We start from the raw sequence: 57,671 nt of genomic DNA on the forward strand, positions 1-57,671 counted from the left end.
CTTCTACGGCTACGATTCCATGTTTCGTCTGACTAGTCGGAAAGACCAACTAGGCAAAATCGAGACGGTCGCGTATGACAATAACGGCAATCTGACAAACCACGTAGATCGTCGTGGCCTCACGGATTTGTTTAAGTACAACTCGTTGAGCTTTCCTACGGGAGTTGTTTACGGGACGCAAAGCAACGTGCGCTATCTGTACGACAAGGTCAATCGGGTGACGAATGTGGTGGATTCGGTTGCTGGCAGCACCAGATTCTTCTTCGATAAACTGGATCGAGTCACGAACGTGGTCGACGTTAACGGGACGATAAGCTACGGATACAACGACATTGGCCTACGGACCAACATGACCGTAGCCGGGGAGAACACGGTCTTCTATAAGTACGACAATGGGAATCGCCTGACGAATGTGACCCAGGGCACATTCACTAGTTCTCTCTTCTATGATGATCTCGGGCGACGCACGAAACTGGTTCTGCCGAACGGCATGAACGTGCTGTATTCCTACGACACCCTTTCGCGCCTCACGAATATCACGTATCAAGGGGCCGCTACCAACAGGGTCGATTACGCATACGATCAAAACGGCAATCGGAGGGCGCGTGCCTCCGCGCTGAGCGTGTACATTCTCCCTGCAGCCGTCACCAACTCCAGCTACGACTTTGCCAATCGGCAACTGACTTTTAGTTCCTACGCTCTGCAATATGATGCCGACGGCAATCTGACCAATCTGATCAATGGCGCGACGACCAACAATTTGATGTGGAACGCGCGCGGTCAATTGACCAATATTACCGGGGGTGTGACGGCAAACTTTGTCTACGATGGTTTGGGTCGTCGCATCACGCGGACGGTTGGCGGGCTGACCGAGAAGTATGTGTACGATGGTTCGGATGTAATCCAGCAATTGGACGGAAGCGGGACTGTGGCTGCCGACTACTTCCGTAGTCCGGGTTTGGATGAACCATGGCAAAGGATTGACGTCACGCCGGGTACTGGTCACGGCACAACCACCACTAACCGTATCTATCTCGCCGAGGGCATCGGGAGCGTTCTGGCACTGACCGACACCAATCAGGCGCTTCAGACGCAGTACGCGTACGAACCGTTCGGGGCGACCACCACGACGGGATCCAGTAACAAGAACAGCTACCAGTTCACCGCCCGCGAGGACGACGGCACCGGCTTTTATTGCTATCGAACGCGGTACTACAGCCCGGCGCTGGGCCGGTTAATCAGCGAGGATCCGGCGGGCGGGGATGACAATCTGTACGCGTACTGCGGGAACAATCCGATCAATGCCATCGACCCGTTGGGGCTGACGTGGATAGACTTGACTCCGGACGAATGGGACGTCGCCCGATTCGTAGGTGGTGGGATCGTCGGTGCGTCGGAAAGGTATTTGAATATTCTCACCCTCGGTCTGTACGGTTGGGCCGCCCGCCACAGCGGAGGGTGCTACAATACCGGGGGCTTCAATGCACCCTTTTCTGCAGGCTATCAGTTGGGAAGTCTGTGGGTAAATACGGCGGTCATTACGTATGCCCTTGTCGAAAGCGGCGTGGGCGCGGTGGACGGGGCAGGAGCAATCCCGAACGGAGGCATGTGCTTCGCGGCCGGCACAAAGGTTGCAACGCCGCAAGGTGAGAAAAACATCGAGGATATCGAGATTGGTGAGACAGTTTATGCTTACGACCTTGAGACAAGGGAAACCGTCGAGCGCAAGGTCACCGACACGCCGCGTAACTTCACCTACTATTGGGTTGAGGTGCGGGTTGGCAACGAAACGATTGAGGCGACACGGCATCACCTATTTTGGGTTGAAAATGAAGAGCGGTGGGTCGAAGCAGTAAACTTGCAAGGCGGTATGTCTGTCCGGTTCCTTGATGGGAAAATCGAGACGATTTCGGCGGTCTTTCTCTACGAACTTCAGCAGTCCGAAACCACATACAATCTTGTTGTGGAGGGCGTCCATGATTTCTTCGTTGGGAAAAATAGTGTACTAGTTCACAATGGTTACCCCGAGTCACCGATGTATCCTCCGCCAACTCCCGTGGGAGGGAATTTCCAGTTTAATTTTGATACATCGCTTAATTATGCAAATTCTCGGAGAGCAGGTGTTAATAGGGCGATTAGCGGAGGCTACGTCGATCCAGACGACGGACCCTTCCACCACATTAACAGTGTTGATGAGTATCCCAATTTGGCTGCCGAGCCGTCAAACATCGAAGGGCAAGGTTCGCTACTAAATCATCTTGACACACACGATGGCAACTGGCGAAATCCCACGTCGGGACCTTTGAACTCAGAACCAGGATGCTAAGATTGTGCCGGGCAGTTTTTCATTGGAAGAATGGTTGTCAGAACGGAGTCGGCAAATCATCCGCGGCCGCCGGGAGATCGTTTTTGAACATCCTGGCAGAGGCAAGAGCTTGTTGCTGTTGCGTTCGTCCGGCACCAGCGTTCGTTGGGCTGAGAATGCGTCCGTCCTAAAGTCCATCTATAGTGAATGTGACGGTGGGTTCATAGGTGGTGGATACCTGCTTATCGGCACGCCTGCGAAGCAAAGCGTTGCAACATCTGCCGGAGTCACTATACCCACAATCGATCAAATACGCTCTGTTTCGGAACAGCAAGGTCTTGTTTTTTGCCCAAATGAAATCCCTTTCATGACTATCGGGTATATGTTTGTCTATACAATTTCTGAGGGTGAAAAACTGCTCTGTCACGATAGAGACTTTCACACTGTCAGAGACAGTGAGAGTATACGTGAAGTTTTGGAGAATTGGTGGTCGATAAAACTGGCTGATGAAAACAACAGCTAAAATAGGTTAACGACTAAGCGGGTAAGGCGACGATTGTCGCAAATAAGATTTCTGGTTGCAACTTGACGCCACTTACAACCTCCAATAAGGATGGGCGGTTTCATCATCCGACTTCGCCTCCGATTGCCACGCGAACGGCAACCATGGTGGCATGATATGCTGAACTCAGTAGGAAGCGTGATCCGAGCACCTCAAGGCCCGGCTTTCCACACCCGTCTGCCCCATCAACCTCGGGAATTCCGTTGCCGCCACCGAGCGATTCTCAGCGAATAAGTTGGAGGCGCGAGTGCTGAAATTTCGCAGAATGCCTGATCTGGCTTGAAGCGAACCTGTGACAATGATACAAGGTCTAATGAGAAATCACGCTGATTGGAGGCGTCCAATGAAACGTCTGGGGTTCTTCTTGGCAACCATGTTCACTGCATTCCATCTCTCATCTCCTTGCGACGGTCAGCAGACGAACAAGCTGATGGACGGAAGGATGGTCATTGGGGAGGTGCGGGATGGCGCGCTGACTGGGCAAGCGACAGTCATCTGGCCGAGTGGAAATGTATTTGTGGGTGAATACAAAGATGGCCTGGAAAATGGCTTGGGAACGTTCACGTTCGCGGGCACAAATGGAGGAACGTATGTGGGAATGTACAAGAATGGCAGGTTTGACGGGCAAGGGACATTAACACGGAGGAACAGATCAAAGTACTCCGGTGAATATCAGCATGGAAAGCGAAATGGGCAAGGGACGTATACGTCGCAGACTGGACTGATATATATCGGGGGGTTCAAGAATGACCTGCCGGATGGACGGGGAACTCTCACGGGTACGAACGGGACAAATCAACATGGCGAATGGCGTGCCGGTCTGCCGTACCGGGTGGACGGCACGTGGGTAGACGACGATGGCACTAGAGGAGTGGGGACGTGGAGAACTGACGGCACTCAGAGTGGTGGTACAATTACTTGGAAAGACGGACGGGAATACAAAGGTGACTGGGTGGTCGCGAAGGGCGATAGCGAATCGCCGGACGGCATTGGCACGTACACATGGCCTGACGGCCGTAATTACGTGGGCCATTTCCGTGACGGGAAGATGGACGGGACTGGTAAAATGACCCATCCGGACGGCAAACCAGAGGATGGTCTCTGGAAGCAAGGTGAATTCCAAGGAACGTCGAAGTAGATTTCGCAGCCAGCAGACTTTCATCCACCGCCGAGCGTGTTTAAGGCTGGAGGCGTGTATTTTATTAGCCTACACCTCAGTAAAATGGGGCTGCGAGGTACGCGGATTTGCCGTTGTGCAATACCCAACAGGGCTCCTCTCCCCCAAGGGGAGAGGCGAGAGTCTTTGCGAGGAGGGAACGCAGGCTAAAGCCGTGCTCCTACAAGGGCGAAGGTGAGGTTGACGGAATAGCAAGGTGGGCATACTCATCTATGAGTATGAACGGTAAAGAACTAGCCGAGCAGGTCGCGAAGCTTTCTCCCAAAGAGCGCGAAGCGTTCATTGCTGAATTGCTTACTCACGAGGATATCGCGGAGGAGTTGGGGGACATTCTTCTCGTGAGTGAGCGTCGCGATGAGCCGTCCATCCCGTTTGCCGAGGTGGTCGACAGGCTGAAGCGCGATAAGCGTGTATGATCGCGAAAAAGGTGGTTGTGTTGCACATCGGCCATCGGCGCGAAGTGTATCGGTAACGGCAACCCACCCCTTCCCCTCCGAGGAGGGGAACTTTTGGAGTCGGGGTAGGAATACCCCTCCCACAGGGCAATAGCGTTATAAACGGGGGGCTGCATTATACTGGCTGGGGGTTGGGCGCGGTGATAATCTTTCCGCAACTAGGGAAGGAGCGCGAGATGCAGACTCTGATTTACGTGGCGGCGGTGGTGGTTCTTCTACCGGTGGTGTTCGTGATCCTGGCGTGGTTGTTCGGGGTGCGGTACATCCCGCACAACAAGGTCGGCGTCATCGAGAAGCTGTGGTCGTCGTCAGGTTCGTTGACGGAAGGGCGGATTGTGGCCCGGCAGGGAGAGGCGGGATTCCAGACGAAACTACTCCGTGGCGGTCTGCATTTCGGGCTTTTCCCGTGGCAGTACCGCATCCATCGTGAACCGTTGGTGACGGTCGCCGAGGGCAAGATCGCTTACGTGTACGCGCGGGACGGCGCGCCGTTGCCGCCGATGCAGACGCTCGGGTCGGTGGTGGAAAGCAATTCATTCCAGGATGCGCCGGCATTTCTGAACAATGGCGGCCAGCGCGGCCGTCAGCGGGCGATCCTGCGTGAGGGTGTGTACGCGTTGAACCAGGCGTTGTTTGTGGTCATCGCCGAGGACCGCGTGTACAGCGGTCCCATGGGGGACAAGGAAGAGAAAACCTACCAGGACTGGCAGGCGCAATTGCATAGCCTGCGCGGATTCGACCCGGTGGTGATCGGGTCGGCGGCGACGAGTGCAACACCGGAGCGGGACACGCTGAGCCTGCTCGGCCCGACCGATACGCTGGGCATTGTGACCGTGCATGACGGCGCACCGATTGCGCACGGCGAGATCATCGCGCCGGAAATCGAGGCAATGGAGAGCGGGCTGGACCATCATTATTTCCAGGACCCCGAAGCGTTCCTGACGATGGGCGGCAAGCGCGGCAAGCAATTGCAGGTGCTGACGGACGGGACGTTCTTCATCAATCGATGGTTCGCGACGGTGGAGATCAAGGCCAAGACGTTGATCCCGATTGGATTTGTCGGCGTGGTCGTGTCGTACTACGGCAACAAAGGTTCGGATGTGACCGGCATCGCGTTTCGGTACGGTGAACAGGTCGAGTCGGGCTCGCGCGGTGTGTGGCGCGGCGCGTTGCCGCCCGGCAAATACGCGCTGAATCCGTACGCGTTGAAGGTCGAACCGGTGCCGACGGTGAACTTCGTCTTGCGCTGGATTACCGGGCAGGTGGAGGCGCACCAGTACGACAAGGACCTGACGAGCATCGAGTTGATCACGGCGGACGGGTATGAGCCGGTGTTGCCGCTGTCGCTGGTGTTGCATATCGATTACGAGAAAGCGCCGAGTGTGGTGCAGCGGTTCGGGGACGTGAAGCGGCTCATCAGCCAGACGCTGGACCCGATTTTGACGGCGTACTTCCGCGACGTGGCGCAGTCGTCGAGCATGCTTGATTTGTTGACGCATCGCGAAGAAATCCAGAAGCGCGCGACCGAGGAACTCGGGAGGCGGTTCAAGGATTACGACATCAACTGCGTCGCGGTGCTCATTGGGCGACCGGAGTCGCAGGTCGCGGCGGGACAGGTCGATCCGATCGAGCGGCTGTTCGACCAGTTGCGGCAACGGCGGTTGGCCGAGGAACAGAAAGCGACATTCAGCAAGCAGGAGGAGGCGGCGGCGAGGTTGATGGCGCTCAATGAGGCGCAGGCTGCGGCCGCGAAGCAGACGGAACTGACACAGACGCACATTGATGTCGAGGTGGCCGCGAACAAGGGGGAGGCGCAACTTGCCGAGGCGACGCGGTTGGCCAAGCGCGACATCGCGCGGGCGGAAGGCGAATCGCGGTCGAAAGAGTTGCTCGGACGCGGCGAAGCGGCGCGGATTGCGCAGATCGGATTGTCGGAGGCGGCGGTGTTCCTGCAGAAGATTCGCGCGTACGGCGATTCGCGGTTATTTGCCTTGAACCTCGTGGCGGAGCAGTTCTCCAAGAGCGCGCAACCAATCGTGCCCGACCGCGTGCTACTCATGGGTGGCGGCAAGGATGGCGAAGGCGCCGGCGATTTGGGCTCGGTTAATCTGCTCAGCCAGGTCCTTGCGTTGCTCCTGGGTGAAAAGGCGGGGATCGGCATGGCGGAGAATGCGGCGGGCCTGGAGTCCCTGGAGAAGTTCACCGAGGAAATCACCAAGCGCGTCAATGAACCGCAGGCGGAAGCCGACAACGGCAAACGCAACTGAGGCGGAGGTCGGAATCAGGATTCGCATGGGGCGCACGAAAGTGCGCCCTGCGCTTTTTTGTGGATGGTGGACAAGTCCGCATGACCGGTCGGGGTAGGAATACCCCTCCCACGTTGGGAAATAGAACCTACCCTTTGTTCCCCTCCCAGTAGGAGAACATTGCTGGCTTATCGGTAATTGATAATTTTACTGGACAGGGGTGTTCCGAGGGGGTATGATTGGGATCGGTTCTTTGACAGGCCAGATTCGCAGTAGCCAAGGCTTTGGCGGACGACGGAAACCTTGAAAACACACAAATTACGAAACGAACCCCCCAGTTAAGGTGTTGTGACGCAGGGTAGTAGCAATATGTCACTTATTCGGCCGAACAGATGGCAGGCGAGACCGCCGCCGAACATTCGAGTTAGGATTTTTTGCCGTCTTGGAGGCGGCGGATTTGGTCGCGGAGTTGGGCGGCTTGTTCGTAGTGTTCGGCGGAGACGGCATCGTGGAGTTGGTGTTCGAGTTTTTCGAGTTCGGTTTGCGGCACGGCCTTTTCGACCTGGTCGGCGAGGTCGCGGAGGGCGTCGAGGGAGCGCTGGCGCTCGAACTTGAAGGTATCTTCGTCGATTTCCGGCAAGGCCTCGATTTTGTCGGCGGCGTTTTTAACGATGAGCAGGGCTTTTTCGTGGCAGTTGTCAGCCAGCTCGATCATGGCGGCGGAGATGGCGTTGATGCGAAGGACGTAGGGACGCCATTGTTCGAGGTAGTTTTTGTCCTCGTAGCGGTTGGCGTGGCGGTGGACGAAATCGAAGAGGGCGAGATTGCGGTCGGTGTCGCGGAGGGTGCGGCGCCAGTCGTTGATCTGAAAGAGGTGGAGGTAGCGGTAGTAGTAGAGGACGCCTTCGTTGAAGAGCTCGACGCAATCATCGGGGGAAAGTTCGAATGCAGAGTCGCCGGCATTCTTGGAGCGACCGAGATGGTAGTCGAGGGCGGATTCGGCGCCGTGCGGGCGCAGGCCGTCGGGGCGGCCGTCGATTTCGTATTGTTCGATGCCGAGGGGAAGGCGGACCTGCATGACCTCGCGGCCGTCGGCGAGAGTGACGACGCGGACGCAGTCATCGGGGTCGTACGCCCACGCATCGAGAAGGGCCTTGAGGTCTGGGTCGATTGCCATCGCTTGCCTAGAGTAACATTGCCAGCGAATGCGGGACTTGGCAACTGCGGAAGGCGAAAAAGCGCTAGCGTTTTTTCGCAGTGGGCGAACCGCGGACGACCAGGACTGGTAACCCGGCGCGGTCGACGATTTCGCGGGTGATATTGCCCATGATATAGACGCGCAGGCGGTCGCGGGCCGGGGAGGAACCGGAGACGACGAGGTCGTAGTCGGCGCGTCGCAGCTCCTGGAGGAGTTCATCGAGGACGAGCCCATGGTGCAGGCGGACCTCGCAGTGGACGCCCATTTTCTCGAGCAGTTCTTTTTGGTGGCGCAGGCTACGGCCGAGTTTGGAATTGGATTGCAACATCTGGCTGACGTTCTCTTCGGATTTGACGAGGTTGGCGTAAACGGCGGGCGGTTCCGCGAGGACGTGCAGGAGATCAACCGGGGCATTCACGCGGCGGGCGAGTTCACCGGCGAATTGGACGGTTGCGTCCGACTGCGCGGCGCCGCTGGTGCAGAGGAGAATGCGGCGCAACGCGGAGCGCTCGCCGAGGACGACGAGGACGGGCGGTTCGATTGACTCGATGATTTTGTAGGCGCGGGCCGACATGCACAAAGGGCCGAGGAGCCCTTTGCGGGCAGCGCCGATCACCACGAGGTCGTATTTGGTTTCCTGAGTGGCCTTGATGATCTCGGGTACGGGGCGGCCGGTCCTGGTGATCAACTCGGCGGTGAACTGGTGCTCCTTCAGGATTTCCTGGGCTCGACGAAGCGCCTGCGAAACCGTTTCTGTCTGGCTGTTTTTTTCGACGATTCCGAGGATGGATGTTTCCGCCTGGTATGCGGCGGCGATCAACGCGCCAAATCGCACGGCGTTCTCCGCCTGGCTTGATCCGTCGGTGCAGAAGAGGATTTTCATGGGATGCGTGTCGCCTTATTTGAAATGATGACCTGTCATCAGGCTATAAATGATCAGCCCGGCTCCGAGAAGCGGCAGGGGTATGAAGGCCAACCGGATGCGGACGCCGTGAAAGTATTGGGTCAAGGTCGCGCCGATTTGCGCGCCGATGGCGGCGCCTGTGTGCATGACCAGGGCGATCAGGATGTCGACGTTACCTTTGAGCGCATGCGTGAAGGTCCCGTAACTGGCGGAGATTATGATTTCAAACAGATCGGTTCCGACGGCGATATGCGTGGGCACGCCGAGGATGTAGACCATGGCGGGCATGCGAATGTAGCCCGCGCCGCCGCCGAGGAATCCGCTGAACATGCCACCGACATAGGATACGACCAGAATCGTCCACAAGGAGATTTGCTTGATGCCGGAATTGGGCAGGGAAATCATCGGCGGGAGATGAAAGCGCTGGAAGTTTTTGGCGATGTAGGCGAGGGCCGAGTGGTCGCGCCGGGGTTTGCCGCCAGAAGATTTGCCGGTGGTTTCCTTTCCCATCTTCAGGGTTTGCCAGCACTCCCAGGCGATGAACGTTGAAATACCAACCAGCACGACGACGAACGCGATGGCGACCACCAGGTCCACATTGTTGTGTCGCTTCAACTGCTGGATGAGTTGCGCCCCTGTCTCGACGCCGACGATGGTGGCGGCGGCCATGATCAAGCCGAGCTTGATATCCACGTTGCCCAGCACGCGATGTTTCTTGGCCGCGACGATGGATTTTCCGACGATGTGCGCGAGGTCCGTGCCCACGACGAAATTCATCGGCACACCGAAAAAGAACAGCGCCGGTCCCGCCAGGAAACTTCCCCCAACGCCAAAAAAGCCGCCACAGATCCCGACGATGAATCCGACGGCGATGAGGTAAACGGGATGGATGTGGGTGCCTGAGATCAGGAAATCCATGACTTACCTCTCGCGGCTTCGAATCATCCGTAGCAGCCCGGTGGTTAACATTTCCAAAGCGACGCCCTGCACGATGATCAACACGAGCGCCACGAATGCATAGAGGGTTTTGTTCTGGTCGAAGATGTGTTTGATCCAGCCGCCGAGGAAGTGGAGGATGAGGAAGAAATAGGCGAAGACGAAGACGCTGTACACGCCCAATTCCATGAGGAACGATCCCAGCGATGCACTTTTTTGGGGGCGACCAGCCATGCAATTCCAGCGACCTTAGCCTAAAACATACAAGGTTTCCAATAATGAGTTCGGATCGACCACAAATAATGTGCAAGTCCGTCTTACGTCGTCGCGGCGGCTGGTGGAGTGCCTAGCCGTGCCACGATCGTTCAGGTAGAGGGTCTTCCCGATCGTCATCCAATATGTAGGTGTCGGAGGGTATCCCCGCGTCGCAGGGGTTGGTCACGCAGCTTTCATTTTCGCCAGCGCCTTCTCCACGTCCTTCAGGGGAAGGCAATTGATGACGTCGGTTTTCGTAAGCCAGCCTTTGCGGGCGATGCCGACGCCGACGCCGAGAAACTGGAGGTCAGGGATGTTGTGGGCGTCGGGGTTGATGGCGCATTTGACACCGAGTTCCTTCGCGTGTTTCCAAAGGCGCCAGTCCATGTCGAGGCGGTAGGGATGAGAATTGATTTCGATGATCTTATTGTGCTTCGCGGCGGCGGCGATGACCTGTGGCATGTTAACGGCGTAGCCTTCGCGTTCCAGCAACAGGCGGCCCGTCGGATGACCGAGTATCGTTACCCGCGGATGAGCGAGCGCTTTGCAGATGCGCTTGGTCATCTTCTCGGCGTCCATGGTGAAGCCCTGGTGGACGCTGGCGACGACGTAGTCAAAGAGCGCGAGCGTCTGGTCATCGAAATCGAGCGAGCCGTCGGCCAGGATGTCGCACTCGGTGCCAAAGAAAATGCGGAAATCTTCTTTGGCGAATTTGACGTTCAGTTTTTTGATCTCGGCTGCCTGGAGGCGGACGCGTTTTTCGTCGAGGCCATGGGCCTGGTGTTCGGATTTGCTATGGTCGGCGATGCCGAGATACTCCAAGCCCAAATCCAGCGCTGCCTGAGCCATGGCCTCCACGGTCTCGATGCCATCGCTCCAGGTTGAGTGGCAGTGGAAGGTGCCACGGAGATTCGACAGTTCGATCAACTTCGGCAGCTTCCCTGTTTCTGCGGCTTCGATCTCCCCCATGTCCTCGCGCAATTCGGGCTGGACGTAATCGAGCTTGAGCGCCTTGTAGAGGTCCTCCTCGGTCTTGCACTTGATGGAACTGCCCAGTTCCTTTGCGCTTTTCTCTTTCTCCCCGGCAGGCGAGAAACCGTATTCATTGAGCGAAAGATTCTTCAACTTCAACGCCCGGGCGCGGAGCGCGATGTTGTGTTCCTTGCTGCCGGTGAAATAGTTGAGCGCGAAGGCGTACTGGTCATCAGTGACAACGCGGAGGTCGGCCTGGATGCCACCCCTCAAAACCACGCTGGCTTTCGTCTCGCCCTTCACGCTGACGCTGAGGATGCCGGGCATTTCGGCGAAGTCCTCGATGATCGCCGGGGCATTCTTCGGCTTGGCGCTGACAAGGAAGTCGATGTCGCCAATGGTTTCGCGGCAACGGAGCAGGCTGCCAGCGATGCTGCAGCGAATAACGCCCTCGTGCGATCGCAGCGCTTCGATGATCGGCTTCGCAGCGGCGTAGGCCTTGTCATAAAGATGCCGACCACTGAACTGGCGCACGAGCGCGATGCCTTCGAGTATCTTCTGCTGCGATTTCTCACCGAATCCATCAAGCGCAGCAATCTTGCCCGCTTTGCAGGCAGCCTCCAGTTTTTCGACAGAATCGACCTTGAGTTTATCGTATAAGATCTTCGCCCGCTTCGGCCCGAAGCCGGGAATCTTCAGCATCTCCAGTAAGCCTTGAGGCATGGAAGACTTCAACTCGTCATAGAACCCCAGCTTGTTCGTGGTGTACAACTCGGTGATCTTGGCTGCGAGGTCCTTACCGATGCCCTTGATGTCCGTAAGGCGCTCTTCCTTGATGAGTGTGCCGAGGTCTTCTGGCAGGCCGTCAACCATGCGCGCGGCGTTGTAGTAGGCGCGCACACGGAACGGGTTGTTGCCCTTCAGCTCCAGCAGCGCGCCGATCTCCTCGAAAACTTCCGCGATTTGCTTTTTGTCCATGCCAGATCTTTCGGTTCGCCCCGTGCGAAATCATGAACTCGGATGTGCCGGTGGTTTCACCTGCAACGTCGAGTTCACTTCGCGCACCCCGTCGGTTTCCAGTGCGATCAGCATCGCTCTTCCGATTTGCTGGTGGGAAGCGACGTTACCCGCCAGCGTGACGCGGCCGTCGGTGGTGTTGACGGAGATACCAAACAGGGAGAGGTCGCGTTCCATTGTATACTTGGCTTTAATCTTTGCCGTTATCGCGGCGTCCGAGGAAGCGTTGGCCATGGCCGCGCCGAAATCGCGGGCCTGACGCCGCAGGACCTTGCCGGTGCTTTTGAGTTCGTCCTGGACGTCGTCACCCCGCAGATGCCAGGCCGTCAGTTTGGCATCGACAACGTCCCACGCGTGGACCACGCGAGGATCGTTCCGCGCGACGACGAAATACCAGCCCGTTCCCGCCGTCAGGAATGCGCCGACCAAAAGCCCGATGAAGAAGTCTTTCATATCGTCTTTCGGCACACATCTTATCGTTGAAACCGTTCCTAGGCAATCCAACGAAAATGGTGGCGCACTGGTGCGTGGTCTCTAGGGTGATGGCCCGACGGTGACGAAACGAGAAACAAACTGTCACCCACCACCGCGCCGCAACTCAATAATCCGGATATTCGCAGTTGAGGAGTTGCGGACGGAAACGTTTGTAGGCCGAAACCGATTCACGGATGACCGTGTGCGCGTCGATGCGTCCGCGAAAATCCTCGACGACCACTTGTCCCGCTTTTTCCAGTTCCTTGTAGATTTCGAAGAAATGGCGGATCTCGCGCAGCGTGTGCGGCGGCAACTGCGAGATGTCGGCATAGCTGGAGTAAATCGGGTCATTGGTGTGCACGGCAATGATCTTGATGTCCTCTGCCCCCGAGTCGTTCATGGGCAACATGCCGATCGGGCGGGCCTTCATCACGCAGCCGGGAATGACCGGTTCCTGCGACAGCACAAGAACATCCAACGGGTCGTGATCGCGGCAGTAGGTCTGGGGAATGAAGCCGTAATTGCTCGGGTAGTGGACCGCGCTGTGCAGCGTGCGGCTGATGTGGAGGATGCCGTTGCGCTTGTCGAGTTCGTACTTGATCTTGCTGCGCATCGGGCATTCGATGAACGCGTTGAGGTCTTCCGGTAATCTGTCGCCTGGGGACAAGATGTGAAAGGGGTTGTACCATGACGGCTGCAGCGCCGTGCCGTGGATTGGCGCGGATTTCTTCGATGTGGCGCCTTTGGATTTTGTAGTTTTGCGAACCATGTCCGCGAGACTTTAGCGGACGCGACCGGCACGCGCAACGTCAAAGCGAGACGTTTCAACGGGCGGCGATCTCTCGCAATTGTTTCTGGCGCATCAACCAGCGAAGTTGGCCCGTGCCGACACGCAGTTGCTCCAACTCGATGCAGGCGACGCTGGCCTTGCCCAGTGGGAAGGCTTGCGCGCTTTCCGCGCCGATCAGCGCCGCCAAATGCTCGGACAGTGCCGGCATATGACCGACCAACAGGAGTTCGCCGTCAGAGGCCAGGGGTTTCAAGGATTTGAGCAACGCAGGAGTTGTCGTGTTGTTCGCGAGTTCCTGCAGAAACTCCACGTCACCCGGGAACTGTAGCGCCTTTGCAGTAATCTCCGCCGTCTGGCGGGCGCGCAACATGGGGCTGCTCAGGATGCGGGAAAGTCTGACACCCAGTCCCGCAAGAGCGGCGCCGACGACCTGCGCTTCGTCCCGTCCTTCGCGTGTCAGTTCACGTTCCGCGTCACTCGACGCGACGTCGACGGCGGTGGCATGACGCAACAAGTAGAGCTTCATTAGCTCAGGAGTTCGCGCGGGTCGGTGATGTGCCCGGTGAGGGCACTGGCGGCAACGGTGTATGGCGATGCGAGGAACACCTGCGACTCAAGATGGCCCATTCGGCCGGGGAAATTTCGGTTGGTCGCGCTGATGCACTTCATCGGTTTGTTCAACCGGCCAAAGGTATCCGTCGGCCCGCCGAGGCAGGCGGCGCAACTGGCGTTCTCGGTCATTTGCACACCCGCTTCTTCAAGGACCTGCCACACCGTGCTGGCGTTCATCTTCATTGCCTGCAACTCGCGCACAACATCGGGCGTCGCGGGCACGCCGAACGTGTCGATTTTGACCTTGTGGCCCTTGATGATCTCGGCGAACGCGAGGAAGTCGCTGGTCTTGCCGCCAGTGCATGACCCGATATAGGCCCGGTCGAGTGTGACGCTGCTCAGTTCCCTGGCGAGTTTGCGGATGCCGGGATTCGGATGGCACGCCACGGTCGGCTCGAGTTTTGAGAGGTCGAATTTCTTGTCGTAAACGAATTTCTGCTTATCGTCAGAATCGCAAAACAACGCTTCGTACTTTGCCTTCGTGCCGTTGGCCTTGGTACGTTCGTCTACATATGTAAATGTTGTTTGGTCGGGCTCGAAAATGCCGTTCTTGCCGCCCGCTTCGATGGCCATATTGGCGATGGTCATGCGGTCGTCCATATTAAGGGCTTTTGCGCCGGGGCCCTGGAATTGCATGGCCCGATAGGTTGCGCCATCGAAACCAATGTCACCGATACATTCGAGGATTACGTCCTTGGCCATAACACCCTTTTGCAATTTGCCTTCGAGCCAGAAGCGCATCGTTTCCGGCACTTTGAGAAGCAACTTGCCCGTGCCGAAAACAAAACCCGCGTCGGTATTGCCGATACCGGTGGCGAATTCGCCGAAAGCGCCCGCCATACAGGTGTGCGAATCGGTGCCGAGCAAAATCTCGCCTGGCCGCGTATGACCCTTGGCGGGCAAAGCCGTGTGGCAAACGCCCGCAAAGTTGCTGCCGTACTGGCGTTTGAGTTGGCCTTTACTGGCGTCGAACGCCCAGTGGCCGTCGGGGTCATCGATCACGTCATAGAAATATTTCAGGCCCTGCTCGCGCACGAAGTCGCGCAAGATGTCCACGTTGCGGTTCGATTTCGAATCCGCGGTGAAAATGTAGTGGTCGGGGATGATCACGATCTTCTCTTTGTCCCATACCTTCGCATCGGCGCCGAACTCGCGCTTGAATACGCCGATGGTTCCCGGCCCGCACACATCATGGGTCATGAGAACGTCCACGTTCACCCAGACGTTGTCGCCGGGCTGTACTGATTTCTTGCCCGATGCGCGGGCCATGATCTTTTCTGTAAGCGTCATATTAAGGGAACTCCAAGACCTCACAGGATACACGAGCAATTGTGCCCGCGCAACATCCGCGGTACACTACGAGCATACTAGAAAAGAGAATGTCGCCCCCTGCTCACAGTCGAACCAGTAATCGCGTACGCATGGTGGTACTGGCCATTGTGTTCCCTCTATTGACGGCAACGTTATGTTGGCCGGGCTGGTACGACAATTATCATGTGGTCATTCCCGGGGAACTCTACCGTTCGGCCCAGATGTCCGCCCCGCGATTGCGTGGGCATATCGCCGAGGACGGGCTTCGCACGGTAATCAACTTACGTCCTGAGACGAACGAATTGTGGCATACGCAGGAGCAGCAGGCCTGCAAGATGGCCGGGATTGAGTTTGTTGACTTCCCACTGGCAGGCGATCGGTCGCCATCACCCCAGCAAACCTCGGCTCTCGTGACAATTCTGCAACAGGCACGCCCCCCGATTCTCATTCACTGTGAACATGGTGCGGATCGGACGGGTTTTGCTGTGGCCCTTTATTTATCTGAAATCGCCCGCCTGCCGGAACCGCAGGCGCGCGCAGCTTTAAGCATACGCTATGGACATTTGGCGTTTACCCGCGTGGGATGTTTCGACGACGCCTTTGCGCAGTTCCGTCGGGATCGGCACTCGCCAGTTTTGCCATAGCACGTTACAATTCTTCCATGGCTGAGATTTGGGATTTCCTGCATTCGCCGGCCGCCGCGGCAGCCTTCAATATGGGGCTGGATGAAGCGCTGCTGCGCACGGCGGCGAAACGTGGGCGTCCGTTGGTGCGGGTTTATTCGTGGGAGAAGCCGGCGATTACGTTTGGCTACTTTCAGAAGTTTCCCGCGAATCTTGCGAATGGGCATGAAGTGGTGAGACGGCCCACGGGCGGCGGCGTGGTGTATCACGTGAAGGACACGACTTACACAGTCGTCGTGTCGCCCGGGCATTCATTGCACGCCATGAAAACCATGGACGCCTATTGCGCGTTGCATAAAGCCATCGCCGCCGCGTTCGAAACACAACCGCGTCTCCACAAGGCGGAACTTTATTCACCGCAGGGTCAGTATGAGTGTTTCCAGAAGCCAGTGCGAGGCGATGTGGTAACTGACGGTCGCAAACTGGCCGGCGGCGCCCAGCGGCGCACGAAGTCCGGCATGCTGCACCAGGGATCCATTGATGCGAAACTTTCCGCCGAGCACCTTAAGCGGGGATTCCGAGAAGCGCTGGGCGTCGATTTCGAGGACTACGAGGTCACAGACGCCGAGCGGGCGATTGCGGAGAAACTGGTCGTCGAGAAGTATGCGACCGATGCCTGGAACCGGTACCTACGTTAATTTCGGCTGCTCGTTTGGTGGAAGGACGGGCTGCTCGATCTGGCCGAGTTTGGCGTCGAATTTAGCGAGGGCTTTTTCGCCCTCGGAATAACTACCCTGCGCGTTGGTGAGGTGTTTGCCGAGGACGCGGAAACTTTCCTGGACGCGCTCAAAGTCGCCGCGCAGGCGGGCGAGGGTGTTGAGGATTTCCTGGGCGCGCTCTTCGACCTGCATTCCGCGCAGGCCGAGCAGGATCGTCTGCAGGTACGCGTAGAAGCTATTTGGGGAAACGGGCACGACGCGCTTCTCCAGGGCGTAGCTGAACAGCGGTCGTTCTTCACCCGAGGCGCTCGACTCTTCCTTGATGATGGTCTCGTAGTAGACATTTTCCGCGGGAACATACATCAGCGCGAAGTTGTAAGTGCCTTCGTCGGGCATGATGTATTTCGTTGAGATGGCATCGACGTGCTTTTTCACATCGCGCAGGAATTGTTTGCGGGCCGCGACGCGTTCGGAGTCGCTTTGCGAGTCCATGATGCGGCGGAAGTTTTCGAGCGGGAACTTCGAATCGACCGGCACGAACTTATTGCCGATCTGGATGACGGCGTCCACCGCCTCGCCGCTGCGGAAGCGATGCTGTAATTTGAAATGCTCGGGCGGCAGGATCTGCGCGAGCAGGTCGCCGAGGAACAATTCACCCATCCCACCGCGCAGCTTCGGCGCGCGGAGAATATTCACCAGTTCGGCCGCGGCCTTGCCGACCTCGTGGATCTGCCCCACTTTTTCGCGGAGATCGCCGACAACCTTCGCGGCGTTGTCCAAGCGACTGTTCATTTGCGCACTGGATTGCTGCAGATTCTCCGAGACGGTCTGCCCAAATTTATCGAGACGCTCCTGGAAAGCGCTGACCTGCTGCTGGAGAAGCAGCAGCGACTGGTCGGGCTGCTGCGGCTTGTTGCGCTCGCGCAGCACCACGGCGATGAGCGCCGCGACCGCGACGAGCGTGAGCAGGCCAATGACAATGACTACGGATTCCACGGAGTGAAGTTAACATTTGGCCACGCGGACAGCAATTATTTGGTTTCGGGTCGCCTTCACGTTAACACCTTTTTAACGCGCCGGTGCGGGCTTTTAATTAACAGTCTTGCGTAAACGCTGCGATGCTTGGGGCATGAACGCGCACGAGATTATTCAAATTATACTTTTCTTCGGGATTGGTATTGCCCTGACGCCGCCGCTGGGTCGATTCATGGCAAAGGTGTTCAAGGGAGAGGGGACGTTCCTGCACCCTGTTCTCCAGCCGGTTGAGAACCTGGTCTATCGGTTAACGGGGGTTGATCCGGGGCAGGAGATGTCGTGGCCCAGGTATTTGTGGGCGGTAGTGATCATGACCTGCGTGGGGTTCGTTTCGCTAATGGCGATTCTGATGACGCAGGCGTGGTTGCCGCTGAATCCGATGAAGATCGCCAACTGCTCCTGGCATTTGGCTTTCAATACGGCGTGGAGTTTCGTCTGCAATGCGGACTGGCAGTCGTACATGGGCGAGTCCACGATGAGCTATTTCTCGCAGACGATTGGGCTCTCCGTACACCAATTTCTGAGTGGCGCAGCCGGGCTTGCGGTCCTGGTCGCGGTGGGCCGTGCTTTGAAGCGGCATACGACCCGGACCATCGGCAATTTCTGGGTGGACCTGACCCGGGCGCTGCTCTACATCGTGATTCCGTTGTCCGTGGTCTGGTCGATTCCGTTGATCTGGCAGGGTTGCCCGCAAACATGGAAAGCTTATCCGGATGCCAAGCTGACGGAGCCGTACACCACGCAGGTGCCAAAGACCGATGACAAAGGGAACACGGTCAAGGATGACAAGGGCAATCCGGTGATGGTGGATCAAAAGGTGGAGACGCAGAGCCTTCCGATCGGCCCGGTCGCATCCTTTGAATCCTGCAAACAGCTTTTCACCAATGGCGGCGGTTATTACGGCGTGAACAGCGCTCATCCGTATGAGAATCCGACACCGCTGGCGAACTTTCTCGAAATGCTCGCGATCATCGTCGTGCCGATGGCGCAGGTTTACATGTTTGGACTATTGATCGGCAACCTGAAGCACGCCTGGTGTTTGTTTGCCGTGATGCTGGGCTTGTATTTGCTTTCCTTCGGCGTCGCGTGGTGGGCGGAGACGCGGCCGAATCCCGTGGTCAGCAACATCCAGCCGTTGATGGAAGGCAAGGAGCAGCGGTTCGGCGTGATGAACAGCGTGCTCTGGGGCATCTCCTGCACGGCAATCGACAACGGCTCGGTCAATTCGATGCACGACAGTTGGATGCCGCTGGCCGGGATGATGCCGATGTGGAACATCCTAATCGGGGAAATCATCTTCGGGGGCATCGGTTGCGGCATGTACTGCATGCTGTTCCACGTGTTGATCACTGTATTCATCGCCGGGCTGATGATTGGGCGCACACCGGAATATCTGGGCAAGAAACTGGACGCCTGGGTGGCGACGTGGGCGGTCATTGGCGTGTTGTTGCCGAATGCCGCCTGCTTGATTCCCACGGCAATCTCCTGCGTCATCCCGGCGGGGTTGTCCAGTTTGGCCAATAACGGCCCGCATGGGTTGAGTGAAATCCTTTACGCATTCGGTGAAGCCGCCAACAATAACGGCAGCGCCTTTGCCGGATTGAACGCCAACGTGCCGTGGTACAACGTCATGCTTGCCGTCGGGATCATTATCGGCCGGTTCGCGCCGATTGTCGCCGCGCTGGCGATTGTCGGCCGTCTGGCCTCCCACAAAACGGTCGAGGCTTCTTCCGGCACGCTGCCCACGCACGGTTGGACATTTGGCCTCACGTTGACGGGGGTCATCGTCATCGTGGCCGCGTTGACATTTTTCCCGGTGCTGTGCCTCGGGCCGATTATCGAACACGGCCTGATGCTGGCCAGCCGCGTTTTCTAAAGGACCAACCATGAGCACAAAAGTTGAAATCAAATACTCCGAGTTGGTGCGGCAAGCGGTCATCGACTCCTTCAAGAAGCTAAGTCCGCGCGATGAGATCAAGAACCTCGTGATGTTCGTCGTGTGGGTCGGTTCGATCATGACCACGGGGTTCCTGTTCCTGAAGGGACAGTGCAACCTGTTTAACGTCCAGATTTGCCTCTGGCTGTGGTTCACCTGCCTGTTCGCCAACTTCGCCGAGGCAATGGCGGAAGGCCGGGGCAAGGCGCACGCCGACGCGCTTCGCAAGCTGCGCACCAAGACAATGGCCCGCAAGCTCGTCAAGGGCAAGGAAACGTCCGTACCCAGCGCCGAGTTGAAGATCGGCGACCTGTTTGTCTGCGAGGCGGGCGACATGATCGCGGCTGACGGCGAGATTGTGGACGGCATCGCGACAGTGGACGAGTCCGCCATCACCGGGGAGTCGGCGCCGGTTATTCGTGAAAGCGGCGGGGACCGCAGTGCCGTCACCGGCGGCACGAAGGTGATTAGCGACCGGATCGTCGTCCGCGTCACTGCCGAAGAGGGCAGTTCGTTCCTTGATCGGATGATCTCCATGATTGAAGGCGCGCGGCGCCAGAAGACACCGAACGAAATCGCGCTGAACATTGTACTGATCAGCCTCACTGCGTTGTTCATTCTTGTGGTTGTTACCTTGCCGCCATTCGCCCGGTACAACGAAGCGGCAGCCGGTCAAACCGGCGTGGTCTTGACGTCCATCCCCGTGCTCCTGTCGCTGATCGTTTGTCTGATCCCGACGACCATCGGCGGGTTATTGAGTGCCATCGGTATCGCGGGCATCGACCGATTAATGCGGCGCAACGTGCTGGCCACCAGCGGCCGCGCGGTCGAAGCGGCCGGCGACGTGGATGTGTTGTTGCTCGACAAGACGGGGACAATCACACTGGGCAACCGCATGGCGACGGAATTCATTGCCGCGCCGGGAGTCAACGTGGAGGAAGTCGCCAACGCCGCGCAACTCGCTTCCCTTGCCGATGAGACACCCGAAGGGCGGTCGATCGTCGTTTTGGCCAAGGAGAAATACAATTTGCGCGGTCGCGAAGTGGCGGAACCGCAGGCGAAATTTGTGGCGTTCACGGCACAGACCCGCATGAGTGGGTTGGATTTGATCGATCCCGATGGCAAGGGCGTGCGTGTGATTCGCAAAGGCGCAGCAGAAGCCATCCGGGCCCACGTCGAACAAAAAGGCGGGCTGTATCCCAAAGTCGTGGAGCAGGCGGTGTTTGATATTTCGACCCAGGGTGGCACGCCGCTGGTGGTGTCGGACGGCGCGCGTGTGCTTGGGGTCATCCGGTTGAAAGACGTGGTCAAGGGTGGGATCAAGGAGCGTTTTGCGCAACTGCGCAAGATGGGGGTGCGCACGGTGATGATTACGGGTGACAACCCGCAGACGGCCGCGGCCATCGCCGCCGAGGCCGGGGTGGACGATTTCATCGCCCAGGCCAAGCCCGAGGACAAACTGGCGCGCATTCGCAAGGAGCAGGAAGGCGGTAAACTCATTGCAATGATCGGCGACGGCACGAACGACGCACCGGCCCTGGCGCAGGCCGATGTTGGCGTGGCGATGAATACCGGGACACAGGCCGCCCGCGAAGCCGGTAACATGGTGGACCTCGACAGCAACCCGACCAAGCTCATCGAGGTCGTCGAGATCGGGAAGCAACTGCTGATGACGCGTGGCGCGCTGACGACGTTCAGCATCGCCAACGACGTGTCGAAATACTTCGCCATTCTGCCGGCGATGTTTGGGTTGTTGTACGCCACCCAGGTGGGAGGACACGGCCCGCTCGACAAGTTGAACATCATGTACCTGCATTCCCCGCAAAGCGCAATTCTCAGCGCGGTGATCTTCAATGCGTTGATTATCGTGGCGCTGATTCCACTGGCGTTGCGCGGCGTGAAATACCAGCCGCTGGGCGCGGCGGTAATCCTGCGCAGGAACATGCTGATCTACGGTGTGGGCGGGATCATTATTCCGTTCATCTTTATCAAACTGATCGATGTGCTGCTGGTCGCGGCGCACCTGGCGTCATAACCGAAGAAAGGGACAATCATGAAACTTTTTATTCAGTCGATACTGCTCACAATCGTCTTCACGGTGTTGACCGGCGTGCTGTATCCACTTGTTATTACCGGCATCGCGCAGCTTACCTTTCACAATCAGGCCAACGGTAGCCTGATTGAGCATAATGGGCAGGTTGTCGGCTCCGAATTGATCGCGCAGCAGTTCACAGGTGACAAGTACTTTTGGCCGCGGCCTTCCGCAGGCAGTTATGCCACGGTGCCTTCGGGCGCCAGCAACCTCGGTCCGACCAGCCAGGCGCTGCAGTCCAATGTGACCGCCAACGCCACGGCGTTCCGCACCGGCAATAAGCTCGCGGCGGACGCGCCCGTCCCGGCGGACATGGTCTTTACTTCTGCCAGCGGGCTGGATCCGCATATCAGTCCCGAAGCAGCGCGACTACAGGTCACGCGCGTTGCCGCCACGCGCGGCATCGGCGCGGACCGGGTCAAGACGCTGGTGGAGAAATTCGTCGAACCGCCGCAGTGGGGGATTTTCGGCGAAGCCCGCGTGAACGTGCTGCGGCTGAACCTGGCCCTGGATGAAATGGACACCAAGAAGGCGGAAGGGAACGGGGCTGTGAAAGGATAGGTGATCGGACATGGAAATCCCTCCGTTTCGAAAGCCCGAATGGTGCGCGATCAATTCGACTTCCTCCGTCCTGCAACTGCGGCGGATCCTGGTGCCGATTGATTTTCGGGACACGACCGTCTCGGCCCTGTGCCACGCGGCGGCGTTTGCCCGGCAGTACAAAGCGACGATTACCCTCCTGCACATCGTCGAACCGGTTGGCCCGGAGTTGAGACGCAACATCTCGCGTGACCGATTGATCGAAGAACTGAGCGAGGTTGGTGAAAGCCAAATCCGCAAACTGGTGGACGTAATTTGGGGAGAAGAGATTGTGACCGACGTTGTGGTGGCCGGCGGAAAGCCGTATCAACAAATCGTCAATGAAGCCAGGGAGACGAATGCCGACATGATTATCATGGCCAACCACGGCGCCGTTGGATCGTGGGGATTCTTCCGGCGCGGTACGACGGCGAAGGTGATTCGCCATGCGCCCTGTCCGGTGCTGGTGGTGCCGGCGTTGGAACATGGCTTCGTAATGGCTCGTGTTGAAAAGTGTCCGGAGCGGTAAGGCCGCGGCAGATCCCACACATGCGTCTCGGCTACCATGAAAAACCGGCCGGTTCCGCACCGCACAGTCGGGCGCATTTCACTGTTGGGCTCCAACCCGGGGAACTGTTGGATGACCGGTTTTTGCTGACGGAGGTCATCAGTAAGGGCGGGATGGCGACGATTTTCAAGGCCCAGGACCTGCGTGATGGTAATCAGGCTGTGGCGATAAAGGTGCCGCACCTCGGCATCGAGAGTAGCCCGGCATCCTTCGCGCGTTTTCAACGGGAAGAAGAAATCGGGAATCGACTGGACCATCCATTCATCCTGAAGTTTGTCCCCCTCAACGGTGGTAAATCCCGGCCCTACATCGTGACCGAATACTTGCGCGGCTGCACTCTGGCGCACCTTCTGGGCAGGATTCGACCGTTGCCGGAAAGGGACGCGCTCAAATTCGCCAGCCTGATCTGCGAAGCGCTACAGTATCTTCACGAGCATGGTGTGGTTCATCGCGACCTGAAACCGAGCAACCTCATGATTTGCCCAGACGGCAGACTGCGGGTCATGGACTTTGGGATTTCCCAAGCGGAGGAATCGCGACGGCTGACGTTTGTTGGTTTTACACCAGCAATGGGTACGCCCGATTACATTGCGCCGGAACTGATCAAGGGCCGACGTGGCGACCGGCGCTCGGACATCTACAGCCTCGGTGCGGTGTTGTACGAGATGCTGACCGGAACTCCGCCATTCGACGGTGATGACCCGTTCGTCATCATGAACACACGCCTGACGGGCGATCCGCCGGTGCCGCGGAAACTGAATCCGGAACTATCGACGCAAGCCGAGGAGATCGTCCTACGGGCCCTGCAGCGCGATCCCGCATTGAGGTATCCGACGGCCGCGGCGATGAAAACGGACCTGGACGCGCCCGGGGAGATGCACGTCACCGGATTGTGCGATCGCTTGCAGGAATCAACGCGGTGGCGAAGAGTGTTGCGGCTGGCGCGCCATTTCGTGTTCGTCGCCGTCATTCCGCTGGCAATCCAGATTCTCTTGTTCCTGTGGCTCTGGCATCACTATGCGAACAAAAGATGATACCCTCTTTCCCAATATGAATATTATTGTATGGCTGGCATTCTTGGCGGCGGCGCTCCTGGAGGTTGGTGGCGATGCGACGGTCCGCCGCGGGTTGCGGGGTAGTAATGCGGCGCTGGTCATCGCCGGATTTGTTGCGCTGGGTTGTTACGGACTGGTCGTCAACTCGGTGAAATGGGATTTCTCGAAATTGATTGGCGTTTACGTCGCGTTCTTTGCAGTGGTTAGCGTATTGGTAGGTCGTTTCGTATTCAAGGAAGTGATTGCCTCATCAACGTGGTGGGGGCTGGCTTTGATCGTGGCCGGCGGGGCGGTCATCCAATTCGGTCATCGGTAACGACGCATACTTTTGCATGGTGAAACTCCGGCTAAAAGTTAGAATGCCTGCATGACCGAGCCATCGCGGCCAAACCCCGACGCGTTGCTTGCGGAAATCCAGCGCGAGGAGCAGGCGGCAAAACGCGGGCAACTGAAGATTTTCTTCGGCATGTCTCCCGGCGTCGGCAAGACGTTTGCGATGTTGGAGGCAGCACGCGTCCAAAAGGCGGAGGGCGTGGACGTCATGATTGGGGTCGTCGAGACGCACGGGCGTGGGGAAACGGAAGCGCTTCTGGCGGGGTTGCCGATCATTCCTCGCAAAAAGATCGAATATCGCGGTGTGATCTTGCAGGAGATGGATATTGACGCCATTCTTGCACGGCGTCCGGCGCTCGTGCTCGTGGACGAGCTGGCCCACACCAACGCGCCGGGCAGCCGCCATCCGAAGCGCTACCAGGACGTGCTCGAATTGCTCGACGCCGGCATCGATGTCTACGCCACGCTCAATGTCCAGCACCTCGAGAGCCGGCTGGACGTGGTGCAGCAGATTTCGGGCATAGTGGTTCGCGAGGCCGTACCCGATTCGGTGCTCGACCAGGCGGACGAGATCGAACTGATCGACGTCACGCCCGACCAACTACGCAAGCGGCTGGCCGAGGGCAAGGTGTACCTGGGCGAACGGGCGGCGACGGCGTCGGAGAATTTCTTCCGCGAAGAGACGCTGACGGCGTTGCGCGAGATGGCACTGCGGACCACAGCGGAGCACGTGGACCAGGAATTGCGGGATGTGATGCGGACGAAGCGCATTGGCTCGCCGTGGAAATCCGGGCAGCGACTGGGGGTGGGCGTCGGGCCGAGTCCATTTTCCGGGCAATTGATCCGTTGGACGCGACGGATTGCGGCGGCGATGGATGCCCCATGGGTGGCGGTTTACGTGGAGACGTCGGCGGCGCTGAATGAAGACGAGAAGCGACGGCTGACCAAGAACCTTTCGCTGGCCCGGCAGTTGGGCGCTGAAATCGTAATGACAACCGGTGACGATGTGGCGGGGGCGTTGCTGGAAACGGCGCGCCAGCAGGGCGTGACGCAGATCGTGGTCGGCAAGCCTTTTGGTAACCCGCTATTTGAATGGATCCGGGGCGGCTCGCTGGCAAGCCGGTTGATCCGCCGGGGCGGCGACATCGACGTGCACGTGGTGAGCGGAACCACGCGCACTGACAGGAGTCTCCGTGCGCGCCGTCCCTGGACACAGTATGTGGGGACGAATATCCTGCGCGATTGCGCAGTGGGCGTGGGCGCGGTGGTGGCGGCGACGATGGTCGGGTGGTTATTGCAGGGCCTGACGGGGTACATGGCGGTCTCGCTGGTGTATCTCCTGTGTGTGGTTCTGTTGGCAATGGTTTTGAATCGGTGGGCCGTACTGTTGGTGGCCACGCTGAGCGCGGTGGCCTGGAATTATCTTTTTATTCCGCCGATCTACACGTTCCAGATCACCTCGGCGCACGATTTGATGATGTTCTCGATGTTCTTCGTCGTGGCGCTGGCGATGGGACACATCACGAATCAACTGCGCGCGCGCGAGACCGCCGAACGGCGGCGGGAGCGGCGGGCTTCGGCGTTAAATCGATTGCTGGAGAGCGTGACCGCGAGCGCTTCGTTGGAGGACGGGCTGGCGCGGGCGGTGAAAGAGGTGGACGCGCTGTTTGGGTCGCGGACGGTAGTGTTGTTGACGACGGCGGAAGGACGACTCGAAGAAGCACCGCACCCGGCGAGCACGTTTTCCATCGACGCCAAGGAGCGCGCCGTGGCGGCGTGGGCATTGGAACACGGGCAGGCGGCGGGACGGTTCACCGACACGCTGCCGGACGCGCAGGGGTTGTACCTGCCGCTGCAGACGTCGAAGAGCAAGCTCGGCGTCCTGGGCGTTCATTTTGAAGAGCGCAAGACGTGGACGCTCGACGAGAACGATTTGCTGGAGACGTTCGCCGGCCAGATCGCGGTGATGATCGAGAGCTACCGCTCGATCGAGACCGTCCAACAGGCGCGCGTGGCGGAAGAATCGGAGAGACTGCATCGGACGCTGCTGGATTCGGTTTCGCACGAGTTGAAGACGCCGTTGGCGGTGATCGGCGCGGCGACCGAGGGACTGGACACGCAATTGAAGGATGCCGGGCTGCCGCTGACGGAGACGTTTTTGGATGAGATCAAGGCGGCGAACCGGCGGTTGAACCGCATCGTGACCAACCTGCTCGACATGACGCGCATTGATTCGGGGCGGCTGCCGCTGAACCTGGAGTGGGGTGAAGTGCGCGAATTGCTGGAGTCGGCTGTGAGCCAGGTCGAGAACGAGGTCTCGCGCGAGCGCGTTCATATCACAGCGCCGGAAGAGTTGCCGCTGGTGCGGCTGGATTTTGGGTTGATGGAGCAGGCGTTGTGCAACCTGCTCGTTAATGCCGTGGAACACAGTCCCGCAGCATCGCCAGTTGAAATGTCCGCGCAACTTGACGGCGGCACATTGCTGTTGCGCATTCGTGACCACGGCGCGGGACTGACCCCCGGCGAAGAGAAGAAGGTGTTCGAGAAATTCTTTCGGGGCACGGATTCGCGACCTGGCGGCACGGGACTGGGTTTGTCCATCGTGCAGGGCATCACCCGCGCGCATCACGGTGAGATCGACGCCGCGAACAATCCTACGGGCGGCGCGACCTTTACAATCCGCGTGCCCGTGGAAACGACCGCGAGGCCGGCATGAGCGCGGAGCGTACGGTACTGGTGATCGATGATGAAGCCCCGATTCGGCGACTGTTACGGCTGACGCTGGAGCCGCAGGGTTATCGCGTGTACGAGGCGGACAACGGGCAACTGGGTTTGCAGGAAGCGGCGGCGCGGCGGCCGGATGTGATTGTCCTCGACCTGGGGCTGCCCGACATGGAAGGCCTGGCGGTGTTGAAGCGGTTGCGGGAATGGAGCCAAACGCCCGTGCTGGTGTTGTCGGTGCGCGATCGCGAGGCGGACAAGGTGGCGGCGCTGGATAACGGCGCGGACGATTACCTGACAAAGCCGTTCGGCACGGAGGAACTGCTGGCACGAATGCGGGCCGTGCAGCGTCGCGCGCCCGAGGCGCACGAGGAGCCGGTATTCATAAGCGGCGACCTGACGGTGGACCTTGCGGCGCGGATGGTGACGGTGAAGAAAAAGGAAGTGCATTTGACGGCGACCGAGTACGCGCTGTTGCACGAACTGGTGCGCCACGCGGGGAAGGTGGTCATGCACGCGCAACTCCTGCGGGCAGTCTGGGGACCGAACTCCGAGAGCCAGTCGCAATACTTGCGCGTGTACATCACACATCTGCGCAAGAAGCTGGAGACCACGACGAGCGGGAAGTTGATCCAGACCGAGCCGGGAATTGGGTACCGGCTCCTGGCGAGTGAGTGACGCCATCCTGGCGCGTTGTCTCTTTGCAGCAGAGGCAGGAGAGGGTAACTCTCCTGCCTCTGTCGATTGCAACAAAAAAGCGCTTCCGCGCTTGTACCGGGTCGGGCCTTAGTAGGCGCCCCAGTCGATACCGACGCCGTCCAAGGCGGACTTCGTAGTGGCACTGACGGACATCTGCGTGCCACCGACCACGGTCACGTTGAAGGCATTACCAAGGAGGTCTTGCGTCTTCCAGGTTGTCTTCAAGTACGTCGAAGCCGAGGTCGTATTGATGGCATTGCCATCCGTCTGGCCTGTCTCAAGTGCCCACTGGTCAATAGCGGCGTCCATCTGACGCGCATCATTGAGAATACGGCGGCCTTGTGATTGTTTGCGGGCTTTGACGAAGCCCGGGATCGCGAGCGCGGCGAGCAACCCAATGATAGCAACCACGATCATGATTTCAACCAGGGTAAACGCCGAGCGGTCTTTGCGGATCTTGTTAATCGTAATCATCTGATTCACCTCCCTCTCATGGAAATTGGTTGTGTCCATGAGAAGGATTTCCAGCATAAGCAATGCCGTTGTTCATCGTGAGCGTGAGAACCCTCCCAGACCAATCACACGTGAGAGTCCGCAATTTTTCCCGCGCGGAGAACTGAGAATCGTTGCAGTATTGCAAGCGGTTCCAAGTCGGGAGAGGGGCATGGGCAAGCCCAGATAGTCTGGGCACCGAGTAGCACAGGCAAAGCGGGAAGCGCGACAATCGATTGCGGTATGCATGGTCAAATTTCATTGATTTTCCTTGCCTTCCGGGTACACTCTACGGAAGTTCCCGGTTGCCATTTAGCGGCGTGGGTTGCAGCAGCTTCGCTTCTTTACGAGAAGGATTAAGCGTGGCGGATGATTGTTTGCGAATCAACATCGCGGCATTCGCGGTTATCCATGATCTGGCGACTGCATCGAGACGGGATTTTTTGCGGGCTCGTCCTGCTGTTGTTGTTGCCGGCGATTGCTGTCCGGGCCGCGACGGTGACGAAGATTTCCGCCGGAGTTTTCCACAGCGTTTTTCTCAAGTCGGACGGCAGCCTGTGGGGCATGGGGGGCGACCCACATGGGCAGTTGGGCGACGGTTTCAGCGTTGGCGGCACGAATGCTCCCGGACTGATTGTCTCCAGCAACGTCGCGACGATTTCCGCGGGAGACTATCACACGCTTTTTGGAAGGCCGGATGGCAGCGTGTGGGGCATGGGCGCGGATTTTCTGAACCAGTTAGGTGTCGGCACGACCAATGACGTCCTCATTCCCGAACTGATCGTATCCAACGAGGTAACGTTGATTGCCGCTGGAGCCGTGCACAGCCTTTTCCTAAAGTTTCATCCACCGAACGGCCCCGGCAGTTTCTGGGCGATGGGTTACAACGCGAGCGGCCAGTTGGGGGACGGCACCACCAACAATCAAGCCGTGCCGGAACAGGTCCTGTCCAACCCGGCGGGCAATGTTTTTTCGGTGATTGCGGACGGAGAGCAGCACAGTCTTTTTATCAGGCCGGATGGCAGCCTTTGGGCCACGGGCTGGAACAAGTACGGCCAGTTGGGGGATGGCACCACCACGAACCACCTGCCGCCAGAGTTGATTGTGGCCAGCAATGTCACGGCGATTGCCGCGGGCGGGGACCACAGCCTTTTTGTGAAAACGGACGGTAGCCTTTGGGCGATGGGGAACGATACCGCCGGTGAGCTGGGTGACGGCACGAACGGCACCATCCACACGACCCCCGAGTTGATTGTCTCCAATAATGTTACGGCTGCCGCGGCTGGCGGCGCCCACAGCCTGTTTCTCAAGTCCGATGGCAGCCTCTGGGGGATGGGCCGGAATGTGTTTGGCCAGTTGGGCGACGGCACAACCAACAACCGCTCGATACCCGTGCGAATCGTTTCCAATAGCGTCACGGCGGTTACGGCCGGATTTTATCACAGCCTCTTTATTAAATCTGATGGGAGCTTGTGGGCAATGGGTTTCAACCAGAGCGGGCAATTGGGCGATGGTACATACATTGAACGCCACATTCCCGTGCAGATTGTCCCGCCGCCGCCACAGATTCTCTCGGTGAACCTGGCGGGCGGCAACTTTGCGCTGAGTTTCCTGACGGTTTCCAGCCAGAGCTATACGGTCCAGGCCAACCTGGATCTGACGACGACGAACTGGTTTGCGTGCACGAATTTTTCCGGCAACGGCCTGATCATGCCGGTGGCTGTGCCCATCAGTAACGGTGTACCGCAGGAGTTCTTCCGGGTGAAAGAGCCGTAGGGCTTGCCACGAAAACCGCGTGCGAAAGTCCGTGGGAACATTTCTGTAGTTGGAAACTCTAATTCTGAACGAAACGAACGAAACATGTATGGATATGACAAATGTATAACAAACAAAACCTGGCCAAGCTGAAGAAGATGGACGGCCTCGCGCCGGAAGTGATGAAGGCGTTTTGGGCTTTTGACAAGGCGGCCGTCGCCGAAGGAGCGATTCCGGTAAAGTACAAAGAGTTGATCGCGGTCGCTGTTGCACTTACGACTCAATGCCCGTATTGCATCGATATCCACAGCGGTAACGCGCGCAAGGCAGGTGCTGCTGAGGCAGAGATTGTCGAGGCCGCGATGGTCGCCGCCTCACTGCGAGCCGGAGCGGCGGTCACACACGCAACGCACGCGCTGGCCCATTAAGCTGGCGCAGCGGGACCAAACGAAATGGGATCAGTTCGATGGTTCTTAGTGTGGTCGTGCGCGATGATGAGAAGCAAATCGATCCCTTCACCGGTTTACAGCCAAAGTTTACTTTCCTTGGAGCTTGATAACGGCTGCGGAAGCGGCTGGCACCGTCACGGTGATCGAGCCGTCTTTGGCAGCGGCTAGCAATTGCGACCATTTTCCATCCCAACTGCCGTCTTCCTTGATTGGCGCATTGCCGACCGTGATTCCAGTAATCGTTGTGATATCGCCTTGAGGAGCTGACAGGAAAATCACTTCCGCCGGTACCGAGGGCATACCCGCATCGATGGTCAGTTTTGCCGCGCGTCCCGTTGCGCCGTATTCCTTGTTGAGGACCGTGATGCAAAGCGTCTTGTCGGGAGCCAGCGTAGCGTAAGCCGCCAGATTGAGGTTGTCGGCGTTGGAAGAAACGCTGATGGGGACCAATCGGCCCTGGCTGCCCAGATTGAACAGCTTCATTCCATACCCGGTTGGCAGAACCGTAAGTCCGTTCGGTGATGATGTGAATGCCGTATAGACATTCGGTCGTTCCGGTCCGGGCAACCCCCGCATGACTTTCTCGCCGGTGTGAAAATTAATTCCCAGCGCATCGTGGGAAGCCCACCAATACAAGTAGTCAACGATCCATAGCGATGCGGTAAAGGTGTCACTCACGCCGACGGCGCCGCCGCGGCTGTAACTGTTGGCTTCTTCGAGACGATACCCAATGCCTTTGGCTTTGACGGCGGGCGCAAATACGTCGTGAAACTTCTGATATACCTGGTACATGTCTGGCGATAACAGGCGCTGACGCCCATCGGCTGCCAACACTGCATTGGTCACTACCTCACCATTTTTTCGTGGATAATCATGCTGGGTCACGTACGCCAGATGGTCCCAGCCGCCCATGTCGTTGGCAAAGGACTTGGACCATTCAACCCCTTGCGGTGTGGTGCTGGGCCCGCAGAATTTTGCGTCTGGCGCATACTCCGGCGACAGGATGATGGCGGTGAACTTTTTCCACTCTTCCAGATACGCCGGATATTTCCACGGCTTGTCGGGCTCGTTGCCGACCGTCAGGCAGGAGACATACGGTTTATAATTGTCCATGACGTATTTTGCGATTGCGGCCGCAGCGGGCGGCGAGTTGCTCTCCATTCGCACGGTGTAGATGACTTTGATGTCGGCGGCTTTGGCAAAAGCGAACAGGCTGTCAATATCCGCCCGGTCCGGGATGGGAACGGTCGACCTTTCGGCCGTGTTGCCGCCGACGCGCAGATGTTTTATCCCCAATGTGTGAAAGGCGTTGACCAGCGGTTTGTTGTCCGGACGGAAATAATGCCCGCCCGTGGTGGCGTTGGTGAGCACGAGCTTGAGTTCGTAACTTAGCCCGCAGAAATCGGGAGGCACGACTCTCCCGGGCTTGCTGATGTCGGCCTGCAGCGTCACCGGTGATTGCGCTAACAGATTTGAGGTTGAAAGACAAAATGCGACAAGGAAAAGGGACGCCACAGTTTTGCGTAAAGGAGACGGGGGTCGGATCATGAGGATAATCGTTTCATTAGGCTGCTTGGTTTTGTGTGAAGATATTTACTCGAATGATAGTGCGGGGACAATCTATTTATAATTATGAGCCAGGATTTATAGCAAGAAGCTGGAGATGACGACGAACGGGAAGTTGATACGGATGGAGTCGGGGATTCGGTAAATGAAAGTGGCGCACTCATCAGTTGAATGCGCCGCGCTCAGTTCACCACTCATTGGTCTCCAGAATAGCGGGGTTGATGGTTTTTGGGTTCGACCACTGAGACTTTTGTCCCCTAACCGCTTGCAGAAGCCGCCGGGGGACAGATTTGTGCAGTTTACGGTAGGTCAACACCCCATAGTACCCACACGGTTGCCCGGACTACCTTTGAATATCCAAAATGGAACACACGGGTTGGGATCCAAACGGATTCTACCCGAACACGCCAGTCTCATGCAGAAGTGGAGACGGGAAGAGGCATGAGTATAACAAACAAACCAAGAGGTATAAGTTGAATGTAAGAAAATGGATTGCAGCCGGTATAGTAGCGAGCGCGGTCACCGCACAAACTCGTGTCATGGCCGATGATGGGGTTCAACCGACTCGAACAACCACCGACACCCAGGTAACTACTGAGACGACAACGGTGACGACCAAGAAATGGGATAACACCTCTTGTGAACCCTTTCCGTCGAATCAACTCAGCTTGCAGGCCTTCGGCACGTACGCCACGCGGGATCGCGAAGGCTCCACCAAGGAGGAACTTGGTGGTGGACTGGGATTGACGTACTTCTTCACGCGATACGTGGGCCTTGGCGCGGATACGTATATCGCAGAATGGAAATTGCCCTATCGGGTCAATGGCAGCGTGATTCTGCGGTTACCTTTGCCGGAGCAGCTATCCAAGCTGGCGGTGTACGGCTTCGGCGGCGGCGGGCGGCAGTTTAAGGACATCCCGCAGTATACGTGGCATGGCGGTGGCGGACTGGAATACAAGTTCTGCCGCCAGTTGGGACTATTCGCTGATGCGCGCGAAGTATTCCCCGATAAGACCGCGAATTACACCCTGGTGCGGGCCGGCGTGAACGTCGGGTTCTAAAGCGCAACACCAATGGGCAGAGCGCGCCCTCTTTGATCGCCGTGTGATCCTGCCAGGGATCACACGGCGATTTTTACGGCTGAACCAGACGTGTTCCTGAAGCATAATAGGGTGAATGCCCCATTGTATGGGGGTGTCGTAGCGCTTACCTTGGGGTATGGTAAATAAAGATCAGTTGGAGCAGACGAGTGAGGGTAAACAAGTTCTGGCCTTGATGGCCGAGCATTTTACCGATGAACAATTTCAACCGGCGTTGACGCTGATCGAGCAACTGTATACGGAAGACCTAACGGTATGGGACGCCGGGTTGAACACTGATAGCAAGCTGCCATTCAATCGGACATCTCCCGCCGAACGCCTACTGGTTTTTTTCAACAGTTCGGACGCTCTGGTAAAGGTAAAGGATGAGCTTCAGCAGCGGGAAGCGGAGCATGCGCGCCAGGTCGAGGAGGCCGCAGCGCAACAAGCCCCCGTGCAACAAGTCCCAATACGCAAAGCCAGGGCCAAGGGCAAGACCACGGCGAAGCGGGATGGGGTGGCGCGAAAATCCCCGGGTAAAAAAGCGCGGGCCGTGAAGACGACGAGGAAGAGGTCTCCTGCGCGGCGCCGAACCAGCCTGAACAGTAAGCGAGCCAAGAAAAAGAAATTGCCCGCAAAAGCGACGAGGTTGCGCGGTAAGAAAAGTCACAAGACTTCAAAGAGCAAAAGAAGGTAAGCCGGCCACCGGTTGACTTGCCCGTAAATGAAAGTTAGTCTCGCGGTCTGATCTCACGAGAAGGACTTTCCACCATGCTGATCCTCATCACGGGTGCTTCGGGTTCGGGTACCTCAACGCTCGGCGCGGCGCTGGCCAAGGAGCTGGGGATTGCTCACCTTGACGCTGATGACTATTATTGGCTGCCTACTACGCCGCCGTTCACAGCCAAGCGAGACCGCGCGGACGGCTGTCATCGGTTCTCCGCGATGTGCGGGCGAAGCAAAGCGCGGTCCTGGCCGGTTCCATCATGGAGTGGGGCCTTGAGTTGGAGAACGCCTTCGACCTGATCGTCTTCCTGTACCTCGACGCAGCCATTCGAGTCGAGCGCTTGCGGACCCGAGAGATTGCGTATCTGGGGAGGGCCGATGAAGAGTTTCTCGAATGGGCGGCGCAGTATGACGCCGGCATTTTAGGGGGAAGAAGCCTGGCGAAACATCAAGCATGGCTTTCGGCAAGGACTTGTCCGGTGCTTGAGTTGCGCGGTGATCTTGCCGTTCGCGAACGCGTTGATGCTGTGTTGAAGCATGTGACCAACCCTTCAATCGGGCGCGCTGCCCAAAACACGGGAAGTTAAAACGGAAGGAGACGGGGATGGGGTGTCGATGAACCGCGCTCACCACCACGACCAGAACTCAACACGGAGATACCGGGAGAGGCGGCGTGTCACCAGGTCGAGTAATCGGCGGTCGCCACAGCAGATTTTGGCCGTGCCGGTCATTTCCGGCTTGAGCAGGAGCGCGGCATTGTCGAGTTGGGTCGTGACGAGGATGGTCTTCTCGCTGCCCACGCCCTCTTTCTCGAGCTTGTTCACCGTGGGGGCGACGGACGTGACCGTGCCTTCGAACAAGCGCTGGGGATAGGCGCGCGCTTTGAGGAGGACTTTCTGGCCCACGGCGACGTCCGCAATCTCCTTTTCGGACACGGCGATTTCGGCAGTGACGGTTTTCAGTTCGTGGACCTTGGCGATGAGGTCGCCCTTGAGGACATGCTGGCCAAGTTTCTCCTTTAGTTTGTGCGTCGTGACGACACCGTCGATAGGGCTCACGAGATCGATGCGTTGAATTTGCTCGTTGTCGTAGCGCCGTTGCGATTCGAGGCGGGCAATCTCGGCTTCAGTAGCTTCAATTTCCTCGGGACGACTGCCGGCCAGCAGGACTTTGAGTTTGCCCTGGGATTCTTCCAGTTCCTTTTGGCGGACGCTGACTTCTTCTTCGGACTCGGCCAGTTCCTTGCGGGAGAGCAGGCTCTGGTCGAACAACTGTTTGTTGAGGTTGTAGAGATCGCGGGCATACTTCACCCGTTCGCGACCTTTCTCCACCGTCGTCCGCGCCAGGTCGAGTTCCTCGGCGCGCGAGCCGGCCTTGAGCATTTTCAGGTTCGCCTGTTTCTGGTCGATCGCGGCATTGATCTGGCGCAGGTCGGAACTGTACTCGCGCGAAGAGAGCCGCGCGATGAGGTCGCCTTTTCGGACGACATCGCCCTCGTCGACGAGGATTTCGGAAATGATGCCTTCGACCTCGGGGCGGATATCGGCGTTGTGGGCGGGCAGGACGTTGAACTCACCGGCAACCTTCAACTCCATGTGCACGAAAAACAGCAGCGCGCCCAACGGTACGAGCACCGCCAGGAATTTGGCTAGCCGACGGAACGCCCCGAGGGTGGCCGGTCCCGATTTCATTGCGCCCGTTAGTTTAGCATAACCAGTGCCCAGTGGTCGTTGAAACACCAGCCCCAGCAACGCGCTGAACATGATGAATCCCGACCCTTGATACTGCCGTGTTAGCGACCCTTCCACCCAGAGCGCGACCCAGGCGAGCAGCCAGTACGAATATGTCGCGGCCAGCAAGCCGTAAACGATGTAGATGCGCCGTTCGCGAGGAGTGACATCAGTCAATTGTCGCTTCAGATAAGCCATCGCCTTCGCCCGGAGATTGGGGATTTCGAGATAGTCGCTCAACAGATAGTAGCCGTCGAGTTTGATGAGCGGATTCAGGTTGAACAACGTCCGAATGACAGACGTGCCCAGGATGATTAGCGCGATGCGATGCAGGCCGGCCGAGAAATCAGTGATGCGCCAGGCGAATGCGGCCAACGCCCACACAAGCAAGTCGCAATACGCGCCGGCAAAACCCACCCACAGTCGCCGGGATTTTTTCGGAAATAACCACGCGTCGCTGACGTTACAATAGAAGGCCGGCTGGAAATACAGCAAGAGAAAGCCGAGTTCGTGGACGCTGCCGCCAAAATGTTTGCACGTTAGCCCATGGGCGAATTCATGGAAGGTGATGGCCACGCTGACCACCACCCACATCACCAGCAGCGTTTGAAAACTCCACAGCCCGCGAAAATCCTGCAGGATCTCCGTCCAGTTACTGGCGGTGATCCCAACGCCGGCCAGAATCAACAGGGCGGACAAGACGACGAAGGCAGGCGTGAAACAGAAGCGCAACAGCCGGTCCAATCGCGTCAACAGCCGGTCGGGATCGATGGAAGCGAGCCGGAGATAAAGCAGGCTCCCGCGGGCGCGTTTCGGTGGCGCGTGAGAGACCGCCGTTTCTTCCTCTTTCGCGAGCAAGCCGAGGCGGTCGAGTTTCGCCACGAACTGCTCCAAAGTGGCCGGCGCGACGGCGACGCCGAAGGTGCGCTCCACTTCCGGTCGCAGCGCATCGAGCGAAGTCGCGCCGTCGAGCCGTTGCAACACAAACGCCTCAACCTGCCGGAAGCGAAAGAACTTCGCGGTTGCGGGATCCTTTATAATGAGCGCCGTGGCATCCCCATTGCCTTGCGCGCTCAAGACCAGATCGCGGCGGAGCTTCGGTTGCGTTGTAGTGTTGGATTGGGTCGTGTCCATTTAGAGCAGCGAGGCCACCGGGGGTGAGCCGGTGGCCTCGCTGGTGCTTCCGAGACGGTTACGGATGATGCTGCGGTCCGCCCTGGTTGCCGGGGTGGCCTTCATAGCCGAGTAGTCCCGGTGGTTGCGACGGAGCGATGCGCTCCTCCAATTCCTCGACTTCGAGTTTGATCTCTTCGCGTTCGTTCATGATGTCACCTCCCTCCTCCTGGTTGACCATTCACGGTTCGTACATTTCGTCATGCCGCCTGCTCTATTAGTTACTCGGATTGGTAGCGGGAACGTCGTTCGGGTTGCTCTTGCCGGGAGCGTGCGCCGGGTTGCCCGAGGGGAATTGCCCGGGCGGGAAGTTCGCACTTGATGGGGCAATCCGCAGTTCCAGCTCCTCGATCTCCAGCCGGATTTCTTCGCGCTCTTTCATCACATATCACCTGCATCCCTGAAATAATATGGAATACAACGCCGAGCCGGATTGAGAGTATCCCCCTGTGAACATTCACACAATCGGGCACGAGATGTTTCGGCAATAGGAAGAATCCCTAGAAACGGGATCAGGAGTGGCTCATTGCATATTCCGGAAATTGAGCCAGGAGAGCCGCAAGGGTGACCCCTTATAAGGATCGTCGCCAGGCCCAGAGAAGCCTCAATGAGAATCTTGCTCGCCAAACAAGCGCCCACGTTTCATTCCCTTTCGTCTAACCCACCCGTGCCCGAACCCGACGGCCTTCGGCAAAGCGCGCGTCGTGGCGTAACAGACTGCCTTTCCGAAGACAGGCGGAGATTACCAAATGGCCTGTAGGATTGCAAGCCTTATTTTTCAAGGGCGAGAGGGTTGATGCGTCGGTCGTTGATTATTGACGGCGGCCTGGATGGGAGGGCGGATTGCGGACGCAGGTGGGGAGGAAGATCCCTTCCGAAACATTATGCATGGCTTGCGCCAAGGACTTGTCCGGTGGAAACAGAACCTGCGCTTCGCAGAAGCGCAGCTACAACCCTAGTCCTGATTGCCAGGCGCATATCGTAAATTGATAATTTTACTGGACGTGGTATTCGGGGGCGGGTATAGTGGGGAGAATACAAATGAACGTTAAACGCTCAACATCCAACACTCAACGTTCAAGGGGACGGGGATCCTCCTTCGCCAAGGCTACGGCGGACAAGGAGGGGCCGCAAAAACATGCATTTCTGCGAAACGAACCGGATTCATTTGAGTGGTAAAACAGGAGATAGCGCATTGAGGGGCAACTTGATGCGAAGCGGAAGTGACGGAATTCCAATCCGGTTCGTTTGGAATGGGAATGCGCATGCGCTGAGTCGATCGGACGCGACGGAGCGCGTCCCTCCGAGCGACGAATTGGAAGGTGGCCGGGCGGATAACAGCCTTGCGAGGGGTGCTCATCTCGGTTATAAGGCGGGGGAATGAGTACGCGCAGTATCGCGCTGGCCAATCAAAAGGGAGGCGTTGGCAAAACCACCACGGCTGTCAGCCTGGCGGCGTGTCTGGCTGAGCGGGGGAAGCATACGCTGTTGCTGGACCTCGACCCGCAGGCGAATGCGACGAGCGCGTTGGGGTTGGAGAAACTTTCGGGTGGGAGCGTTTACAAGGCGCTGCTTGGCAGCGCGTTGTTGGCGGATTCGATCCAGCCGTCGGGGCTGGAGCATCTCGATGTGATCCCGAGCGAGGTGGACCTGGCGGTGGCGGAAGTGGACGTGGCGCGCGCGGAGAACTATTTACAGCGGTTGCAGTTTGCGTTGACGCCGATTCAGAACGCGGAGCGGTATGAGTTTATCATTGTGGATTGTCCGCCGTCGCTCGGCATTCTCACGATGAACGGACTGGCGGCGGTGGATAGCGTTTTGGTTCCGATGCAGGCGGAATATTTTGCGTTGGAGGGTTTGGCGGTGATCACGCGGGTGTTGCAACAGATCCGCGACAGCGGCGCGAATCCGTCCCTGGAACTGGAGGGGATCGTCCTGACGATGTACGATGGGCGGACGAACCTGGCGCAGCAGGTGGCGGCAGAAGTGCGCAAACATTTTCCCGGCAAGGTTTACAAGACAATTATCCCGCGGACGGTGCGGTTGGCGGAAGCGCCGAGTTTTGGGAAACCCATTACCACGTACGACACCGCTTCGTATGCGGCGAAATGTTACCGTTCTTTGACAGATGAACTGCTGGCGCCACCGTCTGCAGTTTCTGAACAAGCTCCCACCGAAGGCGCGCCAAACATGGAAGCGCCATCATCGACACCCTTGCCGGCAGCTTGATCGAAAAGGGGTCGAGAATTCAATCGGCTGACTTGCCGGCTTCGTCCACCATGCGAAATTCCAGCCGATGGATTTCGTTTTCCGAGGCTCCGTAAGCGATGGCCATCCGCGACTTGTCGGCGGTTCGCTTGATATAGATGCCCGGCATCAATGAGATGGGGCGCCAGGCATCGGCCCACGTGGAATTGCCCTTGTTGTTTTCCAACAGGGCGCTGATCGCGGCTGGCGAAAAGAACATGAAATGTCCGACTTTATCGCCATGCGTGTTCTTCCGCGAGGTGAGAGGGCAGTTGATTGCCTCGCGCACGGACAAGCCGGAAAAGTCGACACCATCGTATTTCTCGCCCGCGTTGCCGAGATAGGCCGTGACGTCCAGGCCGCCCTTCGTGAACGTGCAGCGCTCGCGGGTTTCCACGAGATCGAGGTTGTAGTTATCGTTCGTCGAGGCAATCAGGCTGACATTCGTGGTGAAGGATTCCGTGAGTTCCACGTAGTATCCTTTTTGAGTGGGGATGTCCCCCGTGCTGATCTCCACCGCGTGGGGCGATCCATATCGCTGGACGAGGGTCGGCTCCGAATCGCCGAGCCAGGCGTTGGCAGTGGTGATGGCGGCCAGTGATGCCGCGATGGTCAGGGCAATGGAGGGCGATTTCATTTTATTCCGTTACGACATTACTCTCCCTCAAACCAAAACCCCAGTCAAACCATATGCAGCGTGAGTTGACGCCTACAACCTGAAAGCCTACGATGCCGCCATGCGGAAGATCCTGATACTGATTGGCATTGTGACCGGCGCAATGTTGGCCGGCAACTGCCGGGCGGCGGTGACGTTGCCCGAGACAAGGGGCGGGGTCGGCGTTCAGGTGACCACGAATGGCGACTACGAGATTCGCGTGCACGAACCGTCGTGGGTCTTTGCTGGAAACGTGGGTTACCCGATCCAGGAGATCAAGACGTTGTCGGGCCAGGACGCGATTGGCGCATATCACGAAGTGACGTTCCGCTGGAACGCGCAGTTTTCGGCCGGCATCCGGCGCTACGACGATAAACCTGCGGTGCTCTTTTCGGTGAACGCACCTGCCGGCGCGAATGTGACGAATGTGGCGTTCCCGTCGTTTACCCGTTTACCCGCCAACCTGCATGGGTTCAGTTATCGCGAGGAGAACTTTGCGCCGCCGAGTTTCAAGCTGGAACAAAACGGCACCCCGTGGTTGCTATTCGATGACGCGGTCAACACGGCGGTTATTTCGCCCGCTACGAACTTTCTTGTTGCGCGCCTGTCCGGCGATGGACGGAAGGGAATCGCCAGCGGATTGAACCCCGAGGTCGGCACGTTGGACAAGCCGCTGACGCATCGGAGCCTCTTGGTCTTCGGGCGAGGCGTGGGGGCGACTTTCCAGGCGTGGGGAGAGATGTTGACCGACTTGTATGGCAAGAAGCGCCCGACGTATGACGCCGATCCGACGCTGAAAAGCTTCGGTTACTGGACCGATAATGGAGCGGATTACTATTACCGATACGACAAGGACCTCGGCTATCGCGGGACGCTGTTGAAGATGCTGGAAAGTTACCGGCGCCAGTTCATCACGTTGGGCTATTTCCAACTTGATAGTTGGTGGTACCAAAAATCCACCCGGGAACCCGATGGCAAGCAGGGCAAGGAGAAGAAGGTTGCGGAGTTGCCTGCCGGCCGGTGGAACCGCTACGGGGGGACGATGGATTACACGGCCGACCCCGATCTGTTCCCTCTGGGACTGGCCGCGTTCCACAAAGAAATCAATTTGCCGCTGGTGGTGCATGGCCGCTGGGTGGACCGCGAAAGTCCCTATCAAAAGCAATACAAGTTCTCCGGCGTGGCCCCGATTGATCCCGCGTACTGGGAAGACCGCATGACCTACCTCGCGACGAATGGCGTTTGCTGTTACGAGCAGGATTGGTTGGACCGGATTTATTTCAATAGCGACCTGGGCCGCGCCGTCGGACTCGGCGACGCGTTCGCCGACGGCATGGCTGCGGCGAGCGCCGATCACGGCCTGACGATGCAATATTGCATGGCGTTACCGCGCCATTTCCTGCAGGGGGCGAAGTATTCCAACCTCACGACCATCCGCACCAGTGGCGACCGGTTTGAACCGGGAAAGTGGCGTCCCTTCCTGTACACGTCCCAACTCGCCGCCGCCCTCGGGATGTGGCCGTGGTGTGATGTCTTCAAGAGCGGTGAGAAAGGCAACATGATCGTGGCCGTGCTTTCCGCGGGCGTGGTTGGCACCGGCGACGCGATGGGCAAAGAAGCGCCGGAAAACATCCGGCTCGCGGCCCGCGCGGATGGTGTCCTCGTCAAGCCCGACCGGCCGGTGGTTCCCACGGATGACACCTACTTGCGGGAGGCCCGTGGTGTTGGTGGCCTGCTCAGCGCCTGGACCTGCACAGACCACGGCGATCACCGGACATTGTACGGCTTCGCCTTCGTGCCGGATAAAAAGAAGATGTCGGATGCAGGCACTGGCTGGACCATCACACCGGCGGCGTTCGGGATCCGGTCGCCGGCTTACGTTTATGACGTGATTCGGAAACGAGGTGTGACACTGGCGACAGGCAAGGCCTACGATGCCGATCTCGAAGGCAGTCAATATGCGTTCGTGATCATCGCGCCGATCGGCCCATCGGGCATCGCTTTTCTTGGCGACCCAGACAAGATTGCTTCGACCGGCAAACAGCGCATCGCCGACATTCGCGAATCCGCCGAAAGCTTGAAGGTAACGGTCCTCACGGCGGCCGGTGAGTCCGCGGTGACACTTCATGGTTTCGCCGAGGCTGCACCTGTCTGCCAACTGGCTGACGGGAAAGAATTGCCGGTTCAATACGACGCCACGACGAAGAATTTCACCGTCGCCGTCAACGTGCCCGCCGCTGGAGGAGAGCACGTCGTGATGTTCCGTCGCGCAGGCGCCCAGATGGAGAAAGAATGAAACCGCCCATTTGAGAAGTGGTACGCCCGGCGGGATTTGAACCCACAACCTTTGGCTCCGGAGGCCAACGCTCTATCCAGTTGAGCTACGGGCGCATGACGTTGGAAAGTTCAAGGCCATGCCCATTCCAAGACCTTCAGGGCCGCATACTAAACCGCCAACACTTGCCGGGCAAGAGCGCTTTTTCGATCAACACGGTAGAATTCCCCGCCCTGCTGAATAATCCTCTATGTTTGGCGGCAGAGTTGTGCTAACAGCGAAGAAGTTCCGTCCGTAGGCGAGTCAATGTGTGAATAAATCTTCTCTATCTGTCGACACCTGGAAGGAAGCATTGGCGTCGCGCTGGTGCGACGCGTTGATCATCTTCGGGTTGGTCCTGTTTGCGAGTTTTTCGTTCTACGCGACCCCCGAGTTTGCCGCCAACCTGCCGGAAGATGGTGGAGACTCGGCGATTCCCGCGGTGAACCTGCTCGAACGGGGAAAGCTGGTACTGACAGCGTATGGCCACGACTTTCCGCCGGCGCATCCGTTCGGGCTACCGCTCTTGTTGATACCTGCGTACGTGGTGGCTGGACATTTCCTCGGAAACGGGATCTACGCGATTCTTTTTTGCGCGCTCGGTTCCATTGTGGTCGCATATATCCTGGGCATGAAGTTGGGAGGACGATTGTGCGGCAGTTTCGCCGCGTTGTTCCTGATCACGCATTACGGCTTCTGGCAGTATTCGCAGAAGATCATGAGCGAAGTGCCGTCGGTGTTTCTTCTTGCGAGCGTGCTGGCCCTGGTGTTTTCCGTTCGCCCGGAACAACCATCAGGTTTTCGGCATGTCGCCGCTGGAGCCCTCCTTGGGTTTGCCGTCACGGTCCGTTACGACAACGTGCTGTGGGTTGCGCCGACCGCGGCGTTGTTGCTATTGGGCGCAGGTTCGTGGCCGGAGCGGCGGCGGCGTGTGGGGCTCTGTCTGTCTGGATTCGCGCCCTGGCTCCTTCTCCTGGCTGTTTATCACCAGGTTACATTCGGGAACTCGTGGCGGACGGGTTACAGCTACTGGGGAAATGCCGGTGATTCCACACAACCGATGTTCTCCACGCAATACGTCACGACCGCGGGGTTTCTGCGGTTGAAAAAAATCGATCGGCAATTCGCCGGGGTGGTCGAAGGGAATGGGATGTTCTACATCCGATCAGTGTTCGCAGAGTCGGACACGACGCGCGTCCTGGGCAATCCACTCTATTGGCAGTTGCCCGGCCGCCGAATCTACCAGTTATTGGTGTGGCTGCGGACATTGCTGGGCGCGGTCGGCATTGCAGCGTGTGTGGCAGCCTGGCGGACAAACCCTGAGCGGCGCCAATTCTTGCTTTGGGCGGTACCATCCGCGCTCGCCAGCATCGGCTTTTATATGCTCTACTTCTATCAAGGCGAACGGTTCCTCATGCGGCTCGTCCCGTTGTTCTGTCTTGCGAACGGCCTGGGCGTAACCGTGGTGGTGACAAGGTTGTCCGTACAGTCTATGCGGGTAAGCGCGACGATCCTCGTTGGCGTGATGATTGCGGGACTTGCGTTTTACAACTGGCAAATGGGTTTTCCAGCGGGCAACGATTTACATCTCTACGAAGTCTTCACTCAAGCCACTCACCGCATGGAACCGGATGCGGTCATGGTCACCAATATCGATCCATTCCGCGTTGATGCCTACCTGATTCATGGCACGAAACGTCTTGCCGTGCCGCTCTTCCGCGACCGAGGGGGACTGGCAGTCTATGTTAACGGGAACGCAACGCGAACTTCCTTCGAACCGTTCGTCGCCACGGAGGAACCCGAACGACTGCGCGAATTGCTGCGTTCCGGGAGGCCAGTTTACTGGCTCATCGACAACCCCTGGACCGGGCGGCCTCCCATCGGTCTGGACACGCTGCAACGACTGTTTCGACTACAAGTCCTGGCCACGGCAAATCCGAATGGGTCTGGTGACCAGCCGTATTTTGGGCGCCTCGAGGATCTGCCACAAGGGCGGTGAAGGCATGCCAATCTGAAAACTGTCCACCGCACGACGTCTTTTAGATCAACTCAACCGGTCGCTCGGTATTAATGACCATGCAGACGGAAAAACCCACGGTTGAGGCCCGGGCTATTGGTCAGGACGTAGTTGTTGCCGACAACTGTCACCCCCGACGTGACCGCGGTCCAATCGCCGGCAGCAAGGCTGGTCGCAACTTCCAGGACGGCATTGGTGGCGGATGATGGCCAGGAAATCACGGCCTGGTTGTTCAGTTGCTTGATTTGTAACGCATCCGGAGTATAGAACGAAACCGGGTCGGAGCTAATGCCATTCGCCACAACGACCAGCGAGTAGATTCCAGCAGCCAAACCGGTCGGCAACCTGAATTCCGTGGTCTCCGGCGTAGTTCCGGTCATGACACCGGTACTGCTCCAATTGTAGGTCCGCGCGTAGCGGACATTGCCGGCGGCATCAGTGAGGCGGATAATCGGATAGTTGCTGTTCATCTGCCAGTCGTCGCCATAGGCCGCGCCTTCCGAGATGCCGTTGAGCAGTGTGCCGGTCAGGTGATACGAGCCGTCAGCGTTCGGCGTGATCCTGCTGATGGCCGGCTTCCCGGCGGCCAGTGGAGAGCCGTCGGGCCGGTAAACATATAGCCGGGAGCTGAATTCGGAGTAGAGTACGGTCCCATCCGGCAGGTCGAGCATGGCGGTCCAATAGGAAGGGTGATTGACGCTGGTGCCGCCCGCCGGAGCATTTGCCTGGGTGAAAGCGTTGCTGACAGGATCATACTCGTAGAAGCTTGTCGGCGTGGGGAAATTGTTGGTCGTGGGAGACGGAGACACAGCGCAAAGAATCTTACCATTGACCATCATGGCTGCTGCTGCATCGGGCGTTCCTTGCCCGTTGGGAATGTTGGGGCCGGCCGTCCAAATGCCAGGACTGGTCGTACCTGTCGGGGCGTACAGAGCGGTGTGCCCGGTGCTGCCCAGAAAAAAGGCCTTACCGTTTGGCAACAGGAAAGCGGCTCCCAGCTCACTCAGAAGGCTGTCATAGAGAGATACCGGGACAACCCCATCATTGACCCACGTGTTCGAGGAAGGAATGTAGCGTTCCGAGTTGACGCCAAACGGGTCAATAGTGAGGATGCTGTCGTCAGGCAGCTTCACCCAACTGGCTTCGTCCTGATCGTCAACCCCGATGAAATTCGGTCCGTCCGTCCACGTATTGCTGCCGTAGTTGAAGATGACGGTGCCGCCGGAGTAAACCGGCGCCACGAGTACGTTACCATTGGGCAGTGTCTTCGATACCGAGTCATAGAAATCCTTTCCAGAACTCGGAAGCGAGGTCCACACGTTGGCCAGGGGATCATACACCTCGGCCGTGCTCGAATTCGCTGAATGCAGACCCGCGGAGCCATATTCGCCACCGGCGACGAAGACCCTGCCGTCTTTGAGGACTTGCGAGGCGAAGTAAAGGCGCGCGTCGTGCATTGCGGCCAGCGTCGTCCACGTGCCATTGACGTAGCTGCCGTGAATGTCCGGCGTGAGCCGATACCAACTGCTGCTCACGCCGGCCTGTTGCGCCATGACCGTGCCGTCGGAGAGCAGGAGCATGAGATCTACCGAACCGGGCGCGTTATGGGCCAGCGCTGTCCAGGTTCCCGCAGCCATGGCCTGCGGCGGAATGAATGGCGCACAAACGGCCAGCAGGACTCCCAGCCAGCGGCAACGACTGGACAAAGCCGCGCGGGTCGCGCGATGGGGGAGCGCCGCAAGCATAAGGACGTGATCTAAGCATGTATTGTCATGGAACTCAAGGATTTTCAGGCTTATAAGGTCGCATCAGCCGGAGTGGATCTGTTGCCGAGAAATTGCTTGCGTCACCTTTCGCGTCCGCCCATTCTAGCGGGCCATGAAACGCGCCGACGGTCGCCGACCCAATCAACTTCGCCCGGTAAAAATCCATCCGCATTACGTCAAGCAGCCGGCGGGCGCGGTGCTCATCGAGATGGGCAACACGCATGTGTTGTGCGCCGCCTCCATTGAGGAAGGTGTGCCGCGCTGGATGCGCGAACAGGGCGTGAAGGGGGGCTGGATTACCGCCGAGTATTCGATGCTGCCCTATGCCACTGCGCCGCGCAAACCGCGCGAGGTGACCCGCGGACGCGTCGAAGGCCGCACTCAGGAGATCCAGCGACTCGTGGGGCGCGCATTGCGTTCGGTCACCGATATTGAGAAGCTGGGCGAGCGGACGATCTGGATCGATTGCGACGTGCTGCAAGCGGACGGCGGGACGCGCACAGCGGCGATCACGGGCGCATACGTCGCGGTGATGCTCGCGATGCACAAATTGCAAAGCGAAGGCACGCTCAAGGAATGCCCCTTGAAATCCGCTGTGGCCGCCATCAGCGTCGGTGTGCTTGACGGCGTGCCGCTGTTGGATTTGTGTTACGAAGAGGACGCGAAGGCGGCCGTGGACATGAATGTGGTCATGACGGACGAGGGTCACTTCGTGGAAGTCCAGGGAACGGGTGAGGACGCGCCGTTTACGCAACGACAGATGTCGGCGATGCTCAAACTGGCAAGCGAGGGAATTGACGAATTGCTGGCAATCCAGAAGAAAGTCCTGCGCTAAAAAAAACAGGCGCACTTTTGTGCGCCCCTGTTGATTCTTACGGAAACGGAAATCAGGCGATGTAGGTCGCCAGCTTCTTCTCCAAATCCTTCTTGCCGGTCATGCCCACCATTGTCTCCTTGACCTGACCGCCCTGGAACAACAACAGGGTGGGAACGGCGCGAATGCCGAAACGCGTGGCGAGTTCCTGATTGTCGTCCACGTTGACCTTGGCAACCTTGATCTTGCCGGCATGCTCCTCTGCGACTTCGTCGAGCAGCGGCCCGAGCATTTTGCACGGGCCACACCAGGTCGCCCAGAAATCGACCAACACGGGGGTCGTGGATTTGTCGACTTCCTGCTCAAAATTGGCGGTTGATAAAGTAACTATGTGTTCGTTTCCCATGGATGCTCTCCGTCTTGTATCTGAGGCTTTAGATGCGGCGCAGGGCTGGTTCGATTCAGTCGGCTTACATGAAGGCCAGGAATGCCAGATAGCCTGCCACCGCGATCGATAGCACCATCGCCACGAGGGACAAGGCGCCTCCGCCTCCATCCGATGCGCCGGCCATTGCGGGCGCGGCGGCGTGCGCAGCCGTAGCGGGTGTACCAGCAGCAGCCGGCGCTGCAGGAGCATCCTGACGCAACTTTACAGTGGGACGTGGTGATTCTGGCGATACCGGCTTGGCCGCGGTGACCTGCACGCGCGACGTGTCTTTCTTGGGCTTCGGCGTTTCCGCGGGACGGCCCATGACGGCAGTTTCCTTCTTCGCCTCTTCTTCGGGATTCGCGGGAGGGCCCGAGGGTGGGCGGTTCGAAGGCGCGGGAGTCGGAGGGGTGATGCTGGGCGTCGCACCGCGACCGGTCAAGCCCGGGGGCAGGTTGATGCGGACGGTGTCCTTCTTCTGTTCTTCTGCTGGTCTTTGCGGTATCTCGTCAGCCATGGAATAACCCTCCGAAGTGCTGGATAAACATACGCGTCCGCCTGCGGCGCTGTCAAATTGTTTCTCCCCATCGAACGGATGATGTTGCCAGTAGTGATGCTTCGAAGATGGGCACTCATAGGGCGACAATTTGGGAAACTTTCGGTAGTGTGGACGCCATGGCCACGCCCGCACCCGCTTTGATCTCCGCCAACGGATTGGTCCTCGCTTATGGGGCCGCGCCGTTGCTGGAAGAGGTCACGTTGTCCGTCGCGCCCGGCGAGAAGGTTGGGCTGGTTGGGCGGAATGGGTGCGGGAAGACGAGCCTGCTGAAAATCCTGGCGGGCGAGGTGACCGCCGATGCCGGGGAGATTTCCCGGCGACGCGGGTTGCGGGTCGGTTATCTGCCACAGGAGTTCGAACTGGATGGCAACCGGACCGTGCGACAGAACATCGAAGACGGCGCGGCGGACCTGTTGGACTGGATTGCGCGGTACGAGGCGGGTACCGGCAGCGACGACGAGCTGGCGGAATTGTTGCACCAAATCGAGGGCGCTGATGGTTGGAACCTGTCCTCACGGATTAACGCCAGCACGACCGCCCTGGGTGCGCCGCCACTGGATGCGTTGGTCGGCCCGCTTTCCGGGGGCGAGAAACGGCGGGTGGCGCTGTGCCGGGCGCTAGCGGCACAACCGGATTTGCTTTTGTTAGACGAACCAACCAATCATCTCGACGCGGAATCGATTCGCTGGCTCGAAGAGTTTCTCCAACGGTTTGCGGGCGCAGTGATCTTCGTGACACACGACCGGTACTTCCTTGATGTCATTGCCACGCGGATCATCGAACTTGACGGTGGCCGTTGTTACTCGCATCCCGGCAACTACACGGCGTACCTGGAATCCAAGGCGATTCGGCAACAGATCGCCGAGCAGTCGGAACGCCGCCGCCAACGATTTCTGCGGATTGAATTGGAATGGGTGCGCGCCGGTGTCCGGGCGCAGCGTTCGAAATCGCATCACCGGTTGGACGCGTTCTACCAGGTGGCCGGGCTGGAAGCGCCGCCGGAAGAGCGCGAGATGGATTTGCTGATTCCGCCGGCGCCGAAACTGGGCAACATCGCCGTGGACCTCGAGGATGCCGGCGCAAAGGTGGGCGAACGCTGGCTCTTTCGCAACCTGACTTTTCAGTTGAAGCCCGGGCAGTGTACCGGTGTGGTGGGTCGCAATGGGGTCGGCAAGACCACGCTGCTGCGCCTCTGTCTCGGCGAGCGTCTGCCCGATGGTGGCAGCGTGGTTATCGGGAAGAAGGTGGTGTTCAATTACATCGACCAGGCGCGGATGCAGTTGACCGACACGAACACGGTGTTGAGCGAAGTGGCCGGTGGCAGCGACATGGTGGTGTTCGGTAGCCAGACGATGAGCGCGCGGAGTTATTTGCGGCGGTTCCTGTTTGCCGACGACCGGATGAACGAGCCTGTGGAACATCTCTCGGGCGGTGAACGCGCCCGGCTGATGCTGGCGAAGGTGTTGAAGCGCGGCGGGAACGTGATCGTGCTCGATGAACCGACGAACGACCTCGATTTGCCGAGCTTGCGGATGCTGGAGGAAGCGCTGGCGGATTTCGAGGGCAGCGTGCTGGTGGTCAGTCACGACCGGTATTTTCTCGACCGCATCTGCGACCAGATCGTGGCGTTTGAGGATGGCGGAAGTGTGTTCGTCCAGCCCGGCAATTACTCCTACTATCTGGAGAAGCGCCAGCAACGCGAGCGGGCGCCGGCGCGGATCGCCGAACTAATCGCGACTGCAACCCAACCGCCGCGTCCACGCAAGCTGAGCTTCAAAGAGCAACGCGAATTGGAAGGCATGGAAGCCGCCGTCCTGGCAGCCGAGGCGCGCATGGCGAAGTTGGAGCGAACCTTGAACGAACCCGGTTTCTACGTTACCCGCGCGAAAGAAGCGCCGGCCTTCGTCGCCGAACTCGCTTCCGCCAAAGCCGAGGTGTCCCGGCTTTATGCTCGCTGGGCGGAATTGGATCAAGTCGGCAAGGGATTGGCGTGAACATTCTGTGGTAGGATGCGAATGGTTGCCATGACTGATTTATCCCAGGAAATTGCCCGGCGGAGGACGTTTGCGATCATCTCGCATCCGGATGCTGGCAAGACGACGTTGACGGAGAAGCTGCTGCTGTATGGCGGGGCCGTGCAACTGGCCGGCTCGGTCACCCAGCGCCGACAGCAACGCGCCACGACTTCCGACTGGATGGAACTGGAACGGCAACGCGGGATTTCCATCAGCTCGACCGTTTTGCAGTTTGAGTATGAGAATTATTACATCAACCTCCTCGACACGCCGGGCCACCAGGATTTCTCCGAGGACACCTACCGGGTACTCACCGCGGTCGATGCGGCGGTGATGGTCATCGATGCGGGCAAAGGCATCGAACCGCAGACGCGCAAGTTGTTTGCCGTGTGCCGGCAGCGCGGCGTGCCGATTTTCACTTTCATGAACAAGCTCGACCGACCCGCGCGTGGGCCGCTGGCATTGCTCGATGAGCTGGAGAACGTCCTCGGCATTCACGCCTGCGCGATGAACTGGCCGCTGGGCAATGGGGTCGCTTTCAAGGGCGTATTCGACCGCGCCCGCCAGCAGGTTCATCTCTTCGAGCGCACAGCGGGCGGCATGTACCGCGCCCCGGTCAGCGTACGCGACCTGGCCGACCCGCAGGTGCGCGCGGTGTTGAGCGACAAGGATTATCAAGAGGTCGTTCACGAACTGGAATTGCTCGACGGCGCGGGCGCCGTATTCGATGCTGCGGCGGTGGCGGCGGGCCGGCTCACCCCGGTATTTTTCGGCAGCGCGGTGAACAACTTCGGTGTGCAGTTACTGTTGGACGACTTTCTGGAACACGCCTCGGCGCCGACGCCGCGACGTTCGGGGGAGAGATGGATCGCGCCGGAAGAGGCGGCGTTTTCTGGATTCATCTTCAAGATCCAGGCGAACATGGATCCGCGGCATCGTGACCGGATCGCGTTTGTGCGGGTCGTGTCCGGTAAATTCGAGCGCGATATGATGGCGATTCATACACGCACCGGCAAGAAGGTCCGGCTCGGCAGTTCGCACAAACTTTTCGGGCGCGAACGCGAAACCGTGAATGAGGCCTATCCCGGCGATGTCATCGGACTTGTGGGCCACGACGAATTTGGCATCGGCGACACCCTCAGCACCGACCCAACCATTCAATACGACGAGATACCACAGTTCACCCCCGAATGTTTTGCCTACCTGCGCAATCCATCACCTGCGCATTTCAAGCGGTTCCGGGCGGGACTTGCGCAGCTGTTGCAGGAACGGGTGGTCCAATCCTTCGAGTTACCGGATGCGGCGGAGAAGGTGCCGTTGCTGGCGGCGGTGGGGCCGTTGCAATTCGAGGTGGTGCAGTTCCGATTGGAATCGGAGTACGGCGCCGCGTCGCGGTTGGAAGAGGTCCCGTGGAAAACGTTGCGATGGATTTCCCCGACGGTTTCCGCCGAAATGCTGGTGGCGGCGACCATCCCGACCGGGGTGCGCGTGGCGCTCGACAGCGCCAAGCGGCGGGCCCTGTTGTTTCCGAGCGAGTGGACGTGCGATTATTTTGTGCAGAAGAACCCGACGATCCCGATTTCCGCGCTGCCCTTTCGTGAGGAGAGCGATAACAAAGGGACTTCTCTTTGACGCGTTGGCAAACTTCGCCTAGCATCGGGCCATGACGCATACGGTGACTTTGATTCCGGGGGACGGTATCGGGCCTGAGATCGCCGACGCTGTGCAGAAGGTTTTGGCGGCGGCGGGGGCGCCGGTGCAATGGGACTTCCAGCCGCTGAATGAAATTATCCTCACGGAAACGAAAGGGGTGCCGCCGGCGGCGGTGCTTGATTCGATTCGGCATAATCGCATTGCTTTGAAGGGGCCGCTCATGACGCCGGTGGGCACGGGCTACACGAGCCTGAATCTGGTGTTGCGCAAGACGTTCGATTTGTATGCGAACGTGCGGCCTGCGAAAACCCGTCCCGGCGTCCGGTCGCGCTATGACAACGTCGATATCATCGTTGTCCGCGAGAATACTGAGGGTGAGTACTCGGGGCTGGAGCATGAGGTGGTGCCGGGGGTGGTGGAATCGCTGAAGGTGATCACGCGGAAGGCGTCGGACCGCATCGCGCGTTACGCGTTCGAGTTGGCCCGCGCGCAGAAGCGGAAGAAAGTCACAGCGGTCCACAAGGCGAACATCATGAAGCGGAGCGATGGGCTGTTTCTGGAGTGCTGCCGCGCGGTGGCGCAGCAGTTTCCCGAGATTCCCTACGACGAGATGATCGTGGATAACACCTGCATGCAGCTTGTGCTACGGCCGGAAAGATTTGATGTCATGGTCCTGCCGAATTTGTACGGCGACATCGTGAGCGACCTCTGCTCGGGCCTCATCGGCGGCCTTGGCGTGGCGCCGAGCGGGAATATCGGCGAGCACGGCGCGATTTTTGAAGCGGTGCACGGCAGCGCGCCCGACATCGCGGGAAAAGGCGTGGCGAATCCGACCGCGTTGCTGCTTTCCGCGGTGATGATGCTGCGGCATCTTGGCGAGATGGAGATCGCCGCGCGCGTGGAAGACGCAGTGCAGAAGGTCTTGCGGGAAGGGCAGCACGTTACCGGTGACCTCGGCGGCAAGGCCGGGACGGTGGAGATGACGGAGGCGATTATCGCGGCGCTCTAGCGACGGGTTCCTGCATTCGCGTCATGCAACTGTGCCGCTTGCGTTAATATTGTAGACCGACCCCTTTACAGCGGCGAGTTCGGTGCCAACAGGCAAGGCCCCCGATGCCAATTACCAATAGCATCAACGCGCTCGGTTCGGGGACGGCCTGAGTGGAAAACGAGATCGCGTCCAGAAGCATGAGGCCGTTACCGAAGTTGGTTAGCATCGAAAAGCTAATTTCCTCCTCCGAGTTGGCAAACGCGGAAATGTCGCACCCATAGAAGTTGCCACCAAGTGGCACGATGGGCGTGTTCACACCGCCCACGGCGACGGCGACATCGCTGGGAACGTTTGTAAAGGTCAACTGAATCGTGGCTTCAAACTGGACCGACTTAACGCCAGCCGGGATCAGACCTGTTTGGGCAATGCTGGCTGGCTGTGCTCCTTGATTTTGGGTGCCACCCGCTTGGAGAATGGCGGAGTAGAGCCCTTGGAGGGGCTGAAATTGCGCACCGAACGCTGGGGACAGATAGTTTGGTGCCAAAATGCCCAAATTAGCGTTCCCCAGCGTAATAGAGTTCTCACCGATTGTTGTGAGTTGATTTGTCCCAATGTATGCCGACCAACCAGGAAGGCCGTTTGTGACTGACACAGCCGCAGTCTGGTTGATGGGCAAAACAGGCACATTTGCCCCTTCAAAATCGAGATTTTGAAACGTCTGAGCCAATAGGCTGGGCGCACAACTGAGACACAACAGTAGATAACAGACGATCCCTTTTTTCATCCCAGACCTCACAACCCACGATACTCCTTGCCCGCTTGCTTTACAAGCTGAACTGGACTGATGGAGCCGCGCCATATATCGGAAAGCGATGTTTTTCACTGGACTTGCGAGGTGGGGCGGAGTAAGATTGGGACGGTTCTTTGAAAAACTAATGTTGATCTGCCGGTGTCCACATTCGGCGCTTCATAGAAGCGCCGCTACACCAGAGGAAGGCGCTGAAAAATACCGTTTCTGCGAAACGAACCCACCAGTTAACAGGTTGATGCGCAATGAGAAGCGAGGATGGTCTTCAATCGGCACACTGTAATTTGCACGCTCCAAAAAGAGGCGGGGTTGCCGCGGAAAATGTGGGCGTTTGCGACCTCGGCACTCACTGGTCGCGTCTTCACTGCGTTACGGCTCATGCGGCCAGTGCCGCATTCGGCTACGCCTTCTTGGGGCAGCAGTGGAGGATGTCGTAGGGTTTGACGTCCTTGGGACTTGGGCCGGTGACGAGGTAGATGGCATCGGTCAATTTCTCGACGCTGCGGTGGTAATCCCAGCGGAGCATGGCGGTGTGCTGGACGACAAAGCGCGGGTCGTCGTCGCGGAAGCAGGAGACGCAACTCGGGTCGGGCAGGCCGACAAGAAATTCGTCCGTGCTGAGGTTGTGCGCAGTCGTGTTATAGAAATCCTCGAAGAGGATGAACGACGCGCTGAAGGCGTGGTCAACGTAGCTGATCGCCTGTGTCTGGCTGTCCTCATTGCGCAGGCCGCGGGGCGCGACGGGCGAGATGCTGTAGAGATTGTCGAGTAGATCTTCCATGATTTCGTTGAGCGAATCCCGCGACCAGTTTTTCAACCGTTCCGAGTTCACCCCGTAGGTGAAGACGGAGCCCTGGACGACCGCGCCGATGCCGATGCCGGGCCACAAGGGCGCCCGGTGCGCCGGCAGATTGCGCGAGGCTGTCCGAAAAATCTTTGGGAACAACAGCGGCTTGATTTGCTTGTAGCTTTTCAAGTCGGGCACATCGTCGCCGCAGTAGTCGAGCAGGTTGATGTGCGACTCGATCAAATCGTCCATGCGGTGCGGTTCGAGCAGGTAATGATGATAGAGGTGCTCGAGCAACACGGTCTGCCCATCCGCAAGCGTCAATGCCAGGCCTTCAGGTGAGCGGATCGCCAGTTGCGGGCGCTGGTGTTTTAGCAGGCTGAAGTAATAGTTGGTGAAACTGGCCGTGTCGAGGTGCGGTTCGTCGTGCAGTTCCAGCGAGCCGATGATCTCCTCGAGTTCATCGTCGTCGACGCCGGCATCGCTGCTGCGGCAGCGGTAGAGACAGCGGACCTGGACGCGGCCGCGGCTGAAGATCCAGACGCGTGTATGGCCGAAATCAGCGAGGTGATCATCGTCTTTCGGTTCGGCGCGCGTGTAGGTCATGTACGCCAGCGTGGAACCGCTGCGGGAGCCGCGTTGGATGACGGGCTCCTCGATCTGGGGCCAGGTGCGCTTTTCGCAGTCGATGAGCGATTGCAACGCGCGATCCGGGCGCATCGATTCGGGCGTTTGTTTTTCAAACTGGCAGGCCTCCATCTTCAGGTACCCGCCAGTGGTCAAACTGGCGAGGCTGACGTGCGGGGAGCCCTCATGGGTCAGAGGCAGCCACCCATCGGGATAAATGACCGTATAGTTTTTTTCCGGGTCGCTGTACTCTGGCATGGCCAAATGTAAAGCAGCCACCTTGCCAAGCTCGAAACGACGGTGGCCATTCGCAGAATTGGGCTTTCGGCCTGTCTGGAAAGAGTTGAGAGACAGAATTGAACGTCTTCCGAAACGAATAAAATGCTGTAGTTTTGAGGATTGATTCAGTTCCGGTAATTGCGTAGGCTGGTCCGGTCATGAGCAAGGTCATTCGCGGCAAGGCATACGTGGTGCGGGACAATATTGACACCGACCAGATCATTCCGGCGCAGTATTTGAACCTCGTGCCGACGATTCCCGAGGAATACGTGAAGCTCGGCAGCTTCGCGTTGTGCGGGCTACCGAAGGATCAGTACCCGACCCGTTTCATTCCCGAAGGCGAGACACAGACACCGTACACGATTGTCATCGGCGGGCGCAATTTCGGCTGCGGCAGTTCGCGCGAGCACGCGCCGATCGCGCTCGGCGCGGCGGGCTGCGAGGCGGTGGTGGCGGAAAGTTTTGCGCGCATTTTCTTCCGTAACAGCGTGGCGACGGGCGAACTTTACCCGGTGGAAGCGACGGCGCGGATTTGTGAGACGGTGAAGACGGGCGACGAGGTGGAACTCGACCTGGACGGGAACACGTTGAAGGTCCTCAAGACGTCGAACGTTCTTGCGACGAAGCCGCTCGGTGAGGCGCGGCCGGTGATCGACGCCGGCGGTTTGTTCGACTTCGCGCGCAAGAGCGGCATGATCAAGGCGCAGGGCAACCACTCCAAGGTGACCGAGGAGTTGGCCGCGAACGAGCCGGCCGACGATTAGTCGGAATAGCTGTTGACTCATCGTCGGAAGGGCGGGCACAGTGAACATCGAATACGGAGGCGCACGCCACTTTGCGAAGCTTCAACCTGGTTGTTATCGGGGTTTTCCTGGCCGTCGGCTCGCTGTTCGCATCCGAAGTGAAGCTGAAGGACGGCACTGTTTATGATGACGTGAAGATTGTGGCGCGCGATGGCTACAGCATCCGAATCGCCATGCCGCAGGGCGAGGTCAAGCTGCCCCTCGCATCAATCGAAAGCATCGACGGCGTTGAAGTCGTCCCAACCGAACAGCCGACCCCGCAGAAACCGTCCCTGCCTCTCGGACCGGCGCCTTACGTTCATCGCTGGAGAATGGATGTTTTTCTCGTGTTCCTCAGTGTGGCCACGATGGGGTGGATCGCAGCGCTGGTTTGGGTACAGCATGACGTGAAGGGAATGCCCGAGACGGTCCGCCGCGTCAACGCGAGCGTGCTTTTGCTCCCGTTCGCCGGGTTCCTGATGTATTTGGGGAAGCGTCGGCATCGTTTACGCGATGGTGAGGCACCCCGGACACTTACCGGCCGCGTGGCCGGTTTGAAGTCGGACGAGGCCCCAAAGAAGCGGGGACTGTTTGGCGGGCGGACAAAGATCGCCGCGACGCTTGGGGCCAAGAAACAGCGTGTCGGGATGGAGTTTCTCGATGTGGATGGCAATCCGATTGCGATCCGCAAGGACATGCCGGAAATGACCGGCATCGAGGCGGCGCGCGAGGTGTTGGAGGATGCCATCAGCGAGCGCGCCAGCGACATTCACATCGAGCCACAGGCCGACGGGTGCCGTGTCCGCTTCCGCATCGACGGCGCACTGCAGGAGCGGTTAACATTTACCAGGGCGGACGGGCTGCGTGTGGTCGCGGCGCTGAAGACCCTGGCGCAGATTGATGTGGCGGAGAAACGGAGAGCGCAGGACGGCCGATTTCGCGTGCGCACGGGAGCGAGCGAGGTGGATTTCCGCGCGGCGACGACCAGTGCGATTCACGGCGAGAAGATGGTGCTGCGCATCCTGGACCGTAAGAGCGGGGTGTTGGGCCTCGGCGACCTCGGAATGCGCCCGGACATGATGGAGCGCTTCGACCGCGTGATTCACTCGCGTAACGGCATTATCCTCGCGACCGGCCCGACCGGGTCGGGCAAGACATCGACGCTGTACGCGGCGCTGAGCCGGCTCGACCGAAAACGGTTGAACATCATGAGCATCGAAGACCCTGTGGAGTACGAACTGGAGGGGGCGACGCAAATTCCGGTCAACGTGAAAGCGGGTGTCAGCTACGAAGCGGGGCTCCGTTCGATTCTGCGGCAGGATCCGGACGTGATTTTTGTGGGAGAGATGCGCGACGCGGAGGCGGCCAAGATCACGGTCCGCGCCGCGTTGACGGGACACCTGGTATTCAGCTCGCTACACGCGAAGAACGCGGTGGGGACGATCGCGCGTTTGGAAGAGATTGGCGTGGAGCGCTACCAGATTTCCTCGGCGCTGCTGCTGGTCGTGGCCCAGCGGCTGGTGCGTGTGTTGTGCAAGAAATGCAGCGTGGCATATCCGGCAACGGGACATGAATTGGATGAGATCGGTTTGGATTTCGAGCCGGGAAGCCCCCTTTATCGCGCGGTGGGTTGCGAGGCGTGCGATGAGACCGGCTATCGGGGCCGCACCGGTATTTTCGAGATGCTTGTACTGGACGAGGAGTTGCGCAAGGCGTTGAACGAGGGTGCCAACGAGCAGGTACTGACCAAGCTGGCTGCCGGGAAGGGCCTACGGTCCTACTACTGTGATGGCGCTGAAAAAATTTTGCTGGGCATCACGTCGGTGGAGGAAGTGATGCAAGCGAGCTGATTATGGCGGAAACCATCCCACTGATCCTCAGCATTGGCGCGATGGCGTTAATCCTGACATTGGCATGGGGGGGAGCGGTCGTATTCGGTGTGTTCTACGAATTGACCAGTGCCGTGCTGTTGTTCTTTGCGATGATGGTGACGCTGCGATACTGGTACGAGGCGACGCGCTGGGTGGAATCGGTGATGCCGGGGGCGGGCGCCTATGGCGCATTCGGGGCGTATTGGGCGGTGTTTTTGGTGGGGTGCCTGCCGTTGATCCTGGTGCTCAATCGTCTCACGCAAGATGCGGTGCCGCGCTACCCGAAGATCCTCGATTGGGTCCTGGGATTCGTTTTTGGTTTCATCGCCGCCACGATCCTGGTTTGCTGCGTGATGACGAGCCTGTCGGTCGTTGTCCCCAAAATCTGGGAGCCGTATAATCGCGACGCCTTGACAGTGCCGTTTGATCGATACCCGATCGCGGTTTATCGGTACATCGAGGATGCGGTGGGAGTCAAAGCGAACGATCCGGGGCACACGCGGTTCCCCACCTTT

The 57,671-nt window shown here is 58.6% G+C and carries 51 protein-coding genes and 1 tRNA gene (1 of these 52 running past the window's edge); 30 read left to right on the top strand and 22 right to left on the bottom strand.

Annotated features, from left to right (window positions below; all coding sequences use genetic code 11):
- From VNL17_04875 to VNL17_04895, 5 genes are all read left to right on the top strand, one after another.
- Positions 1-2,326, top strand: a 2,326-nt coding sequence (locus VNL17_04875; GenBank protein ID HXI83407.1) for an RHS repeat-associated core domain-containing protein, incomplete at its 5' end; no start/stop codon positions are given.
- A 4-nt stretch (positions 2,327-2,330) separates the two neighbouring features.
- Positions 2,331-2,828: a hypothetical protein gene (locus VNL17_04880; protein ID HXI83408.1), complete on the top strand. Its 498-nt coding sequence runs from the start codon at positions 2,331-2,333 to the stop codon at positions 2,826-2,828.
- 382 nt (positions 2,829-3,210) lie between these two features.
- On the top strand, positions 3,211-4,005 hold the full coding sequence (locus VNL17_04885; GenBank protein HXI83409.1) for a molecular chaperone Tir: 795 nt from the start codon (positions 3,211-3,213) through the stop codon (positions 4,003-4,005).
- A 257-nt stretch (positions 4,006-4,262) separates the two neighbouring features.
- Positions 4,263-4,460 (top strand): hypothetical protein, encoded by a 198-nt coding sequence (locus tag VNL17_04890; protein HXI83410.1) that lies wholly within the window; start codon positions 4,263-4,265, stop codon positions 4,458-4,460.
- Positions 4,461-4,675: 215 nt separating this feature from the next.
- On the top strand, positions 4,676-6,766 hold the full coding sequence (locus VNL17_04895; GenBank protein HXI83411.1) for an SPFH domain-containing protein: 2,091 nt from the start codon (positions 4,676-4,678) through the stop codon (positions 6,764-6,766).
- A 403-nt stretch (positions 6,767-7,169) separates the two neighbouring features.
- Here the strand turns inward: VNL17_04895 and VNL17_04900 are convergent, their stop codons facing one another.
- The 9 genes from VNL17_04900 to VNL17_04940 form a co-directional block, all read right to left on the bottom strand.
- Positions 7,170-7,922, bottom strand: coding sequence for a UvrB/UvrC motif-containing protein (locus VNL17_04900; GenBank protein ID HXI83412.1), 753 nt, complete (start codon positions 7,920-7,922; stop codon positions 7,170-7,172).
- Between the two features lie 64 nt (positions 7,923-7,986).
- A complete protein-coding gene (locus VNL17_04905) occupies positions 7,987-8,826 on the bottom strand; it encodes a universal stress protein (GenBank protein ID HXI83413.1) in 840 nt (279 codons plus the stop codon).
- A gap of 15 nt (positions 8,827-8,841) precedes the next feature.
- Entirely contained in the window at positions 8,842-9,765 is a 924-nt protein-coding gene (locus tag VNL17_04910; protein HXI83414.1) for a sulfite exporter TauE/SafE family protein, read from the bottom strand.
- A gap of 3 nt (positions 9,766-9,768) precedes the next feature.
- A complete protein-coding gene (locus tag VNL17_04915) occupies positions 9,769-10,017 on the bottom strand; it encodes a hypothetical protein (protein HXI83415.1) in 249 nt (82 codons plus the stop codon).
- 204 nt (positions 10,018-10,221) lie between these two features.
- Positions 10,222-11,988 carry a DNA polymerase/3'-5' exonuclease PolX gene (gene polX, locus VNL17_04920; GenBank protein ID HXI83416.1) on the bottom strand — a complete coding sequence of 589 codons (1,767 nt, stop codon included), beginning with the start codon at positions 11,986-11,988 and terminating at the stop codon, positions 10,222-10,224.
- 30 nt (positions 11,989-12,018) lie between these two features.
- A complete protein-coding gene (locus tag VNL17_04925; protein ID HXI83417.1) occupies positions 12,019-12,480 on the bottom strand; it encodes a BON domain-containing protein in 462 nt (153 codons plus the stop codon).
- A gap of 145 nt (positions 12,481-12,625) precedes the next feature.
- Positions 12,626-13,270: an inorganic diphosphatase gene (locus tag VNL17_04930; GenBank protein ID HXI83418.1), complete on the bottom strand. Its 645-nt coding sequence runs from the start codon at positions 13,268-13,270 to the stop codon at positions 12,626-12,628.
- A gap of 55 nt (positions 13,271-13,325) precedes the next feature.
- Positions 13,326-13,817: a phosphohistidine phosphatase SixA gene (gene sixA / locus VNL17_04935; protein ID HXI83419.1), complete on the bottom strand. Its 492-nt coding sequence runs from the start codon at positions 13,815-13,817 to the stop codon at positions 13,326-13,328.
- The gene (locus VNL17_04940) at positions 13,817-15,193 is read right to left on the bottom strand and encodes an aconitase family protein (GenBank protein ID HXI83420.1); all 1,377 of its coding nucleotides are present in this window, start codon (positions 15,191-15,193) and stop codon (positions 13,817-13,819) included. Before VNL17_04940 ends, sixA begins: the two co-directional genes overlap by 1 nt.
- 131 nt (positions 15,194-15,324) lie before the next feature.
- On the opposite strand from VNL17_04940, the gene VNL17_04945 reads away from it, so the two are divergent.
- Both VNL17_04945 and VNL17_04950 read left to right on the top strand, forming a co-directional pair.
- Positions 15,325-15,858 (top strand): tyrosine-protein phosphatase, encoded by a 534-nt coding sequence (locus VNL17_04945; GenBank protein HXI83421.1) that lies wholly within the window; start codon positions 15,325-15,327, stop codon positions 15,856-15,858.
- 17 nt (positions 15,859-15,875) lie between these two features.
- Positions 15,876-16,535, top strand: coding sequence for a biotin/lipoate A/B protein ligase family protein (locus VNL17_04950; protein HXI83422.1), 660 nt, complete (start codon positions 15,876-15,878; stop codon positions 16,533-16,535).
- Here VNL17_04950 and VNL17_04955 read toward each other — a convergent pair.
- The gene (locus VNL17_04955; GenBank protein ID HXI83423.1) at positions 16,527-17,552 is read right to left on the bottom strand and encodes a DNA recombination protein RmuC; all 1,026 of its coding nucleotides are present in this window, start codon (positions 17,550-17,552) and stop codon (positions 16,527-16,529) included. The genes VNL17_04950 and VNL17_04955 overlap by 9 nt on opposite strands.
- A gap of 133 nt (positions 17,553-17,685) precedes the next feature.
- Between VNL17_04955 and kdpA the strand changes: the two genes are divergently transcribed.
- From kdpA to VNL17_04995, 8 genes are read left to right on the top strand one after another with little or no spacing between them, the layout of a single operon-like run.
- On the top strand, positions 17,686-19,467 hold the full coding sequence (gene kdpA, locus VNL17_04960) for a potassium-transporting ATPase subunit KdpA (protein ID HXI83424.1): 1,782 nt from the start codon (positions 17,686-17,688) through the stop codon (positions 19,465-19,467).
- 10 nt (positions 19,468-19,477) lie between these two features.
- Positions 19,478-21,562, top strand: coding sequence for a potassium-transporting ATPase subunit KdpB (gene kdpB / locus VNL17_04965; protein ID HXI83425.1), 2,085 nt, complete (start codon positions 19,478-19,480; stop codon positions 21,560-21,562).
- 18 nt (positions 21,563-21,580) lie between these two features.
- Complete coding sequence (gene kdpC, locus VNL17_04970) at positions 21,581-22,180, top strand: potassium-transporting ATPase subunit KdpC (protein HXI83426.1); 600 nt, start codon at positions 21,581-21,583, stop codon at positions 22,178-22,180.
- A 10-nt stretch (positions 22,181-22,190) separates the two neighbouring features.
- Positions 22,191-22,727 carry a universal stress protein gene (locus VNL17_04975; GenBank protein HXI83427.1) on the top strand — a complete coding sequence of 179 codons (537 nt, stop codon included), beginning with the start codon at positions 22,191-22,193 and terminating at the stop codon, positions 22,725-22,727.
- Between the two features lie 20 nt (positions 22,728-22,747).
- Positions 22,748-23,800 carry a serine/threonine-protein kinase gene (locus tag VNL17_04980; GenBank protein HXI83428.1) on the top strand — a complete coding sequence of 351 codons (1,053 nt, stop codon included), beginning with the start codon at positions 22,748-22,750 and terminating at the stop codon, positions 23,798-23,800.
- Between the two features lie 16 nt (positions 23,801-23,816).
- Complete coding sequence (locus VNL17_04985) at positions 23,817-24,137, top strand: hypothetical protein (protein ID HXI83429.1); 321 nt, start codon at positions 23,817-23,819, stop codon at positions 24,135-24,137.
- 51 nt (positions 24,138-24,188) lie between these two features.
- The gene (locus VNL17_04990) at positions 24,189-26,870 is read left to right on the top strand and encodes a sensor histidine kinase KdpD (protein HXI83430.1); all 2,682 of its coding nucleotides are present in this window, start codon (positions 24,189-24,191) and stop codon (positions 26,868-26,870) included.
- Complete coding sequence (locus VNL17_04995; protein ID HXI83431.1) at positions 26,867-27,553, top strand: response regulator; 687 nt, start codon at positions 26,867-26,869, stop codon at positions 27,551-27,553. The genes VNL17_04990 and VNL17_04995 overlap by 4 nt, the downstream gene beginning before the upstream one ends.
- 108 nt (positions 27,554-27,661) lie before the next feature.
- Here VNL17_04995 and VNL17_05000 read toward each other — a convergent pair whose 3' ends face one another.
- A complete protein-coding gene (locus VNL17_05000; GenBank protein ID HXI83432.1) occupies positions 27,662-28,048 on the bottom strand; it encodes a prepilin-type N-terminal cleavage/methylation domain-containing protein in 387 nt (128 codons plus the stop codon).
- Positions 28,049-28,477: 429 nt separating this feature from the next.
- Here VNL17_05000 and VNL17_05005 point away from each other — a divergent pair, with 429 nt between their 5' ends.
- The gene (locus tag VNL17_05005) at positions 28,478-29,842 is read left to right on the top strand and encodes an RCC1 repeat- and reductase domain-containing protein (GenBank protein ID HXI83433.1); all 1,365 of its coding nucleotides are present in this window, start codon (positions 28,478-28,480) and stop codon (positions 29,840-29,842) included.
- A gap of 101 nt (positions 29,843-29,943) precedes the next feature.
- Complete coding sequence (locus VNL17_05010) at positions 29,944-30,249, top strand: carboxymuconolactone decarboxylase family protein (protein ID HXI83434.1); 306 nt, start codon at positions 29,944-29,946, stop codon at positions 30,247-30,249.
- Positions 30,250-30,357: 108 nt separating this feature from the next.
- On the opposite strand, the gene VNL17_05015 is transcribed toward VNL17_05010, so the two are convergent.
- On the bottom strand, positions 30,358-31,722 hold the full coding sequence (locus tag VNL17_05015) for a glycosyl hydrolase family 79 C-terminal domain-containing protein (protein HXI83435.1): 1,365 nt from the start codon (positions 31,720-31,722) through the stop codon (positions 30,358-30,360).
- 587 nt (positions 31,723-32,309) lie between these two features.
- Here VNL17_05015 and VNL17_05020 point away from each other — a divergent pair.
- From VNL17_05020 to VNL17_05030, 3 genes are all read left to right on the top strand, one after another.
- Positions 32,310-32,897: a hypothetical protein gene (locus VNL17_05020; GenBank protein HXI83436.1), complete on the top strand. Its 588-nt coding sequence runs from the start codon at positions 32,310-32,312 to the stop codon at positions 32,895-32,897.
- 157 nt (positions 32,898-33,054) lie between these two features.
- Positions 33,055-33,612 (top strand): hypothetical protein, encoded by a 558-nt coding sequence (locus VNL17_05025; protein HXI83437.1) that lies wholly within the window; start codon positions 33,055-33,057, stop codon positions 33,610-33,612.
- 250 nt (positions 33,613-33,862) lie between these two features.
- The gene (locus VNL17_05030; GenBank protein HXI83438.1) at positions 33,863-34,228 is read left to right on the top strand and encodes a hypothetical protein; all 366 of its coding nucleotides are present in this window, start codon (positions 33,863-33,865) and stop codon (positions 34,226-34,228) included.
- Positions 34,229-34,267: 39 nt separating this feature from the next.
- On the opposite strand, the gene VNL17_05035 is transcribed toward VNL17_05030, so the two are convergent.
- The 3 genes from VNL17_05035 to VNL17_05045 form a co-directional block, all read right to left on the bottom strand.
- Positions 34,268-36,505: an efflux RND transporter periplasmic adaptor subunit gene (locus VNL17_05035; GenBank protein HXI83439.1), complete on the bottom strand. Its 2,238-nt coding sequence runs from the start codon at positions 36,503-36,505 to the stop codon at positions 34,268-34,270.
- A gap of 58 nt (positions 36,506-36,563) precedes the next feature.
- Entirely contained in the window at positions 36,564-36,695 is a 132-nt protein-coding gene (locus VNL17_05040) for a hypothetical protein (protein ID HXI83440.1), read from the bottom strand.
- A 66-nt stretch (positions 36,696-36,761) separates the two neighbouring features.
- Positions 36,762-36,926, bottom strand: a complete 165-nt coding sequence (locus VNL17_05045) for a hypothetical protein (GenBank protein ID HXI83441.1) — start codon at positions 36,924-36,926, stop codon at positions 36,762-36,764.
- A 998-nt stretch (positions 36,927-37,924) separates the two neighbouring features.
- Between VNL17_05045 and VNL17_05050 the strand changes: the two genes are divergently transcribed.
- Complete coding sequence (locus VNL17_05050; GenBank protein ID HXI83442.1) at positions 37,925-38,773, top strand: ParA family protein; 849 nt, start codon at positions 37,925-37,927, stop codon at positions 38,771-38,773.
- Positions 38,774-38,792: 19 nt separating this feature from the next.
- On the opposite strand, the gene VNL17_05055 is transcribed toward VNL17_05050, so the two are convergent.
- On the bottom strand, positions 38,793-39,428 hold the full coding sequence (locus tag VNL17_05055; protein HXI83443.1) for a hypothetical protein: 636 nt from the start codon (positions 39,426-39,428) through the stop codon (positions 38,793-38,795).
- A gap of 100 nt (positions 39,429-39,528) precedes the next feature.
- On the opposite strand from VNL17_05055, the gene VNL17_05060 reads away from it, so the two are divergent.
- Positions 39,529-41,742: a hypothetical protein gene (locus VNL17_05060; protein HXI83444.1), complete on the top strand. Its 2,214-nt coding sequence runs from the start codon at positions 39,529-39,531 to the stop codon at positions 41,740-41,742.
- An 18-nt stretch (positions 41,743-41,760) separates the two neighbouring features.
- Here the strand turns inward: VNL17_05060 and VNL17_05065 are convergent.
- Positions 41,761-41,837: transfer RNA gene (locus tag VNL17_05065), tRNA-Arg, on the bottom strand.
- 194 nt (positions 41,838-42,031) lie between these two features.
- Between VNL17_05065 and VNL17_05070 the strand changes: the two genes are divergently transcribed.
- Positions 42,032-43,759 (top strand): hypothetical protein, encoded by a 1,728-nt coding sequence (locus VNL17_05070; protein HXI83445.1) that lies wholly within the window; start codon positions 42,032-42,034, stop codon positions 43,757-43,759.
- Positions 43,760-43,827: 68 nt separating this feature from the next.
- On the opposite strand, the gene VNL17_05075 is transcribed toward VNL17_05070, so the two are convergent.
- Positions 43,828-45,522 carry a kelch repeat-containing protein gene (locus tag VNL17_05075; protein HXI83446.1) on the bottom strand — a complete coding sequence of 565 codons (1,695 nt, stop codon included), beginning with the start codon at positions 45,520-45,522 and terminating at the stop codon, positions 43,828-43,830.
- Positions 45,523-45,655: 133 nt separating this feature from the next.
- Here VNL17_05075 and rph point away from each other — a divergent pair, with 133 nt between their 5' ends.
- A complete protein-coding gene (rph, locus tag VNL17_05080) occupies positions 45,656-46,378 on the top strand; it encodes a ribonuclease PH (protein HXI83447.1) in 723 nt (240 codons plus the stop codon).
- Positions 46,379-46,430: 52 nt separating this feature from the next.
- Here rph and trxA read toward each other — a convergent pair whose 3' ends face one another.
- Together trxA and VNL17_05090 are read right to left on the bottom strand one after the other, a co-directional pair.
- Positions 46,431-46,763, bottom strand: a complete 333-nt coding sequence (gene trxA / locus VNL17_05085) for a thioredoxin (protein ID HXI83448.1) — start codon at positions 46,761-46,763, stop codon at positions 46,431-46,433.
- Positions 46,764-46,827: 64 nt separating this feature from the next.
- Positions 46,828-47,301 carry a hypothetical protein gene (locus VNL17_05090; protein ID HXI83449.1) on the bottom strand — a complete coding sequence of 158 codons (474 nt, stop codon included), beginning with the start codon at positions 47,299-47,301 and terminating at the stop codon, positions 46,828-46,830.
- 158 nt (positions 47,302-47,459) lie between these two features.
- Between VNL17_05090 and VNL17_05095 the strand changes: the two genes are divergently transcribed.
- Genes VNL17_05095 through VNL17_05105 form a run of 3 tightly spaced genes read left to right on the top strand, consistent with a single transcriptional unit; the run spans position 47,460 to position 52,020 of the window.
- On the top strand, positions 47,460-49,337 hold the full coding sequence (locus VNL17_05095) for an ATP-binding cassette domain-containing protein (protein ID HXI83450.1): 1,878 nt from the start codon (positions 47,460-47,462) through the stop codon (positions 49,335-49,337).
- A gap of 30 nt (positions 49,338-49,367) precedes the next feature.
- Positions 49,368-50,990 carry a peptide chain release factor 3 gene (locus tag VNL17_05100; protein ID HXI83451.1) on the top strand — a complete coding sequence of 541 codons (1,623 nt, stop codon included), beginning with the start codon at positions 49,368-49,370 and terminating at the stop codon, positions 50,988-50,990.
- A 31-nt stretch (positions 50,991-51,021) separates the two neighbouring features.
- Complete coding sequence (locus VNL17_05105; protein ID HXI83452.1) at positions 51,022-52,020, top strand: isocitrate dehydrogenase (NAD(+)); 999 nt, start codon at positions 51,022-51,024, stop codon at positions 52,018-52,020.
- A gap of 43 nt (positions 52,021-52,063) precedes the next feature.
- Here VNL17_05105 and VNL17_05110 read toward each other — a convergent pair whose 3' ends face one another.
- Complete coding sequence (locus tag VNL17_05110) at positions 52,064-52,786, bottom strand: PEP-CTERM sorting domain-containing protein (GenBank protein HXI83453.1); 723 nt, start codon at positions 52,784-52,786, stop codon at positions 52,064-52,066.
- A 424-nt stretch (positions 52,787-53,210) separates the two neighbouring features.
- Positions 53,211-54,482 carry a hypothetical protein gene (locus VNL17_05115; protein ID HXI83454.1) on the bottom strand — a complete coding sequence of 424 codons (1,272 nt, stop codon included), beginning with the start codon at positions 54,480-54,482 and terminating at the stop codon, positions 53,211-53,213.
- Between the two features lie 179 nt (positions 54,483-54,661).
- On the opposite strand from VNL17_05115, the gene VNL17_05120 reads away from it, so the two are divergent.
- From VNL17_05120 to VNL17_05130, 3 genes are all read left to right on the top strand, one after another.
- Complete coding sequence (locus VNL17_05120) at positions 54,662-55,267, top strand: 3-isopropylmalate dehydratase (GenBank protein ID HXI83455.1); 606 nt, start codon at positions 54,662-54,664, stop codon at positions 55,265-55,267.
- 71 nt (positions 55,268-55,338) lie between these two features.
- Positions 55,339-57,135, top strand: coding sequence for a GspE/PulE family protein (locus VNL17_05125; GenBank protein ID HXI83456.1), 1,797 nt, complete (start codon positions 55,339-55,341; stop codon positions 57,133-57,135).
- 2 nt (positions 57,136-57,137) lie between these two features.
- Positions 57,138-57,671 carry the 5' portion of a CvpA family protein gene (locus VNL17_05130; protein ID HXI83457.1) on the top strand. The gene runs 42 nt beyond the window's last position, so only the first 534 of its 576 coding nucleotides appear in the window; the start codon lies at positions 57,138-57,140; its stop codon lies beyond the right edge, outside the window.

Source organism: Verrucomicrobiia bacterium (genome assembly GCA_035577545.1).
In the GTDB taxonomy this organism is placed as follows: Bacteria; Verrucomicrobiota; Verrucomicrobiia; order Palsa-1439; family Palsa-1439; genus Palsa-1439.

What these genes read in the sequence shown, in the direction of transcription:
- VNL17_04885 (HXI83409.1), top strand. Translation starts at nt 3,211, where the DNA reads ATGAAACGTCTGGGGTTCTTCTTGGCAACCATGTTCACTGCATTCCAT.
- VNL17_04890 (HXI83410.1), top strand. Translation starts at nt 4,263, where the DNA reads ATGAACGGTAAAGAACTAGCCGAGCAGGTCGCGAAGCTTTCTCCCAAA.
- VNL17_04895 (HXI83411.1), top strand. Translation starts at nt 4,676, where the DNA reads ATGCAGACTCTGATTTACGTGGCGGCGGTGGTGGTTCTTCTACCGGTG.
- VNL17_04900 (HXI83412.1), bottom strand. Translation starts at nt 7,922, where the DNA reads ATGGCAATCGACCCAGACCTCAAGGCCCTTCTCGATGCGTGGGCGTAC.
- VNL17_04905 (HXI83413.1), bottom strand. Translation starts at nt 8,826, where the DNA reads ATGAAAATCCTCTTCTGCACCGACGGATCAAGCCAGGCGGAGAACGCC.
- VNL17_04910 (HXI83414.1), bottom strand. Translation starts at nt 9,765, where the DNA reads ATGGATTTCCTGATCTCAGGCACCCACATCCATCCCGTTTACCTCATC.
- VNL17_04915 (HXI83415.1), bottom strand. Translation starts at nt 10,017, where the DNA reads ATGGCTGGTCGCCCCCAAAAAAGTGCATCGCTGGGATCGTTCCTCATG.
- polX (HXI83416.1), bottom strand. Translation starts at nt 11,988, where the DNA reads ATGGACAAAAAGCAAATCGCGGAAGTTTTCGAGGAGATCGGCGCGCTG.
- VNL17_04925 (HXI83417.1), bottom strand. Translation starts at nt 12,480, where the DNA reads ATGAAAGACTTCTTCATCGGGCTTTTGGTCGGCGCATTCCTGACGGCG.
- VNL17_04930 (HXI83418.1), bottom strand. Translation starts at nt 13,270, where the DNA reads ATGGTTCGCAAAACTACAAAATCCAAAGGCGCCACATCGAAGAAATCC.
- sixA (HXI83419.1), bottom strand. Translation starts at nt 13,817, where the DNA reads ATGAAGCTCTACTTGTTGCGTCATGCCACCGCCGTCGACGTCGCGTCG.
- VNL17_04940 (HXI83420.1), bottom strand. Translation starts at nt 15,193, where the DNA reads ATGACGCTTACAGAAAAGATCATGGCCCGCGCATCGGGCAAGAAATCA.
- VNL17_04945 (HXI83421.1), top strand. Translation starts at nt 15,325, where the DNA reads ATGGTGGTACTGGCCATTGTGTTCCCTCTATTGACGGCAACGTTATGT.
- VNL17_04950 (HXI83422.1), top strand. Translation starts at nt 15,876, where the DNA reads ATGGCTGAGATTTGGGATTTCCTGCATTCGCCGGCCGCCGCGGCAGCC.
- kdpA (HXI83424.1), top strand. Translation starts at nt 17,686, where the DNA reads ATGAACGCGCACGAGATTATTCAAATTATACTTTTCTTCGGGATTGGT.
- kdpB (HXI83425.1), top strand. Translation starts at nt 19,478, where the DNA reads ATGAGCACAAAAGTTGAAATCAAATACTCCGAGTTGGTGCGGCAAGCG.
- kdpC (HXI83426.1), top strand. Translation starts at nt 21,581, where the DNA reads ATGAAACTTTTTATTCAGTCGATACTGCTCACAATCGTCTTCACGGTG.
- VNL17_04975 (HXI83427.1), top strand. Translation starts at nt 22,191, where the DNA reads ATGGAAATCCCTCCGTTTCGAAAGCCCGAATGGTGCGCGATCAATTCG.
- VNL17_04980 (HXI83428.1), top strand. Translation starts at nt 22,748, where the DNA reads ATGCGTCTCGGCTACCATGAAAAACCGGCCGGTTCCGCACCGCACAGT.
- VNL17_04985 (HXI83429.1), top strand. Translation starts at nt 23,817, where the DNA reads ATGAATATTATTGTATGGCTGGCATTCTTGGCGGCGGCGCTCCTGGAG.
- VNL17_04990 (HXI83430.1), top strand. Translation starts at nt 24,189, where the DNA reads ATGACCGAGCCATCGCGGCCAAACCCCGACGCGTTGCTTGCGGAAATC.
- VNL17_04995 (HXI83431.1), top strand. Translation starts at nt 26,867, where the DNA reads ATGAGCGCGGAGCGTACGGTACTGGTGATCGATGATGAAGCCCCGATT.
- VNL17_05000 (HXI83432.1), bottom strand. Translation starts at nt 28,048, where the DNA reads ATGATTACGATTAACAAGATCCGCAAAGACCGCTCGGCGTTTACCCTG.
- VNL17_05005 (HXI83433.1), top strand. Translation starts at nt 28,478, where the DNA reads ATGATCTGGCGACTGCATCGAGACGGGATTTTTTGCGGGCTCGTCCTG.
- VNL17_05010 (HXI83434.1), top strand. Translation starts at nt 29,944, where the DNA reads ATGTATAACAAACAAAACCTGGCCAAGCTGAAGAAGATGGACGGCCTC.
- VNL17_05025 (HXI83437.1), top strand. Translation starts at nt 33,055, where the DNA reads ATGGTAAATAAAGATCAGTTGGAGCAGACGAGTGAGGGTAAACAAGTT.
- VNL17_05035 (HXI83439.1), bottom strand. Translation starts at nt 36,505, where the DNA reads ATGGACACGACCCAATCCAACACTACAACGCAACCGAAGCTCCGCCGC.
- VNL17_05040 (HXI83440.1), bottom strand. Translation starts at nt 36,695, where the DNA reads ATGAACGAACGCGAAGAGATCAAACTCGAAGTCGAGGAATTGGAGGAG.
- VNL17_05045 (HXI83441.1), bottom strand. Translation starts at nt 36,926, where the DNA reads ATGAAAGAGCGCGAAGAAATCCGGCTGGAGATCGAGGAGCTGGAACTG.
- VNL17_05050 (HXI83442.1), top strand. Translation starts at nt 37,925, where the DNA reads ATGAGTACGCGCAGTATCGCGCTGGCCAATCAAAAGGGAGGCGTTGGC.
- VNL17_05055 (HXI83443.1), bottom strand. Translation starts at nt 39,428, where the DNA reads ATGAAATCGCCCTCCATTGCCCTGACCATCGCGGCATCACTGGCCGCC.
- VNL17_05060 (HXI83444.1), top strand. Translation starts at nt 39,529, where the DNA reads ATGCGGAAGATCCTGATACTGATTGGCATTGTGACCGGCGCAATGTTG.
- VNL17_05075 (HXI83446.1), bottom strand. Translation starts at nt 45,522, where the DNA reads ATGCTTGCGGCGCTCCCCCATCGCGCGACCCGCGCGGCTTTGTCCAGT.
- rph (HXI83447.1), top strand. Translation starts at nt 45,656, where the DNA reads ATGAAACGCGCCGACGGTCGCCGACCCAATCAACTTCGCCCGGTAAAA.
- trxA (HXI83448.1), bottom strand. Translation starts at nt 46,763, where the DNA reads ATGGGAAACGAACACATAGTTACTTTATCAACCGCCAATTTTGAGCAG.
- VNL17_05090 (HXI83449.1), bottom strand. Translation starts at nt 47,301, where the DNA reads ATGGCTGACGAGATACCGCAAAGACCAGCAGAAGAACAGAAGAAGGAC.
- VNL17_05095 (HXI83450.1), top strand. Translation starts at nt 47,460, where the DNA reads ATGGCCACGCCCGCACCCGCTTTGATCTCCGCCAACGGATTGGTCCTC.
- VNL17_05100 (HXI83451.1), top strand. Translation starts at nt 49,368, where the DNA reads ATGACTGATTTATCCCAGGAAATTGCCCGGCGGAGGACGTTTGCGATC.
- VNL17_05105 (HXI83452.1), top strand. Translation starts at nt 51,022, where the DNA reads ATGACGCATACGGTGACTTTGATTCCGGGGGACGGTATCGGGCCTGAG.
- VNL17_05110 (HXI83453.1), bottom strand. Translation starts at nt 52,786, where the DNA reads ATGAAAAAAGGGATCGTCTGTTATCTACTGTTGTGTCTCAGTTGTGCG.
- VNL17_05115 (HXI83454.1), bottom strand. Translation starts at nt 54,482, where the DNA reads ATGCCAGAGTACAGCGACCCGGAAAAAAACTATACGGTCATTTATCCC.
- VNL17_05120 (HXI83455.1), top strand. Translation starts at nt 54,662, where the DNA reads ATGAGCAAGGTCATTCGCGGCAAGGCATACGTGGTGCGGGACAATATT.